The organism is Polaribacter sp. 2305UL8-11 (genome assembly GCF_058147165.1).
On record NZ_JBYVJW010000008.1, the window covers coordinates 115,343 to 173,013 of the forward strand.

Below are 57,671 nucleotides of genomic sequence, written 5' to 3' on the forward strand. Positions count from 1 at the left end.
GCCAGTTTCCAGAAGGTCTATATACATACCCTAAAGTTGCTGTAATTGCAGAATTGTCTGTTTCAATTTCGGTTTGTGGCAGTTGTATAAAAGTTTGATCTATCCATTTTGCTTCTAAATGGGTATTGGTAAAACGAATTCCAGAATTTAAAGTAGATTTCTTATTTAAATCTTGCCTATAACCTACATAAGCTGCAGCACTAAAATAACTACTACCACCATCTGGATATCTAGATTGTACTTTAAAATTATTAGAAAAACCGTTAATTGCTCCGTTTACAATATTTAATTCTCTACCATAAGAATTTGAGTTTACATTATTATAAGCCAACTCAAACCCATAAGAAAGATTTCTACTTTTGTCTTGAGTTAATGGTACAGAAAAATCTCCATTTACACTAAACACATCAACAGATTCTTCTCTGTAAGAACGGTTTAAATCTGGAGAACCATCACTTTTATAAAATTTTCTTTGAATTCTGCTCTCTTTAAGATTTTGATATGCAGCAGTTATCGTTCCGCTTTCTAACCAGTTTTTATTTGGGTTGATAAAAAGCTGTGTAGAAGCCAAAAACCTGTTTTGTGGACCATAATACCATTCTGCAAATTTTAATTTGCCTTTACTTAACTCTGTTAATCTATCAAACCTTGGAATATTTGATGATGTAGAATATTGTAAATTAACTTTTAAGTCTGTAGTATTAGATAATGGAATAAAGAATTTTTGCAACACATCTGTTTGTGAATACCCTGTATTTCTTTGTAGATTAGGATTGCTATTTTCTGTAGGATTTTCTTTGTAATTTCCATTCATATTTTCTGAATAAAAAAACACTTTACCCCAATCATTAAAACCATGATTTCTATTAGTACCCGCTTTTAAATCATCAAAATTAGAATAAGAAACACTTGTAAAGGATGCCCAATTGCTAAAACTTACTTCTGCAGAAACATTGGTGGTTATTTCATTATTTATTGAAGAAAATCTAGAAAAAAGTTGACTTTTAACTTCATGTTTTTCTGATAATTTAGGCGTTTTTGTGTAGTAATGAATAACACCACCCAAAGCATCTGAACCGTAAATTACAGAAGATGGACCAAAAACAACTTCAGTTTTATCTAACATATTAGGAGCTACTGTAATTGCATTTTGCAAATGTCCTTTTCTGTAAATGGCATTATTCATTCTAACTCCATCTACAACTAATAACACACGATTGGATTCCATACCACGAATTACAGGACTACCTCCACCAAATTGAGATTTTTGTACTTTAATTCCAGGGATTGTTGCCAATAAATCTGCAGATGTTTGTGGAGATACTTTTTGAATATCTTTTGCATTTAAAACAGCTATTTGTTCTGCAATTCTGTTGGTTTTGGCTTCTTTTTTAAATACAGATAAAACAATCTCATCTAATTGTTCTGATTGTTTGGTTAGGTAAACTATAAACTTATTCTTTTTTAAAGTGGTCTTTCTAATTTTTAATAATGCATAAGAAATATGAGAAAACATGATAACCTCATTTTCTTTAAAGGAAGAAACATCTACAAAACCATCTTTATCTGAAGACAGATTAATTGTTAATGCATCATTAAAAACGGTTACATTTTTAACTATTTTACCAGTTTGCTTATCTAAAACTTTAACTTTTTGAGAAAAAGTAGCAAGATTTATTAAAAAAAAGAGTGCAAAGAATATATACTTCATCAACTAAAAACGGCTTCTAAAATTTGTAACGATTTTGGGTTTCTAAAACCGTCCAAATGTAGTTCAAAATATCTAATAATTATTTTTAAAATGGTTTGTCTTTCTTGCTTACTAAAAGACACTTTTTCTATACCATCAAAATTTATGCCTAATAGTTTTTTAAATTGATAAAAATGATTTCCTGAAATCACATTTTTATCACTAGTAAAATTACTAAAGCTACCTTCTAACAAATTGAACCCTATACATTCTTTTTCAGACAAATCTGGATAAAAACCTAAAAAACGAGTTAAATTTAATAAAAAAAGCAAATGAAAATTTGCTATTTTATCATGTACATCTAACCATATTAGACTTGTCTCTAAATATTCGAACAAAGATTTATTTTTTTCTTCTTCTTTAATTGCATAGGTTAAAATTTCCGATAAAAATAAAACGACAGATTGTTTGACAATATCTTTATAAATTGTTTTAAAAGGATAAGAAACTTGAACGTCTTTTACAGTATTTAAGTTTCTCTTATTATTATGAGTTGCATTTAAAGTAAGTAAAGTTAAGGGTTGGAAGTAAGCTACTTTAATTTTCCCTTTTTTAGCTTTTAAAATACCTCTAATCATGTAAGATTTTAGCCCTTCTTCTTCTGTGTAACATTTTACAATTAAGCTAGAATCACTGTATTTAATAGTACTTAAAACAATGGCTTTTGTGGTTACAATTGCCATAATTAATTTACAATTGCGATTTTTGTAACCGCATTTTCTGAAGCATCATCATTAGACAATAAAACAATGTAAACACCAGAAGCTACTTTATTACCTGCTAAGTTTTTTTTGTTCCAAACCACTTTACCTCCTTGTAACTCTTGGCCTTCTACTACGTTGGTTTCAAAAACTAAATTTCCTGCAATATCTATTATTTTTACATTGGTTCCTTTAGGTAAATGAGTACCATTTCTACCATCTATTGTTACAGTTTCATGATTTTTTAATGCAGGATTTGGATATGCATAAACGTCTGCTAAAACATCACCAAAAGGTGCTACATTACTGTTGTAAGCAACAATTCCTTTGTCTGTTGCAAAATATACTTTACCAGAACTTTTATCAACCGCAATTTTTATAATCCTATTTGATGGTAATGGAGAGTTGTTTTTACTAAAATTAGCTATCGTTTTTTGTCCATTAGGGTTTGTATAAATAACCCCTCCATTATCTGTGCCAAACCATTTATTATCTGCACCATCTACTACAACAGAGTTTACTGTTTGATCTCCTAAAAGTCTTTCTCCAAAACCATCTTCGTTACCATTAATTACAACTGGTCGTGCATTAGGAGTAGTATCATCAAAAACACCAGCTGCATTATTATAAACTACCAACCCAGATTTTGTACCCAACCATATTTTGTTACTAGCATCTACTGCTAATGTTCTTACATTTAAATCAGGTAAATTACCTGTGTTTGGAGCAGTTAATAATGCTTTTTTTCTATTTCCATTCTCGTTAAAAGCATAGACACCATTTCTTCTAGTACCAATCCATTTTGTATTACTTCTATCTATAATTATTTCTGTTAGACCATCTGTAGAGTTTGTTTTTATAGAAGATAAATCATAACTTGTCCATTGATTGGAATCCGATAATTTTTTTAATTCTTCTGGAACACCAACGTTGGTTACCCATAAGTTTCCTTGACTGTCAAAAACGGAACTTGCTACTCTTATAGAAACAAAATTTGGTCTTACATCTATATCATCTAAAGGGCTGTTGTTCTGATTATAAAAATTAGTAATCATATTGTTTTCTACAACTGCTAAACCTCCAGTAGAAAAACTATTAAATTGATCTGTTGTACCAAAAGAACCAAGAAAAACCTTATTCTCATTATTTGGATCTATAGAAATGTTACTTAAATCTGTTACAGGAATGTTGGGGTCGTATTTTGTGTTAATCCAATTTGTACCATTAAATTGGCTAAAGCCTTCTCTATTAAAATTAGGAGCAATAGTAGTACTATAACCACCATAAACAACCCATAAACTATTATTTTGAGCAGCAATAGAAAAAGCATCATTAGATAATGGACCTTCTGGATGAATTTCTGTATAATTATTTGGCAAGCTTTGTAAACTTGTTAAAAGTCCAAATTCTTTTGTTGCTAAATAACTTACATTATTTTCAAAAAAAGCTGCATTTAAAGAAAAATTAAAATTTGTATTGGTGGTAAATTGTGCAATTTCATTAAATACTGTATCTAAAAGTATTGCAGAATTTGGTAAAGCTACAGAAAGGTTTGTATTGCTAGACTTAATGGTGTTTATATTTTGAAAAAAATCTCTAATTTGTAATAAATTAGTACCATCAAAACTAAATAATCTAGAATTTTCTGTAGTTATAATTTGATTGTTAAAAGAAGTAATTTCTGTAAAATTTCTACCAGAAAAACGTTGTGTCCAATTATTAAAATCTATTAGAGCATTGTTATTTATATCTGCCGTAAAAATACCATCTTTGGTAGCTGCTATAATTTCTCCATTAAAAATAGTGGTTGCATTTATGTCTAAAGAACTAGAGTTTGCACCAATAAAATAAGTATCGCCAAACTCTAACTTATCAATATCATAAACAACAATTGCAAAAGGGGTAGAAAGATATAACTTGTTGTCAAATTCTGATATATGATTAATGCTTTTCTCTCCAGATTGACTGAAATTTACAATATCTGATGAAATTGTAATACTACCATCTTTATCTACAACTTCTACCAAACCATTTTCATAACCAATTATTAGCCTTTTAAAAGTGTCATTAAAATAAATAGATGTTGTTGTTTCTCCAGACAAACCTTGCACAGAAGAAAGTTTACTAAGCGCTTTAGTAGTTACATCGTAGGTAAAAACTGCATTATCTACCAACGCATAAATAACGTCGTTCACCTTTATAAAATCTTTTACATTGTTGTAAGAGTAAAAATCTTCCCAAGAGTCGCTATAATCTGTTTGCGCAAAAAAATTGAATGTAAAAAATAATATATATATTGAAATGAGTTTTTTCATTTTAAAATTTTGATGCTCAAAGATATTTATTTATTGTTATAATAACGACAAAACACCTTACATTAGTACAAATTACAATAGGATTTTATGGGTATTGAAATAGAGCGCAAGTTTTTAGTAAAAAATGATTCTTTTAAGAAAGAAAGTTATCAAAAAAAACATATCAAACAAGGGTATTTAAATTCTAATAAAAATAGAACTGTAAGAATTAGAATTGCAGATAATACTGCTTTTATTACTATTAAAGGAACTTCTAATACAACTGGAACTACTAGATTTGAATGGGAGAAAAAAATTGATATTAAAGAAGCTAATGAACTATTAGTTTTATGTGAACCTACAATTATAGAAAAAACAAGATTTTTAGTAAAAAAAGGAACACACGTTTTTGAAGTAGATGAATTTTATGGAGATAATACTGGGCTTATCATTGCAGAAATTGAGTTACAAAACGAAAATGAGCAGTTTATAAAACCTGATTGGCTTGGTAAAGAAGTTACTGGAGATTTAAATTATTATAATTCTAAAATAAGTAAAAATCCTTTTAAAGATTGGGCATAAAAAAACCTCGAACAATAAAGTTCGAGGAATTTTAATAAATCTACCCCCTAAATAAGATTTATAATATCTAATAAATTAACATAAGTTAACAAATCAGATTCTGCAAATATATTGTTTTTTTTTTAATAGACAAAAAAGAAACCTAATTTTAATTGTTTGTTTTTAAATTAGATATATAGAAAGAAAGTGAGAAAAACTGCCAAAAAGTACAAATAAATGAAAAATAGCATGATTATATGGCAACTTTTTTATTGAGTACAAGATGGCTCCAATTGTGTAAAAAATACCTCCTGCAATTAATAAATTTAATTCGGTTTTGCTTAACGCATTCATTAATGGCTTAATAAAAAACATTACTTGCCAACCCATTAATAAATACATTGCTGTAGATATCTTATCATATTTACCAGTAAAAAACAGTTTTAAAATTATGCCAATAGATGCAAAAATCCAAACAAAAATAAACATATACCAGCCCAATTTAGAATTTAAAGCCACTAAACAATAAGGCGTATAACTACCTGCAATAAGCACATATATAGCAGCATGATCAAAAATATTTAACTTTCTTCTTTTTATAGGATTTTTAGCAGCATGATAAAAAGTAGAAGCTGCATAAAGAATAATTAAACTTAAACCATACATAATAAAACTTGTTGGTTTCCAGAAACCTGTATAGGAAATTGCTTTATAAATTAAAAAAGGAAAAGCAATAATACTTAGTACCAAACCCAAACCATGAGACCAAATATTTAAACGCTCTTCAGATGCTGAATATTTATAATTTAGCCCTTGTTTCATTTTTTTCGATTGGTATCCTCCATATATTTCGTATCACCTGCTAAATCTTGGTACAAAATACTGTATGTTTTTTTCTTTAAATCTTTCATATCTTTTTTTAAGTTTAGCCCTTCAGTTTGTATAAATTTATGCTGATGCACCCTTAAAACCCCTGGACCACCTTTAAAAAAATCCCAAGAAAACAACCGTTTACAATCGTAATAAACCTGTGGTACAATTGGTATTTCATATTCAATAGCCAAACTAAAAGCTCCTTTTTTAAAAGGTGCCAAGATTACATCTTCTTTTGGTACTAATCCTTCAGGAAAAATAGCCATACTAACCCCATTTTGTAATCTTTTTTTTGCCATTTCAAAAACCCTTTTCCTACTTTCTAAGCTGCTCCTATCTACCATTATTACAACTCTTTTATAAAAAAAACCAAAAACAGGAATTTTAACAAGCTCTTTTTTGCCAACAAAAACAATAGGATTCTTACTTATAGCAATCAACACAAATGGGTCTATTAAAGAAGCATGATTAGGACAAAACATATAGCTTTTATCTGGCTTAATACTTTCATCTTCTTTAAGATCTAATCTAAATCCCATCCCATAAATTAATATTTTAGATAGAAGTCTTGCTAGTTTCCAAAAAATAGGATAATGTTTTTCTTTAAATGTAAAAAATAGTAAAATTGGAGATAGTACCAGAATTGTTACAAACATTAAAATGTAGAACCACAGTCGCCAAATTAAAAGAAAAGGAATTTTTATATACTTCACAGAATTTATAAACGTTTTGCAAATCTTTTTAATATAATAAATAATTAAAAAGTTATGCTTTAACAAAAATACTAATATTCTTTTGTTTAATTGATTTTCTCTATCAAAACCTTACTTTTGTCTTCTAAGAGCGTTTAAGTATCTCTCTTATAAAAAACACAAAAAATAAAAATTAATGTCAAGAATTTTAACTGGCGTTCAAAGTACAGGAACTCCGCATTTAGGAAACTTATTAGGTGCTATTTTACCTGCTATAGAAATGGCAAACAATCCAGAAAATGAAGCGTTTTTGTTTATTGCAGATATGCATTCTTTAACACAAATTAAAGATGGTAAACAATTAAGAGAAAACACCTATAGTACTGCTGCTACTTGGCTGGCATGTGGTTTAGATATCAATAAAACTATTTTTTACAGACAAAGTGATGTGCCTCAGGTAACTGAGCTAACTTGGTATTTAAGCTGTTTTTTCCCATATCAACGTTTAACTTTAGCACATAGTTTTAAAGACAAAGCAGATAGGTTAGAAGATGTAAACTCTGGTTTATTTACTTATCCAATGTTAATGGCTGCAGATATTTTATTGTATGATGCAGAAATTGTACCAGTTGGTAAAGATCAATTACAACATTTAGAAATGGCACGTGATGTAGCCAATAGATTAAACCATATTGTTGGTGATACCTTAATTGCTCCAGAAGCCAAAATCCAAGAACACACAAAGTTGGTTCCTGGAACAGATGGAGAAAAAATGAGTAAATCTAGAAATAACATTATTAATATTTTCTTAGCTGATAAAAAATTAAGAAAACAAATAATGAGTATAAAAACTGATAGCACTCCTTTAGAAGAGTCTAAAAACCCTGATACTGATAATGTATTTGCGCTATATAAATTATTGGCTTCTGATACTCAAATAGTAGAAATGAGAGCGAATTACGAAGGTGGAAATTATGGTTATGGCCATGCAAAACAAGCTTTATATGAATTGATTATTGACAAGTTTGCAGATGTTAGAGAGCGTTACAACCATTTTATGGAAAATAAGCATGAAATTGACGCTGCCTTAAAAATTGGTGCAACAAAAGCAAGTATAGTAGCCAACGATGTTTTAAAAAGAGTAAGAGCAAAAGTAGGTTACTAATGTTATTTTACAATCATAAAAAAACCACGCAAATTGCGTGGTTTTTTTATGATTGTAAATTTAAAACTATAACCATTGACAGATTATACCTCCCATAATTGCTAAAGTAACAATCCAGTATCCAGCATTAATTGCAACATATTTAACAGATTTTTTTTCAAACATTGCTATAATAGATAAAACTGGTAATACAAAAAATAAACCAGACATTACACCATGAATAGCACCATGTTGAAAGGTTCTAAAACGATCTCCGTAATTTGCTACAAAGTCTTTAAAATAAGAAAAAGCATCTCCAGTACCTTCATTAAAACCTGGTTCATTTATTAAAGTTTGATACATACCCATTTGATGAATCACAATAAATTGTAAAAAGAAAGCTACTAAAAGACTAAAAATATAACAAAGCACCAATATCTTAATCATATTCTGACCTTCTAGAGATTCTTTAGTAAAGTTCATTTCTTTCATCCAAGCATTACCAAATATAGGTCCATACCAGACAAAACCAATAAACATAGGCACAATTGCTGCAATAAATAAAATGTAAAAATTCATTTCCATGATAAAAAAGTTTTTAGTTGAGTACCAAATATAAGAAATAAGTTTTTGATTTTTAACCAAATAAAAAAACTGAAAGCAAGTACTTTCAGTTTTTATTTATGTTTTAAATAAAATATTTATTTAATCTTCATAGATTTTGCAATAGCTTCTAACTCGAACAAAAATGCTCTTTTGTTTACAGAAGGTGCATAGGTAAATCCTTCAAAAACAATTAATCTGTTGTTCTTTTTATCAACTATGGTGTAATTTAAAAATGGTCCAGCCATAAAATCGTTTTTAACCTCCCATTTACCACGAGTTTCATAAGCTTTTCTTCCATCTATAGTTGTATCAAATGTAAATGGGGTGTATGCTTTTTCTGTAATCATGTACATTTTCTCTGGGTCTGAACCTGGAATGTATTTTTTACCAATTCTGTTTCTTACAGCTACAATGCTATCTGCAACAGTTTCTTCATTTTCTAAAGGAACTGAATATACCAAAATGTTATTACTACCAGTTTTTGCAATTCCGCTTGTTAAATGATGACGTAACCATAAAAAATCTCCTGTATCCTCTACTTTATTAAATTTGTCATGAATGGTTAAAGAAATTCCCAATTTTTGAAGTGTTTTAAATTGAGAATCATCTAACTTATTTTTTTCGAAAACACCTTGCGTCATCTTAATATCTGACTCTAAAAAGGTTTTGATAATTTCTTTTTTGTGTTTGTTAAACAGTCTAATTACGCCCTCATCATCTTTTGCATACAAATACACAATAGTTTGTGGTTGTGCGTAAACATTTTTTTTCAAATAATATTCTTCTTTATCTGTAACTCCAATAATTAGAATATTTCTACCTACTTTCATCATATTTCCAAATCCATTTGGCGCTACTTGAGATACAGATAATAGAGATTCTGGTTGTGGTAAACCCACCATTAATTCTCCAAAAGAATTACGTATTTCTTTACCAATATCTCCATTCCAATCACTAGCTTTGGTAACAACCATTACTTTATTTACCTTACCAATAGAAGATCTTAAAACAAATTTATCGGTTCCTGTACAAGAGGTTAAGAAAATTACAACTGCTAAAAGTGTATATATTTTTTTCATAAGTTAACTTTTATAAATTTTGAGTTTAGTTCCAGGTTTTAAACCTTTAGCACTCCAAATATTGTTCCATTTTTTAATTTTATCAATAGAAACATTCTTAAATTTTTGAGCAATGCTCCAAAGTGAGTCTCCTTTTTTTACTACGTAGATTTTGTATTTGCCTTTTAAACTGACTTTATCTGCTAAATTTTTATTTTCTTTTTTACTTGATTTTCTTATAGAAACTGGCACTTTCTTTGGGTAAATATACAATCTTTGCCCTATTTTTAAACGACTACTTTTTAAACGATTCCAGCGTTTTAAATCGCTAACTCTTACCCCATATTTATTGGCAATTTTTCCTAAAAAATCTCCACTTCTTACTCTGTATCGGATTCGTTTATCCATTTCAAAGTATTTAGGAAGCGGTTTTTCTCTTTTAGCATCATCTTGGTCTGCCAAAGCATACAATTCTTTTTCTTTATCTAAAAATGCTACAACTTGATTTGATGGCAACCTTAATGCATAATTTTTTCCTTTGATAAAAGGAATGATATCTAATTTGTATGAAGGGTTTAAAAAGGTTAACACCTCTTCATCTACACTTATAATTTCTGATATTTGATCAAAACTTACGGTTCTTTTTAAACGGATGGTATCTGTCTGAAAATTGAAAAACTTAGGTGCTTCTGAATAAATATGGTGTTCGTTTGCAAATTCGAAAATATACATAGTTGCATAAAAAGCAGGTACGTAACCAGCTGTTTCTCTTGGCAAATAAGGTCTAATATTCCAATAATTTTTATATCCTCCAGAACGTTTTATAGCTTTTCTAACATTTCCTGGTCCTGAATTATACGCAGCTAATGCCAAATCCCAATCTCCAAAAATTTTATATAATTGACTCAAATACTTACAAGCTGCGATTGTAGATTTTACTGGATTGTACCTCTCATCTACATAAGAACTCACTTTTAAATTAAACTGAATTCCTGTACCATACATAAATTGCCACAAGCCAGATGCACCTACTCTAGATTTTGCTCTCGGTTTTAAAGCAGATTCTACAATGGCTAAGTATTTCATTTCTAGAGGAATATCATATTGATCTAAATATTGCTCAAACATGGGGAAATAATACTTTGCTTTGGCCATTAAAGCTGGGTAATATTTTTTTCGGTATAATAAATAACTATTAATTACCTTTTCTAAAGAAGGATTGTAGGCTAAATTAAATGGTGTGTTTTCATTTAAAATAGACAATCTTTGTTTTAATAAGTCTGTAGTTACAGCAGTTTTTACGTTTCCTATAATATCTTTATCGTTAATTACATATTCTAAAGTATCTATTAATGGCGAGTTGAATTTCTCTTCAACCAATAAACTATCTATAGTTTTTAAATCATCATCAGAAAATAAATCGGGTTTTATGGGTTCTTTTATAGAATCTTTAGCTATAAAAATAGTATCCTTTTCTTGATTAGAAATACTGTCTTTTTCTGTTTGAGAAAATACAGAAATGCTAAAAAATAATAGAAGAATTAATTTTTTCATAAATTTAAATATCTAACTCTAAGGCAATTGGACAATGGTCTGAGTGTTTGGCTTCTGGTAAAATATAAGCTCTTTTAATTTTATCTTTTAAAGGTGCTGCAACCATAGCATAATCTAAACGCCATCCTTTATTATTTGCTCTTGCATTGGCTCTATAACTCCACCAAGAAAATTGCTGAATTCCTTGATTTAAATACCTGAAACTATCTATAAATCCATTATTGATAAATTCGCCAATCCAAGTTCTTTCTTCTGGTAAGAAACCAGAAACTCCCTTCATTTTTGGGTTATGAATGTCTATTTCTTCATGACAAATATTATAATCTCCACAAATAACTAAGTTCGGAATTTCTTGTTTTAAATTATTGATGTAATCTTGAAACTCATCCATATAATTCAGCTTAAAATTAAGTCTTGCTAAATTTGTACCTGAAGGTAAGTAGAGGCTCATAATAGAAACATTGTCAAAATCTACACGCAGGTTTCTACCTTCAAAATCCATAGTTTCTATACCTGTTCCATACTCGATATGATTTGGTTTTTCTTTACAGAAAATAGCTACAGAAGAATATCCTTTCTTTTGTGCAGAAAACCAATAATGATAAGGATAGCCAGCAGCTTTAAAAGCATCTAAATCTAATTGATCTTTATGTGCTTTGGTTTCTTGTATGCAAATTACATCTGGATTTGCAGCTTGCAACCAATCTAAAAAACCCTTTTTTAAAGCGGCTCTAATTCCGTTTACGTTGTATGATATTATTTTCATTTAAGCCTCTTTTAACTTTCCAAAAAGGGAAAAAATTAGTTCTCTAAATTAATTGATTATTATTTTTTCTAAATTATCTAATTCCATATTAATACTAGACATATTTAAAAAATTTGAAGATTCTATATTATAAATTGCAAACTTTTGTTTTTTATGTTCTTTTTTAATATCAATTCTTTCTGTATATTTTATGAAAATTTGAGAATTAGAATTTATAAATTCAAAGTTATCAATATTTATATTACTTGTAATTTTCACTAGATTTTTACCATTTAAATCAGAAAGGTATAAATCATGATAATCAGCAGAATTTATTTTATCATCTTTGTTACTGTCTTCAAAAGCAATTAAGTAAGCAATATACTTTACAGTTTTATCTATTTCATCTTTTTTTAGATTATAATCTTTTCTTTGAGGTTCAATTTCTAGAATAGATGCTTTCTTTTTTAATAATGATGTAATAACTTGATAGTTTTCATCTAAAAAAATAACATTTACATATTTTAAAAGAGCATCACCAATATCGTTAGCTACAGAAACAGCCTCATATATTTGTTTTTCCTCTTCATAAGTCATTAAAGAAATTGGTAAATATTTATTTTTAGAATTATATAATTCATTAGGTTGATAAAATTTTAAACCTTGTAAAGCTAAACTATCTTTTTTTGCTTTTTTAAATTCATCACCAATAATAATTCCATCTGGAAAGCTTCTCTCTTTTGGAAAAAAATCTTTAGCTATTTGGTAAATGCCGAAACCTAAAAGAATAGGTAATAGTAATCCATTTAAAATGATGAGAAATTTTATAAATTTATTCGTGATTTTCATTTAATCTATAATAATGGGTTCTTTTAAAAAAATCCAAGTAATCTGTTTTACTTTTCCTGTTTGTGTTTGTATTATTTTTCTTCTTGGTGATAATACAAAGGCTAATGTTGTAGAAAATGTAGCTCTTAAAAATGGACTTTCTACTTTAAATAAAACATCTATTAAGAAATAAAATATAACAAAAAAGAAGCATAGAATAAGTGCTGGATATTTTGCAATTTTTTTCATATTACAATTGCATCTCAGGGATCTCTCCATTTACAACCAAAGTACCTTCTGTAGCATTTTTAATTTCTTCTACAGAAACTCCTGGAGCTCTTTCTAATAAATGAAAAGCATTATCTTTTACTTCTAAAACTGCTAAATTAGTAACTACTTTTGTAACACATCCCACACCTGTTAATGGTAAGGAACATTGCTTTAAAATCTTAGATTCTCCTCTTTTATTTGTGTGCATCATAGCCACAATAATATTGTCTGCAGAGGCTACTAAATCCATAGCACCACCCATACCTTTTACCATTTTTCCTGGAATTTTCCAGTTGGCAATATCTCCATTTTCTGCAACTTCCATGGCTCCTAAAATAGTTAAGTGAACGTGTTTACCACGAATCATGGAAAAACTTGTAGCAGAATCAAAAAAACTAGCTCCTGGCATTGTGGTTATAGTTTGTTTCCCTGCATTAATAATGTCTGCATCTTCTTCTCCTTCAAAAGGAAAAGGTCCCATTCCTAAAACACCATTTTCAGATTGAAATTCAACTTCTATATCATCTCTTACATAGTTTGCAACCAATGTTGGAATTCCGATTCCTAAATTTACATAGAAACCATCTTGAACTTCTTGAGCAATTCTTTTCGCTATTCCGTTTTTGTCTAACATATTATTAATTTGAAAATTCGTTGATTTGAAAATTTATTAATTCCAATATTGTGAAAATAATTAGCTTTTAGATGATGAAATAATTTTACTTATTATTTTAATAATTATAGTTAACTCTTCAAACATTTTTTCATCTGGGTTTTGATAAAATTCTGACGCTTTACATAGTTTTAACCAATATTCTACTTCATCTGCTTCTTTTGCTGCAATTTTAAATTTATGGATAAAATCTCTTTTACTTTCTGCGTTTTGAGCTTCCCTTGTATTTGCCCCAATTGATGTTCCACTTCTAAAAATTTGAGAAGCCATCTCAAACCTATTTGTACTTCTTACTAATTCTGAATAGGCAATGATTTTTAGAGCAAATTCGAATGTTAAATCTACAATTACATTCTTTTTATCATTTCTCATAATTTTCAAATCATCAAATTAAAGCATTTTAAAATTATTTTCTTACTGTTCTCTGCTCAATTCTTTTCTCATAATTTGTTCCTTGAAAAATTCTTTGTACAAATATTCCAGGAATATGAATATTGTTTGGATCTAACTCTCCAACTGGCACTAACTCTTCTACTTCTGCAACAGTAATGGTTGCAGCACCACACATATTTGGGTTAAAATTTCTTGATGTTCCTTTAAAAACTAAATTACCAGCAGCATCTCCTTTCCAAGCTTTTACAAAAGCAAAATCTGCTTTAAATGCAGGTTCTAAAACATACATTTTCCCATCAAACTCTCTGGTTTCTTTGCCTTCTGCAACTTCAGTCCCATAACCTGCAGGCGTGTAAAATGCTGGAAAACCTGCTTGAGCTGCTCTACATTTTTCTGCTAAAGTTCCTTGTGGTGTTAGCTCTACCTCTAATTCTCCTGACAACATTTGGCGTTCAAATTCGTCATTTTCGCCTACATAAGAAGAAATCATTTTTTTAATTTGTTTATTTTGAAGCAATAAACCCAATCCAAAATCATCTACACCTGCATTGTTAGAAATACAGGTAACATCTCTTACATTTAATTTAACCAATTCTGCAATGGCATTTTCTGGAATACCACACAAACCAAAACCACCCAGCATTAATGTCATTCCACTTTTTACTCCAGAAAGCGCTTCTTTGACGTTTTTTACTTTTTTGTTTATCATATAAATTATTTTATAATGATTAATAATATCATAACTTAAAAACAACCTTTTCTCAAATTTTAAACAACGTTTTAAAAATGGTTATTTTTACAAAAACCTTAAAAATCTGTATCTTCTTTAGGAGTGATATCTTTTTTATCCTCTCCTTTTTTATCAGATTTATCTTCACAATTTATGTTGATTGACAAATTTTCTGGTTTTTCAAAATCTTCTTTACTAATATTTAGTGTTTTGTCTGCATAACATTTTTGCATAAATAATGCCCAAGAAGGTAAAGACATTGTTGCTCCTTGCCCTTTTTCTATACCTGCAAAGTGTGTTGATCTATCTTCTCCTCCAGTCCAAACTCCTGTTACTAAATTGGGTACAATTCCCATAAACCAACCATCTGATTGGTTTTGAGTTGTACCAGTTTTACCAGCAATAGGGTTTGTAAATTTATACGGATGTCCTGTAACATAACCTGGTTTTTTCCAAGGTAAACGCAAACGAACTCCAGAACCAGATTCTGTTACCCCTTTTAATAAATCTAAAACTACATAGGCAGATTCTTCGCTTAAAACCTCTTTAGTTTCTGGCGTAAATTCTTGTAAAACTGTTCCGTTTTTGTCTTCTATTCTTGTTAAAATCATTGGTGCTACTCGTAAACCTTTGTTGGCAAACGTAGAGTATGCACTTACCATTTCTAAGAGAGATAAATCTACAGCACCCAAAGCAATAGATGGGTTTGCTTGAATATCGCTTTCTATTCCTGCAGATGTTGCCAAACGTACAACGTTTTGAGGAGAAACCATGTCTATTAATCTTGCAGACATTGTATTTACAGAACCTGCTAAACCATCTTTTAGTGTTAACATTCCTCCATATTTATCATTAGAATTATCTGGTTTCCATTCTTCTGGAATACCATATTTACCTTTTGGAATGGTATAAGGTGTGTTTGGATATTCATCACAAGGAGATAATTTTAATTGATTAATAGCAGTTGCATATACAAATGGTTTAAAGGTAGAACCTACTTGTCTTTTTTGTTGGGCAACTGCATCATATTTAAAATGTTTGTTATTAATACCTCCAACCCATGCTTTTATATGGCCAGATTGTGGCTCTATTGATAATAATCCAGAACGTAAAAAGTATTTGTAATATCTTATAGAATCGTTTGGAGACATGATTGTATCTATATCACCTTTCCAAGAAAAAACTTTCATTTTGGTTTTTTTATTAAAAACTTTAGTGATGTATTTTTCTGATTTACCATGATTTTTTAAACGTTTATATCTATCAGAATTTTTCTTTCCTCTTTCTATAATCATTTTTATTTGATCTTTATCTATATCATAAAAAGGGGCTGTTTTATTTCTTTTTTGCTCTTTAAAAAAGTAAGTCTGTAAATTTGACATGTGCTCTTTTATAGCTTCTTCTGCATATTGCTGCATTTTAGAGTCTATTGTTACGTAAATTTTTAAACCATCTGTAAAAATATTGTATTCTTCTCCATTTGGTTTTGGATTATTCTGCACCCATTTTCTTAAAACTTTTTGCAAGTGAGCTCTAAAATATGTTGCATAGCCCTCATCATGACTTTCTGGAGTATAATTTATTTTTAAAGGTAATTTTTGTAATGAATCTTTCTGCTGTTTTGTAATAAAACCATTTTTTAACATTTGTGCAAAAACAACATTTCTTCTTTTTAACGATTTATCTTTAGAGATTTCTCTATGAGGATTGAATTGTCTTGGGTTTTTTAACATGGCAACAAGTATTGCAGATTCTTGAAGATCTAAATCTTTAGCTTCTTTACCAAAATAAATTCTTGCTGCAGAACGAATACCAGATGCATTAAATAAAAAACCTTGTGTATTTAAATACATTGCAATTATTTCTTGTTTTGTGTATTGACGTTCTAATTTTGTTGCAACAATCCATTCTTTCATTTTTTGAAGAATTCTTTTAAAAATGTTTCTTGAAGCTTTTTTTGTAAATAAATTTTTAGCTAATTGTTGCGTAATTGTACTTGCTCCACCACCAGCACCAAATTTAGAAATAGCTCTTGCAAGGCCTCTAAAATCAATTCCAGAATGTTCATAAAAGCGTTCATCTTCTGTTGCTATTAAGGCTTTTACTAAATTATCTGGTAAATCTTTAAACTTAATTGGAGTTCTATTTTCTGTAGCATATTTACCAATTGTTTTTCCATCAGAAGAAATTACTTCTGTAGCCAAATTGGTTTGTGGGTTTTCTAACTCTTCAAAGGTTGGTAAAGAACCAAAAACACCTAATGAAGCAAGTATAAACAGTAAAATAATTACTGAAAACCCTCCAAAAACAATACCCCAAAACCATTTGATGTATTTCTTAAAATTTGTTGTTTTCTTTTTTTTCATTTTAATTTGGATTTTTCGACAAAGTCGAAATTTCATATTTTTCTAATTTCCCTAAAATTTAGAAGCTAATCTAATTTTTCTATACTAAAACCAACATCTTGAATTCCTTTTAAATATTCAATTGGATTCACTTCTCCATTTTTTCGCATTGCATGACGCACACTAAACAGAAATTTACCTTTTGATGGAAATGCTTTCTTTTCTTTGTAAAATAATTTATTCTCTTTAATTTCTGTAAGTCCTGTTCCTAAAAATCTGCCTGTTTCATCTGCCATTAGATATTGCAAAGTATCTACAACTTTTGTTCCATTAGGAAAACTTAACTCTGTTATTAAATACAAATTACTAAACTCATAATCATGATTACTTCTAATATTGATAAACAAATTTTTTGGAGAAATTGAGTCTTTTATATCAAATTGAAACAACACTCTTTCGTTTGCTTTCCAACCTTTACTATCTATAGATTTATATTGATTAAAATCAGTTTTATTATCGCAAGAAAATATCAAAAAAACAGTTAATAAAACAATTGAAAAGTTATTTTTTCTCAGTATTGTTATCATTTTTAGGGTTATTGTTTTTACGATTTCTATTATTATTTCTCCTTGGTTTGTTCTTCTTTTTTACCTCTGCCTGTGGTGAATTTTGGTTTCCATTTGGCTTGGTTTTTTGTTGCTGATTTGGTTGCTTTTTAGCCTGAAGTTTTCTCTTTTGATTTGGTTTTTGCTGTGTGTTATTGGCAGCAACTCCAACAGGTTTTTTCTTGTTTCTATTTCTGTTATTCCTTCTTTTTTTATGGCTTTTAGGAGCATCGAAACGTGTTAAACTATCTTGTCCAACTGCATCTTCGAAATCTACTTTTTCTGGAATTACAACATCAGATTCATATTCTTCTAACGTTGCAGATTTCTCATTATTTTTATTGAGTTCTATTATTTCTAACACTTGTTCTAAAGTAAGTCGAAACCATTTAAAACGTTCTTCTTTGTAAGTATACCAAAGATGATTTTTAAAAATATCCATCTTAACAAAAACTGCCTCTCCTTTCTCTGTTTTTAAAACCAAATCTTGCTTTGGAAAAGGTTTTAAAGCATCTAAATAAGTATCTAACTCAAAGTTTAAACAACATTTTAATTTACCACATTGTCCTGCCAACTTTAACGGATTTAAGGACAATTGTTGGTAACGTGCTGCAGAAGTAGTTACTTTTCTAAAATCTGTTAACCATGTAGAACAACATAATTCTCTACCACAAGAACCTACACCTCCTAATCTGGCTGCTTCTTGTCTTGCGCCTACTTGTTTCATTTCTACACGAATTGAAAACGCGCTTGCCAAATCTCTAATTAACTGTCTAAAATCTACTCTTGCATCTGCAGTATAATAAAATGTAGCTTTGTTTCCATCTCCTTGATATTCTACATCAGACAATTTCATTTGTAAACCCAAACGTCCTAAAATTTCTCTTCCTTTACGCTGTGTTTCTTCTTCTTTTGCTCTTGCTTGTTGCCAAATATCTATATCTCTTTGGCTAGCTTTTCTGTAGATTTTCTTTACATCTTCATGGTCTTCAGTAATTTTGCGCTTTTTCATTTGCACTTTTACCAATTCTCCTGCCAAAGAAACAGTGCCAATATCGTGTCCTGGAGAACCTTCTACAGCAACAATATCTCCCATAGTTATGGGTAAATTATCTGGGTTTTTATAAAAATGTTTTCTTCCGTTTTTAAAACGGACTTCAAAAATATTAAAACGTTCTTGTCCTGAAGGCAATGTCATGTTAGACAACCAATCGAAAACGGCTAGTTTATTACTACCACTTCCACAAGTTCCTGTTCCACAATTTCCATTACTTTTGCAACCTTTTGGTACTCCATTTTCTGTTGTACCACAACTTCCACATGCCATTTAAGTAAATATATTTTAGTTGGTTACTGGTTATTTGTTTTTGGTTGATGGCCTAAAACCAAAAACCTGCAACAAAAAACTACAAACCAATAAAGTTCATAATTTGATTATCAGATTGATATAAACACACAATCTTATCTTCACTAATCTGTAAATATACGCATTCTAAAAGAATGATAAAATAGCTAAATAACAGTTATCTAAATTATTTTGCGTTGTAAGATTATGTAACTAATATACGTTGCAAGTATTATTAATTATTGTGCTTTTTAGAATTTGTAGGTTTTAAATTAGAATTGGTTTTTAATCAAAATTGTTTAAAATACTTTTTTTTGTTAATTTTTAAACTATATGTTATAAAAAAACTCACCGAAAATGGTGAAATTTAATGAGAATTCGAAAAAAGTTTGTGTTTAACTGGCTCTTTCATTTTTTTTTTTATATGTTTAAATGTTTTTAAGTGAAAAACTGATCATTTTTTAGTTAAAAACTTGCTAGCAAAAAGAAGAATGTTTTAAAAATTGCGCACATTCTTTTTTAAAATTTTATTAAGAACTTTAACAAGAAGATATTCTTGTATGACTTTTTGAATGCTACAAATGCGTTCTAACAATTAATTTAATAATTTTTAAAATATTTATAATGAAAAAAATAATATTAATTTTTGCTCTATTTTTTGCAGTTTCAGGAACATTTGCAAATGAAGAAAATAAATCTAATCCTGAAAAAGTAACTACGAAACAATTAAGTAATAAAACTTTAAAGATTACTAATATTTTAGAAGATTGCGTTATAACTACGGAAACAAAAATAGAAATGAATGGCGAACTTGTTGTTGCTTCTGGAACAATCTTAAGGATAGAAGGCATGTCTTGTGATTCGTTTTTCCAAATGATAATGGATGCTTTTTAAAATCAAGCCCGATTTAAAAATCGGGCTAAAATAAATTAGAATGATAATTAAAATAACTAAAGTATTTTTATGCCTGTTTTTAACAAATAACTTTTACAGCCAGATTGGTAAAATAGAATATTACACATTTACAAAAAATACTGTTGATACCACAGCAATAAGAAGCTATCTATTATTTAATCAAAAAGAATCTCTTTTTGTATGGAAATCTTTAAAACAAAATATCGAAAAATCTAAAGAAGCTTCATCAAATGAAAAAAAGAAAGTCAACGTTAAAATAGTTTATAAAGATACTATTGGAACAAGGGTATATAATAATTATAATGATAAAATATTAATTTTAAGAGAACCTATTTTAGATAAAAATTATAAAGTCATTGACAATAAATTTAAATTAAAATGGAAATTAATAGATGAATATAAAAAAATTGGTAGTTTTAATTGTCAAAAAGCAGAAACATTTTTTAGAGGCAGAACTTATCACGCTTGGTTTACTACAAAAATACCTATACCATCAGGACCATGGAAACTTAATGGACTCCCTGGGTTAATTATTGAAGCATACGATAAAAACAGAGAGGTTAATTTTCTTTTTAAAAAATATACTAGTAATAAAAATAATAAAGAATTACTTAGAATCAAAATTGATGAATTTACTATTTCTATGCAAGATTTTGTAGAAAAAAAAGACAAAGAATATCGTAATATAATATCTCAAGCATTACTAAAATTACCAAGAGGGGTTAAAATTATAGAATCAAAATCATTAAAGAGGTCAGGTATTGAACTAAAATATGAATGGGAAGAGGAATTAAAAGAAAACTAAAACTTCTTTACTTATTACTTACTTTAATGCTTTTCCAAAATTTTTGTTTCTCACAAACCCAAATTTATGGTATCATTAAAGACACTAAAAGCAACTTGTTTTCTGTAAGTGTTGTTTTAAAAGACAGCACAAACAACAACATTGTAGATTACACTTATACCTCAAAAAATGGAATTTACCAAATTAGCACTTCAATAAAAGGTAAAATAAACATTACTTTTTCTTCTTTAGGCTACAAAACAAAATCGATTGGTTTTGAAATTACTAATCAAAAAAACATAAAAATAGATGCTATTTTAGAAGAAAAACCTTTTGAACTAAATGAAATTATTATTGAAGCCGAAAAAGACATCAAAATAAAAAAGGACACTATTACTTTTAAAACCAAGTTTTTTGTAAATGGCACAGAACAAACTGTAGAAGACTTGCTTAAAAAAATACCTGGTTTAAATATTGATAGCCAAGGCACTATAAAAGTGGGCAACCAAGAAATAGAAAAATTAATGATTGATGGTGATGATTTGTTTGAAAAAGGGTATAAAATACTTTCTAAAAATATGCCTGCTTACCCAATTGATGAAGTAGAGGTTTTAAAAAGATATTCTAACAATCGTTTATTAAAAGGTGTAGAAGAAAGTAATAAAGTGGCTTTAAATTTAAAATTAGACGAGAAGTCTAAACGTATTTGGTTTGGGAATATAGAAACAAGTATTGGAAACCATAATTGTTATGAGTTAAAAGGAAACTTAATGAATTTTGGCAAGAAAAATAAGTTTTACTTTTTTACAAATCTAAACACAACTGGGTATGATGCTACAGGTGATATTGAAAACTTAATTCGCCCTTATCGTGTAAACCAAACTGCTAGTATAGGAGACAATCAAAGTGTAAATTCACTATTAAATTTATCACCAAATACAAATAATCTTAATTTTAAAGAAAGCAGAACCAACTTTAATAATGCAGAGTTATTGTCTTTAAACGCAATTTTTAACCCAACCAAAAAACTAAAAATTAAAACCTTAGGCTTTTTTAATTGGGATGAAAATGATTTTTCTAAAAATACTATAAATATTGTAAATGCGAATGGCACAAACTTTACAAACTCAGAAAATCATCTACTACAAAACAATAAACGTATCGCTTTTGGTAAATTAGATGTTACTTATAACATTTCTAAAACGAAAATGCTAGAAACTACAACCAAGTATAACAATGGTAATTTTAACGACAATTCCAGCTTATTATTTAATGGTAATTCTACTATAGAAAGTTTACAACATCAAAACACTCTATGGGATCAAAAAATAAGTTACAGCAATAAGTTTAAAGAAAAAAAAGTGTTTTTATTAACAGGGCGTTTTATCAATGAAAAAACACCTCAAAACTACAGTATAAATCAATTCTTTTATCAAGAGTTATTTCCTTCAAATAAAAATGCCAATAATGTAAATCAGCAAAGTACCAACCAAATGCAATTTATTGGTATAAATACACATTTATTAGACCGAAAAGAAAATGGAAACCTATTAGAATTACAAATAGGAAATGAATTTAGAAAAGACAAATTACAGAGCACATTTTCTCTCCTAGAAAATAATACCATTATAAATCAACCAAATGGTTATCAAAACCTAACCAATTATCAAGTAAACGATTTGTACCTTAAAAGTAAGTACCGATTAAAAATTAAAGATTTTGGAATTGTGGGTAAATTAGATCTGCATCAGCTTTTTAATCGTTTAAATAACAACAATACAATGAGTACTCAAAATATAGTATTCATCAACCCAACTATAGGTTTTGATTGGAAAATAAATCATAAAAATAAAATTACTTCTTCTTATGCTTACAATACTACAAATGCAAAAATTATAGATGTGTTTAGTAATTTTGTTTTAACGGGTTTTCGTTCTTTTACTAAAGGAAATGGTAATTTTAACCAGTTAGATGCTTCGAGTGTCTTTGTTAATTATCAACTAGGTAATTGGAGTGATAGGTTTTTTGCCAATACGTTTATTTTGTATAGTAAAAATCACGACTTTTTTTCTACAAATACAATTCTACAACAAAACTTTACACAAACAGAGAAAATACTTATTAAAGACCGAGAATTTATAAGTGTAAATTCTAAATTAGATTATTATTTAAAGTTTATCTCGTCCAACTTGAAAGTAGATTTAGGCTATACAAAAAGTGAATTTAAGAATATTGTAAACAACTCTAATTTAAGGCTTGTAAGGTCTTATAACTATAACTATGGTTTAGAACTTCGTTCTGGTTTTAAAGGAATTTTTAATTACCATATTGGCACAAAATGGACAACAACAGAAATAGAAACTACCATAAACAATTCGTTTACAGATAATGTGAGTTTTTTAGATTTGTCGTTTATTTTTAATGACAAATTAGATGTTCAAATACAATCTGAACGTTACTTTTTTGGAAACCTACAAACCGATAACACCTATTATTTTTTAGATTTTGATGCAAGATATAAAATCTTAGAAAATAAACTGACTTTAGGGATTACTGGTAGAAATCTATTTAATACAGAAAAGTTTAGAAATTTTTCTGTCAGCGATATTGGAAATTCTACCACCGAATATAGACTACTACCAAGATTTGTACTCTTAAAAATGGAATATCGTTTTTAAAAATTACCTCTTAAACTTCAACACTTCACTTCTCCCTTTTTTAAAGATTTTGTTGCTATTGCCTTTGCCTTTTCTCAATTCTTTTTGGGCTTCGTAAGGAAGATGAATAATTTCTTGACAATCTGTAGAGCAGGTATTTTCCATTTTTTCTGAACACTCATCACATTGAATAAACAATAAATGACAAGCTTCATTTGCACAATTGGTATGTGTATCGCAAGCTTTTCCACATTGATGGCAATTAGAAATTACATCGTCTGTAATTTTTTCTGCTCTTCTATGATCAAAAACAAAATTCTTACCAATAAATTTATTTTCAATCCCTTCTGCTTTTACTTGACGAGTGTATTCTATAATTCCGCCTTCTAATTGAAAAACGTTTTTAAAACCCTTGTGCTTGTAATAAGCTGATGCTTTTTCGCAACGAATACCTCCTGTACAATACATTAATAAATTCTTGTCTTCTTTGTTGTCTTTTAAATTTTCTTCAATAATATCTAAAGAATCTCTAAAGGTATCTACATCTGGAGTTACAGCTCCATCAAAATGCCCAATTTCACTCTCATAATGGTTGCGCATATCCACACAAATTGTATCAGGGTTTGCCAACATTTCATTAAATTCTTTCGCATTTAAATGTACACCTTTGTTAGTAACATCAAAAGTATCATCATTTAAACCATCTGCTACAATTTTATTTCTAACTTTAACTTTTAATTTTAAAAAAGATTTATTGTCTTGCTCTATGGCAATATTTAAACGAATATCTTTTAAAAAAGAAATACTGTCTAATTGATCTTTTAAAGCATATAAATTTTCTGATGGTACTGAGAGTTGAGCGTTAATCCCTTCATAAGAAACATAAATTCTACCTAAAACATCTAAAGCATCCCATTCTAAGAATAACTTGTCTCTAAGTAATTGTGGGTTTTCTATCCTGTGGTATTGATAGAATGAAATTGTAAGACGGTCTTTACCAGCCTCATCTATTAATGCAGCGCGTTCTTTTGCGCTTAACTTATTGTACAGTTGCATGCTATACCAATTAAATTAAACTTAAAACTTTTTGCAAATGTAGTTAAATATTTTATAACTAAAACCTACAAGTAAAAAAATATAAGGTATTGATTTTCAATAAAAAACAACTACATCGTTTTCTTAAATATTTTATAAAACCTAACTTTTATCATGTTTTAAAAATTGCTTCAAAAGTAAATTTGTTGTCAAGTAAAAGGATACATAAAAACTTAAAATATAAAGTAATGGAATTAGAGGAAATTACCTTAGAAAAACCACAAGAAAACAACTTTAAAGAAGGGGTTTGGAATACATCTATTAATGTTAGAGATTTCGTTTTCAAAAACATTACTCCTTATTATGGAGATGATACTTTTTTAGTAGGATCTACTCAAAAAACACAAAAACTTTGGGAAGTTTGTAAAGAAGGTATGCAACAAGAAAGACAAAACAATGGTGTACACTCTGTAGATACAGAAACCATTTCTGGTGTTGCAAACTTTGGTGCAGGTTATATAGATAAAGAAAATGAAGTAATTGTTGGTTTACAAACAGATGGTTTGCTAAAAAGAGCGATGAAACCTTTTGGAGGTTACAAAGTAGTTCAAAAAGCGTTAGAAGAGCATGGTTTAAAACCAAGTGAAGATATTAATGAGCTATTTACAAAATATGTAAAAACACATAATGATGGTGTTTTTGATGCCTACAATGCAGAAATAAGAAAATTCCGTTCTTTAGGATTTTTAACTGGTTTACCAGACAATTATGCTCGTGGAAGAATTATTGGAGATTACAGACGTGTGGCTTTATATGGAATTGATAAATTAATCGAAACTAAAAAAGAAGACCTTAACAATATAGAAGGCCCAATGACAGATGCTGTTATTCGTTTAAGAGAAGAAGTTTCTGAGCAAATTAGAGCCTTAAAAGATATGATTACAATGGGTAATCATTATGGGTTAGAATTAAATCGTCCTGCAGAAAATGCACAAGAAGCTGTACAATGGACATATATGGCATATTTAGCTGCTGTAAAAGAGCAAGATGGAGCTGCAATGTCTTTAGGAAATGTGTCTACATTCTTAGATATTTTTATAGAAAAAGACCTTGAAGCTGGTTTAATTACAGAAGATGAAGCTCAAGAATATATTGATCAGTTTGTGATGAAATTAAGAATGGTTCGTCACTTAAGAATGGCTGCTTATGATGAAATTTTTGCTGGAGACCCAACTTGGGTAACAGAAGCAATTGGTGGAATGTTAAATGATGGTAGAACAAAAGTTACCAAAACTGCGTATCGTTTTTTAAATACTTTATACAACTTAGGACCATCACCAGAACCAAATATTACTGTGCTTTGGTCTCCAACTTTACCGCAAAATTTTAAAAATTTCTGTGCAAAAGTTTCTATTGATACGTCTTCAATTCAGTTTGAAAATGATGATTTGATGCGAGAGTTAAGAGGTTCTGATGATTATGGAATTGCTTGTTGTGTTTCTTACCAAGAAATAGGGAAACAAATTCAGTTTTTCGGAGCAAGAACCAACTTAGCCAAAACATTATTATTAGCTATTAATGGTGGTAAATGTGAAATTACAGGAACGCAAATGGTAGATGGTATAGAACCTTGTAATTGTGAAGTTTTAGACTTTGACAAAGTGATGAAAAACTTTAAAATAGCAATGACCAAAGTAGCAAAAGTGTACAATGATGCTATGAACATCATCCATTATATGCACGATAAATATTACTACGAAAAAGCACAAATGGCATTAATTGATACCAATCCTCAAGTAAATATTGCTTATGGTATTGCAGGTTTATCTATTGTTGCAGACTCTTTATCAGCTATAAAATACGCAAAAGTAAAACCAATTAGAAACGAACAAGGTTTAACTGTAGATTTTAAAATTGAAGGTGAATTCCCTAAATATGGAAATGATGATGATAGCGTAGATATTTTCGCTCATAATGCTGTAGAAGACTTTAATAACGAGTTAAAAAAGTTAAAAGTATACAAAGATGCAGAACCAACCATGTCTGTATTAACCATTACTTCTAATGTAGTGTATGGTAAGAAAACAGGAGCTACTCCAGATGGAAGAGCTTTAGGTGTTCCTTTTGCTCCAGGTGCAAACCCAATGCATGGGCGAGATACTAATGGTGCAATTGCTTCTCTAAACTCAGTTGCCAAGATAGATTATAAAGATTCTCAAGACGGAATCTCTAATACATTTTCAATTGTCCCAAAATCTTTAGGTTCAAATCAAGAAGACAGAATAGACAATTTAGTTGCTGCTTTAAATGGTTATTTTGAGCATGGAGCACAACACTTAAATGTAAATGTATTAGACAAAGAAACTTTATTAGATGCCATGGATCATCCAGAAAATCATCCTCAATTAACGATTAGAGTTTCTGGATATGCAGTTAATTTTATCCGATTAACAAAAGAACAACAAATGGAAGTTATTTCGCGTTCGTTCCACGAATCTATGTAGTCTTTTTATGTATTTCTCAAGGGATTCAAAAATTAGAATTAACTCTTTATAGAGTTTGCTTTTCAAAAGAAGAAGCTCAATAAATATTTTTTGAATCCCTTTCTTTTCAATTTAAATTTTACATTATCAAAATAAAAGAGAACATATTAAATGTGCATTCTATCGAGTCTTTTGGCACACATGATGGTCCAGGAATTCGATTAGTCATTTTTTTGCAAGGTTGTAAATTAAAGTGCCAATATTGCCACAATCCAGATACTATAGATACTCATGGAGGAGAGGAATATCATATTGAAGATTTGGTAAAAAAAGCAGTAAATATGAAATCTTACTTTGGCAATAAAGGCGGAGTTACAGTTTCTGGTGGAGAGCCAGTTTTACAAGCTCACAATCTTATCCCCTTTTTTAAAAGGCTAAAAGAAGAAGGTATTCATACCAATTTAGATACCAATGGTAGAATTTTAAACCATCCTGTTAAAGAGTTGTTAGATGAATATACAGATTTGGTGATGTTAGATATTAAACACATGACAGAAGAAGGTTTTCAGAAAATTACGGGAGTACAAAACAAAGAAACCACATTCAACTTTGCAAAATATAGAGAAGCATCAGGTAAAAAAATGTGGTTGCGTTATGTGTTAATTCCTGGAATTACAAACACTCCTGAATTACTACATCAATTAGGAGATTATTTTAAAGATTACAAAACTATAGAACAAATAGAGCTGCAACCTTACCATAAATTAGGTATCCATAAATGGGATGCTTTGGGTTGGGAATATGAGTTAAAAGATGTTAGAGAAAACACCCAAAAGGAATTAGATGAAGCAGCTAATATATTGAGTAACTATTTTCAGAAAGTAAAAATTAACTAAAGAATTTTATTATGAATTCAAAAAAAATAAAAAACAGATGGCTTATTGCAGCATCAGCAGTAGGAATCCATATTTCTATTGGCTCTGTATATGCTTATTCTGTAATGACAAACCCTGTAAAAGATGTTTTTGAAGTAGAAGGAAGTGTTATTAAATGGGCATTTAAAATCGCTATTTTATTATTAGGTTTATCTGCAGCATTTTTAGGAAGATGGGTAGAAAAAGTAGGTCCAAAAATTAGTGGAACTACAGCAGGAATTTTTTACGGAGTAGGAATTTTAGGCTCTGGATTAGCAGTCCAAATCGAATCTTTATGGCTATTCTACTTATGTTATGGTGTTATTGGCGGAATTGGTTTAGGTTTAGGATATATTACACCTGTAAGTACTTTAGTAAAATGGTTTCCAGACAGACGTGGTTTGGCAACAGGAATGGCAATTATGGGTTTTGGTTTTGCTGCTTTAATTTTTGGGCCAGTAATGGCAAAATTATTTGAAACAGTTGGTGTTTCTAATGCGTTTTATGTATTAGGAGTTATTTATATGGTATTGATTTTATCATCTGCAAGATATATAGAAAGACCTCCTGCAGATTATGTTCCTGAAGGATTTAGTACAGAAGAAGGAAAAACTATCAAAGAAGATATTTCTAATGTTACTGCAAATGAATCTTTAAAATCACCTCGCTTTTATTACATCTGGATTATGATGTTTATAAACATTGCTTGTGGAATTGCAATTATATCTGCAGCAAGTCCAATGATGCAAGAAAAGTTAGACTATACCCCTATGCAAGCAGCAGCCATTGTTGGTTTTATTGGAGTTTTTAATGGTTTAGGTAGAATAACTTGGTCTACATTGTCTGATTATTTAGGACGTGCAAATACCTTTATCATCTTTTTTGCTTTTCAAATTTTAGCCTTTTATTTCTTGCCAAAAATTGGAATAGAAAGTGTTTTCTTAATTATACTTTTTACTGTAATTACAATGTATGGAGGTGGTTTTGCAATGCTACCTGCCTTTTTAGGCGATTTATTTGGTACCAAACAATTAGGCGCAATCCATGGAATGGTTTTAGCTGCTTGGGGATTAGCAGGAGTTATTGGCCCAACTATTTACGATATGGTTAAAGAACAAACAGGTTCTTTAGATACAACTCTTATGATTTTCGCTGGATTATTTATAGTCGCTTTAATTGTATCTATTTTGATGAAAGTATCCATCACAAAATCAGAAAAGTTGAAAAAACTGAAATTAAGCATGGCTGCTTAGTCTATAATTCTAATATAATTAAAAAAGCCACCAAGAATTTATAGGATCTTGGTGGCTTTTATTAGCTTTTTAAATAAAATATTAAAGTTATTTAGCCAATACTTTAAAGTCGTCAACCATATAAGCGCCATCTAAAGTTGTATCTGTTCCAGAACCAGTATATTTAAATGCTACATATAAATTTCCTGAAAAAGAAGAAACATCTACTAAGCCAGCGTCTTTAAATTGATACCAAGAATCTGCTTGTGTAGGTAAATTTACACTAACAGTTTGCCAAGTTGCAGCAGTTACGTTTGTACCATCAAAATCTGTAGAAACTAAAACTTCTAATGTATTTTGATCTGATTCTAAATGGTGTTGTGCCAACTGGAAATTAACAAAAACGCTAGTTCCTGCACTTAAATCTATTTTAGGAGAAATTAACCAACCTACATTTACTGCATCATTTGTTTTAAATCCACTAAATTCTGCATATCCATTTCCTCTAAAAATTTGCTCTGTCCATAATTCTTTTCCTGTTTCTGCAAAGTTGGTCCAATTTGGAAAATTAAAATTAGAATTGTCTGTACCAGAATCAAAATTTTCTTCATAAACAACTGAGAAATCTTTAATATCTAAAGGAGTACATCTACCTCCATCCATTTTAACATCTTTTACATCATTTAAAGCCAAAACAATATCACTACCATTAAATGTTTTTGCAACAACACCTGCAATAGAACCTCCTCCTGAAGGAATTCCATTACTTTTAAAACTGGCAAATGCACTAGTTTCTAAAATAAAGTTTGTATAACCAAAACCTTCGCAAGACTCTAAAGTTCTTTTTGTATCAAACCTATCATTAGGATCTACAAAAGGCTTACCAGCTAAAGCTGTAGGAAATTGAGCATCGTTTACTTGAACAAATAAACCAACATGACTATTGTTTATTGCTGAAAATTTAACCACTAAAGGAACAATTGTTTCTGTATTTTTTGCTCTTAAAATTTGTTTTTCAACTTGATTTAAAGACAAATTTTCTACTTCATTATCTACATTTCCACTACCACCAATTGTTACAATACCATCTCCAGAACGAACTTCTCCAATATACAATCCTTTTAAGTTGATGTAAATTTCTCTACCAAAATTAAATTTATTGTAAGAGTCTGTAAGCTCTAAAGCTACTCTTATTGCAGTTGTAGGATTTTCTGCTTTATCTTGAATAAAAAATTCTTTGTAAAAGTTACCTGTTTCATCTGATGATGATACATATCCTTTTACAACAAAATCTGCTGTAATTTCTGTTGCTACATTAGAAACAAAAAGGTCTTTTACTTGTTGTACTGTTTTTAACTCTATTGTATTTGCAGATACACCTTCTAATAATTTATTTAAAGCTGCGTTTTCTTCAGCTCCTAAACTTTCTGGAACTGTAAAATCTCCATCTTCTACACAAGAGGTAAAAGATATGCTAGCTACTAAAGCTAGTAAAATAATGATGAATTTATTTGTTTTCATATTCGTTTAATTTATATTTTAAAATCTTAAATTTATGTTTAAAAAGTAAGTAGCTCCTCTACCATACCAATATCTATTTCCAAAAACAGGAGTGTCTAATGCTTTATCGTCTCTTAATTGTCTGAAATTTGCATTTCTACCTTGTTCAAATCCTCCAGATTTGTATTCTTCTCCAAACAAATTGTTTACAGTTGCAAATACGCTGATAAATTTATCATCAATCTTCCAAGATTTACCTCCAATTAAGTTTACAACCATGTAATCATCAAACTTTTCTTGTTGTAATAATTCTTTTGCCAAAACTGGGTCGTAATCATTAAAAGGTAAGCCATCTGCATCTTCAAAAAAGTTAGATGATCTATTTAAAGGTGCAACATCTACATAAATGTTAGAAAAGAAATTTGTAGTTGCTCCTACCCACCAATAATCTGGGTCTCTATATTCAAAACCTACAGAATAAGCGTTCTGTGGACCAGATGCTAATTTGTAATTCTTTAAGTTAGATACGTAATCTTTAGATCTAAAATCGGCATCAAAACCTCCAACATCTGCAACATCAGATGTTAAATATAAATTAGGATTGTTACCATACGTAAACTGACCTATAGATGCAGCTCCTTTTAACTTTATTGTTGGTGTTACTTGCGCTTCTAAACCTAATTCTAATCCTATATGTTTTCTTTCAATTCCTGATAAGACCTCTTGTACAAAAGCAGTATTATCACCACCAACACCATCAGCAAAATAAAATGATATTTCTGTTGCGTCTGATACATTTGTGTAATAAGCTGTTAATCTTGATGTAATAATTGGGCTTCTAACAATATAACTTAAATCTGTAGTTAGTATTTTTTCGCTTTGTAAATTATCTACAATCGCATTGTTTTCTCTAGAATTGGAAAAAGAGTTTCTAATGGTAGGAGCTTGTGTTAAATATCCTGCATTAAAATCTACTAAATGACGACCTGTTATTTTGTAAGTTAAACCTGCTTTTACACCATAATTTGTAAAATCTATTTTATCTGATTTACCTAAAGATCTATTTTCAAATCTTCCATTTTTATACAATCCTTCTCTTTGGTGTGTGGTTCTTGATACATTTACTGCACCATAAAAATCTACTTTATTGTATTTAAATTGTGCTTGTGTAAATGCACCAATTACATCAGAATTTAATTTAAAATTATATCTAAAAGTATCTCCTTCTCCAACAACTCTATTTGAGTTTAGTAGGTTATTTTGCATTTTATTTTCTGTTTCTGCAAAAGGATTAATATCTAAATAACCTGTACCTCCTAATAAATCTATTACTTCTGCAAAATTATGAGATCGTAATCTTCTGTATTCTAATTTTGCATTTAAAGTAATATTGTCATTAATTTCAGAATTTAAAATGGTATTTATTGATAATTGTTTGTCATCATTTCTGTCTTCATATAAAACATAAGCGTTGTTAGATCCTGCTGCTTTATTTGTAAGGTTTGCATCAATAATTCTTTCCCAATCTAACTGACCATCGTTTATAAAATTCTGTTGTGCTTCATAAGCTCTTGCTAAATCGTTATTTCTTAGCTGAAAACTTGGTAAGTATTGGTAATAAGTTGGACTTGGGTTTGCTCCTCCATTAAAATCTAAACGACTATTTCCTATTTTACCAAATTGATAAGCTACATTGGTTTGTAACGAAGTATTGTCTGACATATCCCAATAATGATTTAACATTAAAATTGGCTCTTCTACTTCTTTTATTCTAGAGTTTGTTTTACGTCCGTTTAAATAACCCCAATAATCATTGTAAGCAATTCCTTTTAAATCGTATACTTCTTGTGTGTTTGGAGATGATTTACCTCTTCTATTTGGTGTAAAAATAGAGGTAAAGTTTATGCTATGATTATCACTAATTTTTTTATCAACAGAGGCAAATAAAGAATATGCATTGTAAGTTGTACCTTCATTAAAACCCTCTAAACCAGCTCTTCTACTTCCAGAAAAAGTAAATGCCCAACCACCTTCTAAAATTCCAGTAGAATGCGTAACCATTAATCTATGTACATAACTTCTGTTAGATGATGAGTACGAAATTCTTGTACCAGCTCTTTGTTCTGATGCTCTTGTATTAATGTTTGTAGAACCTAAAACGCCTCCAAAAGTGTAATTAGATGGTGCTAAACCATTACTAAACTCCTGGTTTCTAAGCACATCATTTAATCCTCCCCAATTGCTCCACTGTGCTCTACCATCAAAAAGTTTGTTCATTTCTATACCATTAATTAGTACTTTACCATTTCCAGAATCTAAACCTTTAATTCTAAAAAACGAAGAACTAAACTCAAAAGCGGCTGTTCTTAAATAAATGTCTCTAGTTGCTTGTAGTAAACCAGATATATTATCTGCTGCACTTGCATCGTCATTTAATTCATCATCTGTAATGGTAATTAAACTTAAATCTTGATCTACAGAAATATCTCGATACAATAGGATAGTTCCTAAATCTACAGTATCTCCAGAAAGTTCTACAGGAAAATTTTGTGTTTCATAACCTTTTAATTTAATTTCTACAATGTAAGATCCGTTTGATAAGTTTTTGAGTACAAAAGCTCCATCAAACCCAGTAGTTTGACTTATTGATGTACTTTTTACACTTACCAAAACATTTTGTAGTGTTTCATCGGAATCAGCATCTGATACAATTCCTTTTACAATATTCTGAGCATTTATTCCTATTGCTAGAAAAAACAACATAAATATTGATAAAACAATTTTTCTCATAAATGTTTGTTTGTGTTTTTAAAAAAAAATTTCTTGCTAAATTGCGAGCAAAATTAAACATTTTTAGCAAATTATAGTGTTAATATAACATTATAAAATTTTTGGCTTAACTTTTGTTTTATATGTTTGCAAAATAAATTATATAAATATGAAGAAATACATACTTTTAGTATTCACTTTTTTATTAACAACAACATTAACCTTTTCACAAAAAAAAGGGAAAAAGTACAATATTAGAACCATTGCTTTTTACAACTTAGAAAACTTATTTGACACCATTAATGATGTGAATAAAGAGGATGAAAAAAGCCCTATGATGGAGTTGAAATCAAATCGATCTAATGTTTATTGGGATAAAATTGATAAACTTGGGAGTACTATTGCACAAATAGGTTTAGAAAAAGCTAATACAAGCCCTGCTATTATTGGAGTTGCTGAAGTTGAAAATTTAAGTGTTTTAGAAGATTTGGTAAAATCTAAACATCTTATAAAAAAAAGATATGGTATAATACATTATGATTCTCCAGACAAAAGAGGGATTGATGTAGCTTTATTATATCAAAAAAGATACTTCAAACCTATCCATCATGAAGCCTTTAATCCTAATATTTACAAAAATAACAGAAAAGTTTATACAAGAGATCAACTGTTAGTTTCTGGATATTTAGATGATGAGTTAATTCATGTTATTGTAAACCACTGGCCATCTAGAAGTGGTGGAGAAGCAAAAAGCAGACCTCTTAGAGAAAAAGCAGCTTATCAGAACACAAAAATTATTGCTCAAATAAGAGAAAAAGACCCAAATGCTAAAATAATTACTATGGGAGATTTTAATGATGATCCTATAAACTCTAGTTTTAAAAAGGTTTTAAAAACAAAAAGCAGAAAGAAAGATGTTGGTAAAAATGATATTTACAACCCTTATGAAGATATGCATAGAAGAGGTTTTAACACCTTAGGTTATAGAGATAATATTAATTTATTTGACATGATTTTAATCTCATCACCTCTTTTAGATAAGGGCGAAAAAGATTTTTCTGATTACAAAATGTTTAAAGCAATGATTTTTAATAAACGTTTTTTAACCAACAAAAGAGGACAGTTTAAAGGGTATCCTTTTAGAAGTTTTTCTTATGGTGGTTATACAGGTGGTTACTCAGATCATTATCCTGTTTATATGTATTTAATTAAGGAAAAAAAATAGAAAAAAGCCATAAATATAAAACCCCATAACTTTTAAGTTACGGGGTTTTTTTTGATAATAAATTATTGCCTTATTATATTAAAATTTTACTCTTTTAAAGTTTTAAATTTATAATATAAGTATGTGTAAGCGTCACGAGGTATAATTGTAATCCACTTTTTGTGTTTTAAATACCATTTAAAACGAATAGAATTTACTCCTTTTGTTAAATAAGCTGCAATAAAAGGATGTACATGTAATTGTATCTTTTTATTGTCTTTAGAACTTGACATAAATTTTTCTAAATCTGCTTCAATTTTATCTAACAAAACTATAGGAGCTTCTACTTCTCCATTTTTATTTGGGTTGGTTTCGGTAGTTTTTATACTTAACTCAGGTCTTACTCTTTGTCTTGTAATTTGTACCAATCCAAATTTACTTGGAGGTAATATTTTGTGTTTTGTTCTATCTAAAGCCATTTGCTCTTTTAAATGCTGATACAGTTTATTTCTGTTTTCAGCTTTATGCATATCAATAAAATCAACTACTATAATACCACCCATGTCACGCAATTGTAATTGACGTGCTATTTCTGTGGCAGAAATTAAATTTACTTCTAATGCTGTATCTTCTTGAGAGCCTGCTTTGTTAGAACGATTTCCACTATTTACATCTATAACATGTAAAGCTTCTGTGTGCTCTATAACTAAATAAGCACCTTTACTCATAGAAACTGTTTTACCAAAAGATGTTTTTATTTGACGTTCTATTCCATATTTTTCAAAAATTGGAATTGTAGATCTGTGTAGTTTTACAATCTTTTCTTTTTCAGGATAAATTTCTTGTAAATACTCTTTAATCTCAACTTTTAAAGTTTCATCATTGGTAACAATGCTTGTAAAAGTTTCATTCATAACATCTCTTAAAATAGAAGATGCTCTGTTTAACTCACTTAAAATTTTAGTTGGTGTGTTTGTATTGGGTATTCTTTTACACATTGTTTTCCAACGATCTAGTGAGTTTTGCAAATCTCTGTCTAGTTCTGCTACTTTTTTACCCTCTGCAACAGTTCTTAAAATAACACCAAACCCTTTGGGTTTAATGCTTTTTGCTAATCTTTTTAAACGTTCTTTTTCTTTTGGATCTTCAATTTTCTGAGAAACCGAAACTCGGTTAGAAAAAGGAACTAAAACCAAAAATCTACCAGCTATAGATAACTCAGAACTTAATCTGGGTCCTTTTGTAGATATTGGTTCTTTTACAATTTGTACTAATAGGTTTTGGCCTGTTTTTAATACTTTGTTAATACTACCGTCTTTGTGAATGTCTTCTTCCTTTCGGAAATTTTTTAAAGTGAATTCTTTATACTTACCTGTGCTTACTTTCTTAATGAACGAATTTAATGAGTTTACTTGCGCACCTAAATCATGATAATGTAAAAACCCGTCTTTTGGGTATCCTACATTTACAAAGGCTGCATTTAAACCTGTTAACACTTTTCCTATTTTGGCTAAAAAAATATCGCCTACAGAAAACTTGTTTCCAGTTGTTTCATTATTTAATTCAATAAGTTTTCCATCTCTTAATAAGGCAAAATCAATATCAGATGAATTACTACGAATTATTAATTCTGTTTTCATACTGAATTTGGTTTTAACACTGCACATTATTGTGCAGATGGATTAATATTGTCAGGTATTTTGTAATACCGTTCGAAAGTTTTCTGCGCTAACAGTTTTTAAACTTTCTAATGTCAATGAACTTTTAAACTTTTCGCTAAACTATAAACGAAAAAGTAAGCGAATGCTTACTTTTTCTTCTTGTGTCTATTTGCTCTAGCTCTTTTCTTTCTTTTGTGTGTAGAGATTTTTGCTCTCTTTCTTTTTTTACCACTTGGCATAATGCTTGTTGTTTTTTTAAATCTTTTTAAAAAGATTTAGATTAATGTTTTATTACTTAACTGCTACTTTACTTTTTACTCCTTCTGTAAAAGTTTTAGCTGGTTTAAAAGCTGGAATGTTGTGTGCAGGAATTTTGATAGTTGTATTCTTAGAAATATTTCTACCAGTTTTTTCTGCTCTTGTTTTGATAATAAAACTACCAAAACCTCTTAAATAAACGTTGTCTCCATTTTCTAATGCATCTTTAACTTCAGTCATAAATGCTTCAACTGTAGCTAAAACATCTGTTTTTTCGATTCCTGATTTATCTGAAATTCTTGATACGATATCTGCTTTCGTCATGTCTCTATTTTTACTATATTTTTATTAATTTAATTTCAAAAATGCGGATGCAAATATATGATAATTAATCAATAGCAAAAAAATAAAGACCTAAATTTATGTGAATTTTAAAATGTAATATTGCAAATCTATTTTTTGATGATGAAATTTTCTAACACATTAATTTACTGGTATTTACAAAACAACAGAAATTTGCCTTGGCGCAAAACTAAGAATCCATATTTTATTTGGTTGAGCGAAATTATGTTACAACAAACAAGAGTTGCTCAAGGTTTGTCTTATTATTTAAAATTTACAACCGCTTTTCCTACAGTTTTCGAGCTTGCAAAAGCAGATGAAAGTACCGTTTTAAAAATGTGGCAAGGTCTAGGTTATTACTCAAGAGCCAGAAACTTGCATTTTTCTGCAAAACAGATTGCAAATGAATTCAATGGCGAATTTCCATCAACCTACAAAGAAATTATTAAATTAAAAGGAATTGGAGATTACACAGCATCTGCAATTGCTTCTATTTGTTTTGATGAACCCACTGCAGTTGTAGATGGAAACGTTTACAGGGTACTTTCTCGCTATTTTGGCATTGCTACACCAATTAACTCATCAGCAGGAATTAAAGAATTTAAAACGCTTACCCAGAGTTTAATTGACAAAACACAGCCAGGAACTTTTAACCAAGCCATTATGGATTTTGGTGCATTACATTGCAAACCCCAAAACCCACTTTGCGAAACTTGTCCTTTTGCTGATAGCTGTGTGGCTTTAGAAAAAAAATTAACCAAAGAACTACCTGTAAAAGAGAAAAAAATTAAGGTTAGAAAACGATATTTTAACTATTTAGTTGTAAAAACTGATAATGACAAAACTATTTTATCAGAGAGAAAAGGAAAAGGGATTTGGCAAGGTTTGTATCAATTTCCATTAATAGAAAGTGATAAAAACATCAATAAAAACCAACTAATTGCATCAGAAGAATTCAACAATCTTTTTCCTAATAACACTACTATTTCACTCTTTAATAAAAAAGAAATTGTACACAAATTATCTCATCAACATTTGTATACACAATTTTGGATTGTAGAAACTGTAACGTCTGAAAAAGCAACCATAAAATGGAGTGAAATTGAAAAATTTCCTGTTCCTATTTTAATTGCAAATTTTTTAGACGCTTTTCAAGTTAAAAAGTAATTGATATTTTTAGTACTTTTGATATTGTTATATAAAGACAATAAGTTTGTCTCCTCGAGTGCAGTCGAGAGGTTATTATTTAGGTCTCGACTGCGCTCGACCTTACAAAACACAAGCTATGGCAGGAACAATAAACAAAGTAATTTTAATTGGTAATTTAGGTGATGATGTAAAAATGCATTATTTTGATGATCAAAATTGCGTGGGTCGTTTTCCTATTGCTACATCAGAAAGTTATACAAACAAACAAACTGGAGAAAAAATAACCAATACAGATTGGCATAACATTGTAGTTAGAAATGGATTGGCTAAAGTTTGCGAAAAATATTTAACTAAAGGTGATAAGATTTATGTTGAGGGAAAACTAAAAAACCGTCAATGGGAACAAGATGGTGTTAAACGTTATTCTACTGAAGTTCAGGTAAATGAAATGACCATGTTATCAACAAAAAAGAATGCTGATAATAGTAACAATCCGCAACAAAATCAACCTACAACTACATCAAACCCTACATCTATTGCACCAGAAGAAAATGATGATTTGCCTTTTTAAGAAATTTTATCAATAAAAACCATAAAACTTGGACCCAGATCCCGAATTTTTATTTTTTGCTGCTATTGATGTTTTTACAAGCATCAACATTATCATTTTAATTGGTTTACTAATTAGTTCTGCCTTAATTTCGGGCACAGAAGTTGCTTTTTTTTCGCTTTCTCAAACCGACTTAAACGAGCTTTCTAACAATGGGAAAGAAGAAAATATTGTTGTAAATTTATTAGAAAGACCTAGAAAGTTATTGGCAACCATTTTAATTACCAACAACTTTATAAATATTTTAATTGTCTTACTTTTTGCTTCTTTGGCAGAAACTTTATTTGGTGATTTTGATTACGAATTAAACCTCTATTTCTTTACAGCACCAATTCGTTTTTTAATAGAAATTGTACTAGTTACATTTTTAATTTTACTTTTTGGCGAAGTTTTACCAAAGGTTTACGCTTCTAGAAATGCGCTTCGATTTTCTAAAGCAATGTCTAAATTTATTCATACCATAAACATTGTACTAACACCATTTAGTTTGCCATTAATTACACTTACAAAATGGATTGAAAAAAAGTTAGGAAATAAAGGACGTAGTTTTTCTGTAGAAACATTGTCTCAAGCATTAGAACTAACATCAGAAGGAGCAACTACAAAAGATGAGCAGAAAATTTTAGAAGGAATTGTAAATTTCGGGAACACAGAAACCGTGCAAATTATGAAACCAAGAATTGATATTTTTGCGCTTTCTGATGACGAATCTTATGAGGTTGTTTTAGATAAAATTTTAAAAAACGGATACTCTAGAAATCCAGTTTACAAAGAAAATATAGATACTATTATTGGGGTTTTGTATGCTAAAGATTTGTTATCACATTTAAACAAAAAAGCTTTTAAATGGCAAAATTTACTTCGCGAACCTTTTTTTGTGCCTGAAAACAAAAAATTAGACGATTTATTAGGCGATTTTAGAGCAAAGAAAAATCATTTGGCAATTGTGGTAGACGAATATGGAGGAACCAGTGGTTTGGTTACTTTAGAAGATGTTATCGAAGAAATTGTGGGCGATATAAATGATGAGTTTGATGATGAAGATTTATCATACTCTAAAATAGATGCCAACAATTATATTTTTGAAGGAAAAACCACCATTAAAGATTTTTGTAGGGTTTTGGATGATGAAGACGAAGCCATTTTTGAAGAAGAAAAAGGCGAAAGCGAAACTTTAGCTGGTTTTATTTTAGAAATTTCTGGAAAATTTCCTAGAAAAGGTGAGAGAATAAATTTTAAGAACTATACGTTTACAATAGAAGCGTTAGATAAAAAACGCATAAAACAAATAAAAGCCACTAGAAATGCGTAATTTTTTTATTCTTTTTTTTGTGTTCATTTTTTGGGGTTGCAAAGAAGATATATTGCCAAAACCAAAAGCATATCTAAGCTTGGTTTATCCGAAAAAATCTTATCAAAAATTAAATTTACAAAGACCTTACACGTTTGATGTTTTAAAAAACACAACAATTGTAGATGAAGCTAATAATTGGTTAAAAATTAAATATCCTAATTTAAAAGCATCTATAGATATTACTTACAGACCCGTAAAAAACAATCTTAAAGAATTGTTGACAGAAGCAGAAAAACTAGTCTTTAAACATACTGTAAAAGCAGAACAAATTATACCTAAAGATTTTGTAAACCCAAAAAAAAGAGTCTTTGGTAGTTTATATGAAATAACAGGAAATGCAGCTTCTCACGTACAGTTTCATGTTACAGATAGTACAAAAAACTTTATAAAGGGGAGCTTATACTTTTATGCAAAACCCAACTATGATTCTATTTTACCTGCTGTAGCTTTTGTTAAAGAAGATATTTTACATTTAGTAGAGACTTTGGAGTGGAAAAATTAATTAAACTCATTCCAAACTGGGAAATAAATAAAAGATATCTTTTTAAGATTAATAAAAGTGATACTTTTAATTACAAAAACAGAAGTAGTAAAGAATACAAAAGAAGTTTTGAGATAGAACTTACTAGAAATAACGAAACAGTTTTTGAAGCTTACTTCCCAAAATCTATACTATATCCTGTTAAATTAGTAAATATTTTTGATGAAAAAATTTATGACTGAAGATTTTAATATCTTTAGTTATAAGAACATTACTCTAAATCATGAAAAATTTTATTATTCGCGACAAGATAAAATTCTAAGCAGTTATTTTAAGAAACATATTATTGATACTCCAAATATGAGAAAAGAAATAAGTAATTCTATTTCTAGAAACTAAGTAAATCTACCTATATTCTAAAACAGTAATTCTAACTCTTATTTTTATATTTCTTTTTTAGTTACTTGCTTATTATATTCAATAACCAAACTTAACTAAATTATGAAATCATTAATCTTTAAATTTTCATCTGTTTTATTGATGTTATTATTAATGCAATCTTGTACAAAAACAGTAAAAGAAGATGTAGCTATAGCTCCAAAATATGCATTATCTATATCAGAAGTCACAAATTCTAAAGCACCTGCTTTACAGTCTTTTACACAAGGAGTATCTGGAAACGAATGGCTTTTATTTGCAGGAAGAACCAACAATAAAAACGATTCTATTGGTGGTTTACACAGCATTTTTAAAGGAAATTATGCAAACACCTCCTTTTTACCACCCTCTTTTAACGATAGCCTTTTTGTATATAATCCCACCAAAAATACAAAACCTATTAGCATGCATTTTAAAACAGTTGTAGAAACCATAAACAAACAATGTTTTGAACAAATTGGAGAAATGACAATTCCCTGTATAGAATTAAACAACTTTTTAAATCAAAATTTATCAATTTTTAGAAATACAAATGCACTTGTAAAACAAGATGGAAACTTTTTATATACAGTTGGTGGTTATGGTGCTCCAGTTAATGATGTAACTACAAAAAACTATTTAACCTTTAACCAAATTGCTAGAATTCATGTACCCAATTTGATTAAATTGATAAAAGGAGAAAAATTATCTCTACAAAGCCTAAAAAGTTTAATTAGTATTGGGAAAAATAAACATCTAGTTAGTACTGGTGGAGAAATGTACAAATTTGATGATCTCTTTTATTTAGCTGGTGGTCATAACTTTACGTTTACTTCTCAAAAATATGTAGATGCTGTTTATCCTTTTAAAATTTCTACAGCAGACAAACCTTATAAACTAACAATTACCATACAAGATACCATTTCTGATGTTACATCACCATCAATAAAAGGAGCAGATGCAATTTCTATTTTTAGAAGAAGAGATGGTCCAATAACACCAAATTTTTATAAAGTAAATAACGAAATAAAAAGAGGTTTAACTTTCTATACAGGTGTTTTTAGACCAGATAGTTTAGTTGTAAAAAATAATGATAGCACTTACTATCATTTAGCTTGGAATAACGCCATTTATGTGCATCCAGAAAAAACTGTAGGCTCTAAAAAATATACTTACGACACTAGTTACAATCAGAAAAACTTTAATGTGTATTCTTGTCCAAATATAGTTTTATTTGATTCTGATTCAGAAATTTTACATACTTATTTATTAGGCGGAATTGGAGATGGTAAAAGAGCTGCTGTTGGTCATTTATCTGGTTTTACAAATACAGGAGTTCATATAAAAATGAATATTGGTAGCCCTACTTTAAAAAGTACGCACACAGTTTTAGATTATAATATATTTAAAAATGGTAGTAATAAACCTCCTTTTTATGGAGCTGAATCTATTTTATTTCAAAATAAAAATTTACCTTTTTCTAACAACTCTAATGAAATTATAGATATCAAAAAAGCTTTTAAAAATACAGATAGTAATTCTATAGAAATTGGATATATTTTTGGTGGTATTGAAGCTTTCCAGTCCAATCCTGGAACTTATGGAAAAAGAAACTCAAGAGCTTCTAATAAAATTTGGAAAGTAACTTTAACAAAACAATTTTAATTGATAAAATACTTGTAAAAGAAACTGTTTGAAAAGCATTAAAATTTATCATTTAAACTGTAATGGAGAAATCTTTTTTAATTCAAATGATAACTAAATTAACTTTTAAGGCAGTTTCTTTTATATGATTTCCATTTTTTTCAACAAGAAAGAAGCATTCATATTTTTACAAATTCCTCTTTTTAAAGTGTAATCAAAATGCAGTTCATTATTAGTGATTTCTGCATCGAAATAATAATTTTTAATTCCAGAAAATTCATCTTCTAAAGCACACAAACTAACATCATGTGTTGCTATAATTCCTGTAGATTTAGATTTTGAGAGTTTCTCTACAAATTTTTTAGAGCCAATTGCTTTGTCTTTACTGTTGGTTCCTTTTAAAATTTCATCTAAAATGATAAAATAATCTTCGTTTTCAATTTCATCAACAATAAATTTTAAACGTTTTAATTCTGAATAAAAATACGATTCGTCTTCTGTTAAAGAATCTGTAGTTCGCATACTTGTAATCAATTTTATAGGATGATATTTAAAACTTTCTGCACAAACAGGCAAACCACAATTTGCCATTACAATAGACAAAGAAACTGTTCTTAAAAACGTACTTTTTCCAGCCATATTTGCACCAGTAACAATAAAAAATTCTTCTTTATTTATGTTAAAGTCATTATCAACTCTTTTATCAACTTTTAATAAAGGATGCCCTAAATTGGTAGATTTAATCACATTTTTTTCTGAAGTTATTTCTGGAAATATAAATTTTGGATGATTAAATTTAAAATTTGCCAAAGAATTTTGAGCATCAAAATAAGCAACAACTTCAAACCAATTTTCTACAGTGTGTTTGTAGGTAGAAATCCAGTTTTCTACTTTACAAGCATTATAAATTTCTGTTAGAAATAATCCATTTCCAAAAACTGCGATAATAATATTATTTCTCTGATCGAAAGTATCTAAAATTCGAGAAAAATCTTTAAAAATAGCAGATGCTTTTTTGTTTTCTGAATTGATAATTTTTTGTTTCTCTTTTAATATTTTTGAAGTAAATTTTTCCTTCTCAATTTCATTTAATAAATAATGATATTGCTTAAATGTATCTCTTGCTTTGCTTGCATCTGTATATAAATGGTTTATTTTTATTACAAATCTGCCTGTAATAAAAAGTCCTATAAAAAACCAAATAACAATATATGTAAAAGGAATTTGTCCGAAAGAAATTAAACCAATTAAGGTCAAAGAAACGATTGTAAAAACAATTTGAAGCGTTTTTAAAAATTTCGGAAAGACAGAATTGTAACCAGAAATCCACCTAATAATAGCTTTTGTAGTACTATTTACAGTAACCAAACTTGCCAAAGCAGAAAAATGCTGACGCCATTTTACTTTACCAGAAAGCTCTTTTAAAGTTTCTTGTTTTTCTAAAATAGTAGCTGTTTTATTTTCTGTTAAGCAGTTTGCTAAAACTACTTTTCCGTCTTTTGTTTTGGTTCTATTTGTATATTGAAAGAAAGATCCTGTACCAAACAAATCGATATCATTACTATAAAAGTGAGCAGGATTTATAAATACTGAACCTGTTTCTAAATGATGAAAATTACCTTGTAAAACTTCAATTTCAACAGTATTTATTTTAATTTTTTCAGCAAGAATATTTCTTTTTCTTTTAAGGTTTACATGTTTTACTACTAAGAAACCAAACAGTAAAAGCCCTAAAAAAGCAATGATAAAAACATCTGGATATTTACCAAAAGTGAGATACACCAAAAAACAAGTCACTAAAAAAATGGCGAATCTAAAAATACTTAAATTGGCAGATTTCTTTTTTAATTCTTTGGCTTTTTTTTCTAATTCAGCTTTATGATTTGTATAAAATTCTAAAGGGTTTTTCATGTAATTTATTTGTAACTCGAAATTCCGCCAGTTAAATTCAACACTTCTAAATCTGGATATTTATTTTTCAACTTTACAGTAGCTCTATAACTGTTAAAACCACGCTGACAAACCATTACATAGGTTTTATTTTTATCAACTTTAATTTTATCTGCATCAAAACTATTGATGTGAATGGTTTGTTGCACATCAAAAGGTAGTTTTAAATTATTTAAAACAGCTATAATTTCCAGATTTTTAGACTCCGCTTGTAAAGACAAACGTTTTTTTAACTCTTCTGGAGATATTTGCCAATCAGGATTCTGACTAGCACAAGCTGCATCTATGTATGTTTGCACTTTAAAAAGTTTCGCAATTTTATCTTTTAAAAAAGTAGGTTTTAACTTCATTTTTAACTCGGTGTTTTGCAGGGTATTATATATACGAAGTTGATTTGTTAACGGTTTTCCAATACCTGTAACTAACTTTAAAACTTCATTTACCTGTTGCATGGCAATCATGCCAACAATTGCATTTAAAGTTCCTGCTTCTTCGCAATTTGGAATATCTGTTGCCATTTCTGGAAAAGCGTCTCTTAAATTTGTAGAATAACTTCCGTCTTTTTGCAAGACATTAAAAGTAGCCACATAACCATCAAATTTATACAAAGATCCATAAACCAAAGGCTTATTTTTAATAACACAGGCGTCGTTTAACAAATATTTTGTGGGGAGAGAATCTGTTCCATCTACAACAATATCTACGTTTTCTATCAACTCAAAAATAGTTGACTTTGTAATTGGTTTGTTGGTAAAATTGACGTCTGTAAAAGGCGCTCTTTTTTTAATAAATGCTGATAAAATTGCTGCTTTTGGTTTGCCAACATCTTCTAAACTATAAAAAACTTGTCTGTGCAAATTGGTAATATCAACCGTATCAAAATCTACTAAATGTATTTTTCCAATACCACTTGAAGCTAAATACACTGCAATCGGACTTCCCAAACCTCCACAACCAACTACCAAAACAGATGCGTTTTGCAGTTTTTCTTGTCCAACTTCACCTATTTCTTGAAGTGTTATTTGACGTTTGAAAAGTTGGTTTTTTGTTGGTTTCATTTTTGTAGTTAACTTGTTTAAATGCTTCTCATCATTCCTGCGTAGGCAGGAATGACAGACGATTAATTATTTAGCTATTTTTTTAGTATTTACAAAGTGTTCCTTTTTGCGTAATAACTTCTCCTATTTCTGATTTTAAAGTTGCTTCATATTTAACACAATTACCAAAAAAGTCTATCATTTTCACAAGAATACCATTATTTTTATTAAAGTTAATATGATAATCCTCCATTTTCATTTTACTTTCATCATAAGTTAACCTATAACTACAGTCACTTACCCATTCAATCTTTTCATAAACTGCAGTTCCATTATCTTCACCATTAATCCACTCAGTTTGCGAAGATTCTGTCCTAACAACTAAATATTTCTGAATGTTTTTATCTCTATTGATACGAAACTCACCAATACTATCTTGATATTCTCTTGTATATTTGAGTAATTCTTTAGTTTCAGGAATAAAAAATTTACCAGTTTTAAAATCAGAACAATTTAATTTGTTATTACTACAACCTTGAATTAACAAGGAAACAAAAATTATAATTAATAAGTATTTATAATTCACTAGTTATTTTTATTTATTGAATTCTTTATCTCCTTTTTAGCATTCTCAAACTCTTCTGGAGTATTTACATTTCTAATCAAATTATCATCAACCTCTACAATTTCTACATCAGAATTAATTAACATTTTACGTGGACAAGAATAGCCTTGTGCTAAATATTGCAGTAAAATTGGGTATGCTTTGGGCTCGTAAATGGCAATTAAAGGCTCTACAAACTCCTTGTTTTTTCCTTTAATTGCAGTTGCAACTTTACTCGGATTTCTATGTTTTAATAATTGCTGAATTACTTCATTATTTACAAATGGCACATCTGTTGCCAATACCAACCAAGCTGAATTTGGGTCTTTTTGAAAGGCAGAACAAATTCCGCCAAAAGGACCTAAATTTAGAAAAAAATCTGGAATTTCGTTAGTAAATTGAGACTTCTCGACTGCGCTCGAAGAGACAGAAGATTCGTTTTGAACAGAATAATACGTTTCAAAATTATTTTTTTCTAACAATTCTTTTGCAACTTCTTTTTGTGATTTTCCAAAATAATCCAATTCAGACTTATCAGTTCCCATTCTTGTGCTTTTTCCACCCACTAAAACGAGTCCTTTTATAGGTGCAATTTTTTCTTGAACTAAATTATTGACATGATTTGAAATCTTATCAATTTCATCAATTGTATAGCAAATCTTATTTTTTATGTTTGGATATTTTTCTACTAAAAAATCAAAAAATTCCGTTTCTTTTTTCAATTTAATAATAAACTGAATGCTATCTAATTGCTCCAATCTTTTGAATACGGAAGCTTCTTTTGCTTCGTCTAAAACAAGAATTTGTTTTGCTCCTTGATAATGGTTTCCATTGATAAAAACATAATCATACTGTGCAAATTGTAAGCGTTGTGCAAACTTATTTACGCTACCAGAAGTGGTAATTTGTAAATTTCCTGCATGATGAAAAGTGTATTCTGATAACCTATAATTGTCATCTCGAGCGCAGTCAAGAGATTTTGCATGAGAAGCATCAAAATAAGCCAATTTATAGTTTGATAATTTTTTAGAAACCTTGAAAACCAAATCTGAAATCACTCCACAATTGGTTCCTAAAATAGTGATTTCATTTGGCGCAAAATTATCATTATTTCGTTTTTCTAAATTTGTATGTTTTTTGTGTTTTTTCAAAATTTTATTCGTTTTCACAATGTCTGTTCGAGCGCAGTCGAGAACTAACTATTACCTCTCGACTGCGCTCGAGGTCACATTCTAATTTTTAATATCCGATTTCCCACCCGTTTTTTCTACCAACTTTATCTCTTTAATTACCATTTTTTGACTGATGCTTTTACACATATCATAAATTGTTAAACAAGCAATATTTGCACCTGTTAAAGCTTCCATTTCTACTCCTGTTTTCCCTTCGATAGTTACTTTACAAAGTACTTCTATATGTTCAATATCTACAATATCAATATCAATATCTACTCCATTAATTAATAAAGGATGACACATGGGTATTAATTCTGATGTCTTTTTAACACCTTGAATCCCTGCAATAATTGCTGTTTGAAAAACGGGTCCTTTTTTGGTTGTTAACTCCTTATCAGAAAAATTAGAAATCACTTGTTTTCCTAAAAACATGGTTGCTTTTGCAACTGCTGTTCTTTTGGTAATTTTCTTATCAAAAACATTTACCATTTTAGGGTTATTTTTTTGATTTATGTGTGTAAAATTGCTCATATTTTTAAAACATCAGTTTGTACAACCATTTTACAGTTAAAATAAAACCTACAAAAGCAAAAACTCTTATACTATAAAAAATAAAATAGATTTTTAAAACATAAAATTTCTCTTTGAATTTATTGCGTTTTTTTAATCTCTGGCTATTTTCAAAATATATATCCTCTTTTTTTTCTTTAATTGGTTGTATCCAATCAAATTTAAAATGCGAATCTTTATCAAACCAATCTTCTTTTTTTAATTTTATTGTAGAATAATGATTTTCTTTTGATAGGTGAAAATCAAAATCATTGAGAGCTTTGAGAAGATGTAAAATGAAGTTTAGAACTCCTTTTTTGTTAGCTACAATAAATGATTCTAAACTATCATTAATATAGTGTGTTGCTATATATCCTTCCTTATTTAAGTCTGGCTCACTTTCAATTTCTCTTATTAATTTAATTATTTTATCTCTTTTCATCTATATCTTATAATTGGAAAATTATCTCCCTGTTTAAAAACAGTTTCTGATGTTTTTGGCAATTGAATAAATGCATCTGCATTTACCAAACTTGCTAAATCTCCAGAACCATTTCCTTTGATTGGTGTTGCCACTAAATGTCCGAATTTGTAACTTAATTTTACTTGTAAAAAATACGTTAAGTTTGGATTAAAGCTAACATCTTCTGCTAAAATAGCAGTTTCTTCTTCTAATTCTACTCCAACAGATTTATAATACCAAGGGTAAAAATACGCTAAACAATTTACAAATGTTGAAATTGGGTTTCCTGGAAATCCAAACACATTACATGTATCTGTTTTTCCGTAAAAAAATGGTTTCCCAGGTCTTTGAGCAATTTTATGAAATAGTTTTTTGACTCCTAATTCATCAAAAACTTGGGGTAAAAAATCGAATTTCCCTTTGCTGACTGCTCCACTAAAAAGCAAAACGTCATATTCTTGTAAATAGGTTGCTATTTTTTGTTTTAAAATTGATTTATCATCTGTAATATGAGCAGTTTCAGAAGGAATATGTAATCTTTCTAATAATGAAACCAGTGTAAATACATTACTTCTTCTTATTTGATGCTCCAAAGGGATTTCATCAACTCCAACCAATTCATCACCAGTAGAAATAATTAGTATTTTTGGTTGTTTGGCTACTTTTACAAACGATTTTCCAACAGTTGCTAAAACACCAATTTCTGCAGCAGATATTTTTGTGTTTTGTTTAATTAATAAATCGCCAATTTTCCCATCTTTTCCTTTTGGGTGAACATTTTGACGGTCTTTAATTTCATCAATATTAATTGTTGTGATTCCGTTTTCGATAGTTACATCTTCGTATCTAATAACTGTATTTGCATTATTTGGTAAGATTGCACCTGTCATAACTTCAATACAGTTTTCTAAATTTTTTAAAGTTATTTGCTCACTTCCTGCACCTTGAATTCCTTCAATTTTAAAACTTCTTTGTCCGTTTTGAAATGTTTTAAAATCAATTGCAATTCCATCCATAGAAACTCGGTTAAATGGAGGAAAATCTCTATCTGCAACAATATCTTCTTTTAAAATTCTACCCACAGATTTTAGAAACGGAATTTCTTCAACTCCAAAGTTTTGAGTTGAGTTAAGTATTATTCTTTTTGCTTCTTTTACTGAAATCATTACGAATGTGTAATTGTTTATTTGTTGAATCGTGTAATTGTTTTGTCTTTTCATCAATTAAACAGTTACACAATTACACCTTTTTTATCCTCCAATTGTACTCATACTTTCTGAAGCACTTCCATTTTTTCTATTTGCTTCTGCTATAAAACCGTTTTCTGGCTTCTCTTTTACTAAAGATAAAAAAAGTTCTTTTAAATCGTTATTTGAAGCTCCTTTTCTAATAAAATCTCTTAAATTAAAAACACCATCATCAAACAAACAATTTTTAAACGTTCCTGTACTTGTAATTCTTATTCTGTTACAATCATTGCAAATAGTTCTTGTAAACGCTGGAATAATTCCCACAGAACCTACATGATTTTCAACTTTATAATTTCTTGAAGTAGAAGATTTTTCTGACTTGATTTCCTGAACATTAAATTCAGTTTTGATTTCATTTAAAATCTTCTTAAACGTCCAATTTTCCTTAATTTCTCTTTGTCCTTTTCCATTAAAAGGCATTTCTTCAATAAAACGTACTGCAACATTTTTATCTTTTGTTAACCTTACAAAATCAACAATTTCATCTGTATTAAAACCAGATTGTACAACTACATTTAGTTTTAAATCTAAACTGCTATTCTCTAAAATTTCAAAAGTTTTATAAACTTCTGGAAAAACGTCTCTACGTGTAATTTTTGCAAATTTTTCTCGTTGTAAACTATCAATACTTAAATTAATCTTTTTTACTTTTTCTAAGTTTTCAATTTTAGAAATATGATTAGAAATTAGAGCGCCATTTGTAGTGATATTGATTTCATCTAATAAATCATTAAAAGACAACATTTCTAAAAACCCCACAAAATCTTTTCTTACAAAAGGTTCTCCTCCAGTTAAACGCACTTTTTTAACGCCTAATTCTGTTAACACACGAATTAAACGATACATTTCTTTGTAAGAAAGCAACTCTTGTCTTGGAACAATATCTATTCCGTGAGCAGGCATACAGTATTGACAACGCAAATTACAACGATCTGTAACTGCCAATCTTACGTATTGCATTTGTCTTCCAAAATTGTCTATTAACTTGCTCATTTGGTTTGCTAAATTAGCTTCTTTTAAATAATTAAGATATGATAATAATCACTTTAATTTGGAAGTTTCTTACTAACTAATCCATATAAAAATGCTCCTAAAAGTGCACCAACTAACAAAATTAAAGCTGGTAAAAATTTAAAACCAAGAATTACAAAAATGGGTGCTGCACAGGCTCCAGAAATTCCCCAACCTAAACCAAATAATGTTCCTCCTAAAATGGTTCTTATAAAACCTTTTTTCTTTGGTTTTGGGATGATTTTATTTCCTTTGATATCTTTTATTTTTCCACTTTTAAACAGTTGCATAAAAACCGCAGAAATTACAACTGCTCCTCCAATAATTCCAAACATGTGAAAAGATTGAAACTTGAACATTTCATAAAAACGATACCAAGAAATGGCTTGTGTTTTACTTAGTATAATTGCGAAAAAGATTCCGAGGATTAAAAATTTTATGTTTTTCATTTGAATATATTTTTGAACTTTATATTAACTTCTCGACTGCGCTCAAAGAGACATAATAAGTTTTTTTTAAGCTATTTATTGACTAAAATAATATTGGAATTATAACCCAAACTGCTATAATACCTCCAATAAAAAAACCAATTACAGCCAATAAAGATGGCAATTGCAAACTACTTAACCCAGTAATTGCATGACCAGATGTACAGCCTCCTGCATAACGCGTTCCAAAGCCAATTAAAAGTCCTGACACTAAAAGAATTAAAAATCCTTTTAATGAAAACACAACTTCTTCACTAAAAATTTCATCAGGAAAATATTGATTTCCGACATTAGAAAAACCTAAATCTGTTAATTCATTAACCGTAGTTGGATTTAAATCTATGGTTTGATTTGGTATTAAATATGTTGCAGAAATAAACCCTCCAATAATTAGCCCAACTACAAATATTAACGCAAAATCGCGTTCTTTCCAATCTTTTTTAAAATAATCAGACACTTTCCCTGCTCCAGCCATTGTACACAAAGTTTCGAAGTTTGTAGATGCTCCAAAATTCTTTCCGAAGTAAAAATATAATAATAGCGAAATTGCTATTAATGGCCCTCCAACATACCAAGCCCAAGGTTGTAAAATAGTTTCCATAATTTGTTTAATTACACTTTGACAAGCTTAGTGTGACATTTTAAGTTTTTATATTTTGATATTAAAAATTTTCTTGTATTTATCAAAATCAATTAACTTTATCTATGTCTGTCTTAGTCTGTCGAAGATTTATTTTGTTATTCTAATTTATCATTTAAATAATTCATAATTAAATTTGTTGCTCCTAAATTATCTTGAATGTATTTTTTATTGATGATTCCTGTTAAATTCCGAAAACTTTCATCTTTTTTTAGTTGATTAAAAGTCTTTGTAAATTGATTTTGATTTTTAATTGAAAGACAACCTCCAATTTTTACTAAATCTACAGCTTCTTTAAATTTATCGTATTTATTTCCAATTACTACAGGAATTCCAAAAGTTGCAGGTTCTAAAATATTATGTAAACCTGTTTTTAAACCTCCTCCAACATAAGCAACGTTTGCTGCTGCGTAAATTTTAGTTAAAATACCTATGGTATCTATAATAAAAACTTGGTATTCTTTTAGATTTCTCGACTGCGCTCGAAATGACAAATCATTTAAATTTTCAGGTTTCTCTACGGAGCTTATCTTGAGAGTAGACGAAAGGTTCGAAATAAAATGAGAGTATAATACTGTTTTCTTTTTGATTGATTTCTGTAACTCTAAAATTGCTTCTTGTTTAATATTATGAGGTGCAATGATAAATTTTTCGTTTTCTGATGTTTGGTTGTTTATGTAATCAACCAATAATTTTTCGTCTTCTTGCCAAGTACTTCCTGCAACAATGGTATATTGATTGTTTTTAAATTCATCAATAAAAGTCAAAGAATTGTCTTGTTCTAAAATCTTTGAAACTCTATCAAAACGAGTGTCACCTGCAACAGTTGCGTTTTTAAAATTGATTGAATTTAATAACTTTTTAGATTTTTCGTCTTGCACAAAAAAGTGATGAAAAGCTTCTAAAGATTTTCTCATAAATCCGCCATAACTCTTAAAAAACAGCTGTTTTTCTCTTAAAATTCCCGAAACTAAAATAGTCGGAACTTTCTTATTTTTTAATTCATTTAACAAATTTGGCCAAAACTCATATTTTATAAAAATGGCAAAAGTTGGATTGACATCTTTTACAAATTTTCTTGCATTGAATTTAGAATCTAAAGGCAAATAACAAACTACGTCTGCCAAATTATAATCCTTTCTAATTTCATAGCCTGAAGGTGAAAAAAAAGTAACTAAAATTTTATAGTTTTTATACTTCTTTTTAATTTCTTCTATAATAGGTCTTGCTTGCTCGAATTCTCCTAATGAAGCTGCGTGAAACCAAATCGTGTTTTTGTTTTTTAAATCAGAAATTTTAGAAAATGTTTCTTTTCTTCCATCAACAAAAAGTTTTATTTTTTTATTGAAGATTGCCACAATTGGAAGAATAATTGAGGTTAAAAAAATTAAAAAATCATATAGAAATTTCATCTTTGTAAAAGTACAAAACAGATTGTTTAAAAAGACAAAAAAGCTCAAACAGTAAATGTTTGAGCTTTTTTAAATTTTGTAAACTTAAATACTAAGCTTCAAATGGAGTTACAGATACATAAGATCTGTTATCTCTTTTCTTTTGAAATTCTACAATTCCATCAACTTTTGCATGTAAAGTATGATCTTTACCCATGTAAACGTTTTCTCCTGGATTGTGAGTTGTACCTCTTTGACGAACGATAATGTTACCAGCAATAGCAGCTTGACCACCAAAAATCTTAACACCTAAACGTTTCGATTCTGATTCTCTACCATTCTTTGAACTACCTACACCTTTTTTATGTGCCATTTTATTGAGTTTTTATAGGTTAAAGTTAAATTTTATAGTGGTTATTTTTCAATACCACCATCTAATCTATCTTGTAATTCTTTTAATTCATCCCATTTACCTTCTGCAGCTAATCTAGCTTGCTTTGGCCAAGTATCTGTAACGATATGAGATAATCTTGAGCTTGCTTCTGTTAAGATTTCGCTTAATTTAGCAGCATCTGTTTTAGCTACTTTTGCAAAAGTATCTAAACCTGCATTTACTAAAGCTTCTGCAGCTTTAGGTCCTGCACCTTCAATTTTCTTTAAATCATCTGCTTTAGGAGCTTTTTTAGAAGCGGCTTTCTTTGGAGCAGTTTTTTTAGCTTCTGCTTTAGGAGCTTCAACTTTAGCTTCTTCCTTTTTTGGAGCAGCTTTTTTAGTTGCTTTTTTAGCACCAGTTGCAGCAATAGATTCAATTTGAATCTCACTTAGAGCTTGTCTGTGTCCGTTTTTCTTTCTGTAACCTTTTCTTCTTTTCTTTTTGAAAACAATTACTTTATCACCTTTTAAGTGACTTAAAATTTTGGCAGTTACTGCTGCTCCTTCTATAGCTGGGGCGCCAATTGTAACGCTACCTTTATCATCAGTTAAAAGAACGTTATCAAAAGTTACTTTTGATCCTTCTTCTCCCTGTAAACGATGAACGTATACTTTTTGGTCTTTTGCTACTTTAAACTGCTGCCCTGCTATCTCTACGATTGCGTACATACTATTTGTTTTGCGTATTTATACTAATTATTAGCATTTTATTCTTTAAAATGCGGATGCAAATATACATCTTTTTTAGAATCTAACCATATTGTTTTTTAAAATAATTAACACCTTTATATATTCTCATTTCTAACGAGTTTCTTATTTTTGAAAAAAGTAAAAATTGCTTGTCTTTTTATTGTAACATCTATAATAAACAAGCGTCAAACAAATCGTCTATTAATAATTAAACAATTTTTAAATGAAGAAAAGTATTTTATCTCTAGCTACTGCTTTTTTAGTTGTGTTTTGTTCAAATGCACAAAAAGTAGAGTTTGAAGAGTATGATTTAAGTAATGGAATGCATGTAATATTGCATCAAGATAATTCTGCCCCACTTGTAACTGTGGGTGTAATGTACCATGTAGGTTCTAAAGATGAAGAAGATGGTAAAACAGGAATGGCTCATTTTTATGAACATTTATTATTTACTGGTACAGAAAATATAGAAAGAGGAAAATGGAGCGAAATTACCTCTGCTAGAGGTGGAGCTGGAAATGCAAATACGAATTGGGATAGAACGTACTACTACCAAACATTTCCTTCTAACGAATTAAAGTTAGGTTTATGGATGGAATCTGAAAGATTGTTGCATCCTATTATAGATCAAAAAGCAGTAGACACTCAAAATGAGGTTGTGAAAGAAGAAAAGCGTCAACGTATGGATAATGCTCCTTATGGAAAAGTTATTTATGGTGATGTTTACAACCATATTTTTGATAAACATAATTATGGTAGACCTATGATTGGTTATATTAAAGATTTAGATGCAGCTACCTTAAAAGAGTTTCAAGCTTTTTATAACAAATGGTACATGCCCAACAATGCTGTTTTAGTTGTTGCTGGAGACTTTAAAAAAAGTGAAGCAAAATCTTGGATAAAAAGCTACTTTGAGCCAATTCCTGCAAGAACAAAACCAAAAAGAGTAAAAATTATTGAACCTGAAAGAACAAAAGAAAAAAGAGTAAAAGAATATGATGCTAATATTCAATTACCTTTAGTTGGCATGGCTTACAAAACACCTTCTATGAAAGAGCGTGATGCAAAAGTTTTAGACGTAATTTCTACTATTTTAAGCAATGGTAAAAGCTCTAGATTATACAAAAAATTAGTTGATGATAAGAAAATGGCATTGCAAGCATTTTCTTTTTCTAGACAATTAGAAGACTATAGTGTATACATTATAGGTTCTATCATGGCAAGAGGTGTTTCTAATGATGCTCTAATTAAAGAGGTTGATGAAGAAATAACAAAACTACAAACTGAGTTAATTTCTGATGAAGATTTACAGAAGGTTCGTAATAAATTCGAAAATCAATTTGTTGCTTCTAACTCAAATGTAACTGGTATTGCAAACTCTTTGGCAAGAAATTACATGTTAGTAGGAGATACCAACAGAATTAATAAAGAATTAGACATCATTAACTCTATTACTAAAGAAGAAATTAGAGCTGTTGCTAAAAAATATTTAAGCAAAGATAGACGTGTAATTATGGATTACTTACCAGCGTCACAAAAGAAATAATCATATTAAAAAAAGAATAATGAAAACAAAGATATATTCAATCATTACATTATTATTTCTATCATTAAGTGTTTCTGCCCAAATAGATAGATCTAAAATGCCTGCATCTGGACCCGCTCCAAAAATTAATATTGGAACTCCAGAAAAATTTACACTTCCAAATGGTTTGCAAGTTTTAGTTGTAGAAAATCATAAATTACCTAGAGTATCTGTAACTCTTGATATTGATAACCCACCAATAGCAAAAGGTGATAAAAAAGGGGTTGAGCAATTTGTTGGTGGTATGTTAGGAACAGGAACTACAACAATGTCTAAAGAAGCCTTTGATAAAGAAGTAGATTATTTAGGTGCAAATATTAATTTTGGCTCAGAAAGTGCTTTTGCAAGCTCTTTATCTAAGTATTTTCCTAGAGTTTTAGAATTAATGGCAGATGCTGCTTTTAATCCAGTTTTTAATCAAGCAGAATTTGACAAACAAAAGAAACAAGCTTTAGATGCAATTAAAAATTCTGAAAATAGTGTTACTGCTATTGCAAGAAGAGTAGACCGTTTATTAACCTATGGGAAAAATCATCCTTTTGGAGAATTTACATCGGAAAAAACATTAAACAACATTACTTTAGAAGATGTAAAAGCTTATTACAACAAAGTCTTTAAACCTAATAATGCTTATTTAGTAGTTTTAGGTGATGTAGATTTTAAAACCGTTAAAAAACAAATAACTTCTTTGTTTAGCAAATGGCAAAAAGGAGAAATGATGGCTTCTAATTTACCAGAAGTTAAAAACCCTTCTACCACAGAAATTAATTTTATTAATATGCCAAATGCTGTACAATCTGAAGTTGCCATTATTAATGCTGTAAATTTAAAAATGAATGATCCAGATTATTATGCTGCATTACTAGCAAACCAAATTCTTGGTGGAGGTGGAACTGGAAGGTTATACAAAAATTTACGTGAAGACAAAGGATACACTTATGGTGCTTATTCTGGCATTAATGCTAGTAGATATGCTTCTCGTTTTAAAGCATCTGCGTCTGTTAGAAACATGGTTACAGACAGTTCTGTGGTAGAAGCAATGAAAGAGATTACTAAAATTCGTTACAAAAAAGCAGATGCGAAAGAACTAGAAATTGCAAAAGCTAAATATGTAGGTAATTTTGTAAGAAATGTAGAAAGTCCTGCTACTATAGCAAATTATGCTTTAGATATTTTACAGAATAATTTACCAAAAGATTATTATGAAAATTACTTAAAAAACATCAATGCAGTTACTTTAGAAGACGTTCAAAATGCTGCTATTAAATATTTTAAAGGAAATAAAGCTAGAATTGTAATTACAGGTAAAGGAATAGATGTGTTAAAAAACCTTGAAAAAACAGATTATGTTATCAAGTATTTTGACAAAGAAGGAAATCCAACTGTAAAACCACCAATGACATTACCAGTTCCTAAAGGAATGACCGCAGAAAAAGTAGTGAATAAATATTTTGATGCTATTGGCGGAAGTGATAAAGTAAAAGAGGTAAAAACAGTAATGATAGTTTCTAAAGCAACCATACAAGGCACTCCTTTAGTAATGACAACAAAAGCAGCTGCACCAAACAAAAATTTAATGACAATTGCTGTAATGGGTAATGTAATGCAAAAGAGCGTTTTTGATGGAGCCAAAGGTTACGAAGAAAGTAGAGGCCAAAGAAAAGATGTAACCCCAGAAAAAATAGCAAAAGCAAAAAAAGAGAATTCTGTTTTTAGTGATTTGGCTTACACCAATGCAGAAGTTGTAAGAATTGAACCTTTAGAAGGCAAAAATGCCATTGTTTTAAAGCATGGAGATAAAGAAATATTTTACGACATGGCATCTGGCTT

52 protein-coding genes (2 of these 52 running past the window's edge) are annotated in these 57,671 nt (G+C 29.2%); 17 read left to right on the forward strand and 35 right to left on the reverse strand.

Features of this window, described 5'->3' with window-relative positions; all coding sequences use genetic code 11:
- The 3 genes in view from ACY2RW_RS09200 to porZ are tightly spaced (at most 2 nt apart) and all read right to left on the reverse strand, a layout consistent with a single transcriptional unit that may run on beyond the window.
- A protein-coding gene (locus ACY2RW_RS09200; RefSeq protein ID WP_490122428.1) for a TonB-dependent receptor plug domain-containing protein crosses the window boundary here: on the reverse strand, positions 1–1,711 show its 5' portion. 782 nt of this gene lie to the left of the window's left edge; 1,711 of the gene's 2,493 nt are visible here — the first part of the coding sequence; its start codon is at positions 1,709–1,711; its stop codon lies beyond the left edge, outside the window.
- On the reverse strand, positions 1,711–2,433 hold the full coding sequence (gene recO, locus ACY2RW_RS09205; RefSeq protein WP_490122429.1) for a DNA repair protein RecO: 723 nt from the start codon (positions 2,431–2,433) through the stop codon (positions 1,711–1,713). Before recO ends, ACY2RW_RS09200 begins: the two co-directional genes overlap by 1 nt.
- A gap of 2 nt (positions 2,434–2,435) precedes the next feature.
- On the reverse strand, positions 2,436–4,766 hold the full coding sequence (porZ, locus tag ACY2RW_RS09210; RefSeq protein WP_490122430.1) for a type IX secretion system anionic LPS delivery protein PorZ: 2,331 nt from the start codon (positions 4,764–4,766) through the stop codon (positions 2,436–2,438).
- An 87-nt stretch (positions 4,767–4,853) separates the two neighbouring features.
- Between porZ and ACY2RW_RS09215 the strand changes: the two genes are divergently transcribed.
- Positions 4,854–5,327, forward strand: a complete 474-nt coding sequence (locus tag ACY2RW_RS09215) for a CYTH domain-containing protein (RefSeq protein ID WP_490122431.1) — start codon at positions 4,854–4,856, stop codon at positions 5,325–5,327.
- 162 nt (positions 5,328–5,489) lie between these two features.
- Here ACY2RW_RS09215 and trhA read toward each other — a convergent pair whose 3' ends face one another.
- Both trhA and ACY2RW_RS09225 read right to left on the reverse strand, forming a co-directional pair.
- Entirely contained in the window at positions 5,490–6,128 is a 639-nt protein-coding gene (gene trhA, locus ACY2RW_RS09220) for a PAQR family membrane homeostasis protein TrhA (RefSeq protein WP_490122432.1), read from the reverse strand.
- On the reverse strand, positions 6,125–6,835 hold the full coding sequence (locus ACY2RW_RS09225; RefSeq protein WP_490122433.1) for a lysophospholipid acyltransferase family protein: 711 nt from the start codon (positions 6,833–6,835) through the stop codon (positions 6,125–6,127). Before ACY2RW_RS09225 ends, trhA begins: the two co-directional genes overlap by 4 nt.
- 232 nt (positions 6,836–7,067) lie before the next feature.
- Between ACY2RW_RS09225 and trpS the strand changes: the two genes are divergently transcribed.
- On the forward strand, positions 7,068–8,036 hold the full coding sequence (gene trpS / locus ACY2RW_RS09230; RefSeq protein ID WP_490122434.1) for a tryptophan--tRNA ligase: 969 nt from the start codon (positions 7,068–7,070) through the stop codon (positions 8,034–8,036).
- A 66-nt stretch (positions 8,037–8,102) separates the two neighbouring features.
- On the opposite strand, the gene ACY2RW_RS09235 is transcribed toward trpS, so the two are convergent.
- From ACY2RW_RS09235 to ACY2RW_RS09290, 12 genes are all read right to left on the reverse strand, one after another.
- Positions 8,103–8,600, reverse strand: coding sequence for a DUF1761 domain-containing protein (locus tag ACY2RW_RS09235; protein ID WP_490122435.1), 498 nt, complete (start codon positions 8,598–8,600; stop codon positions 8,103–8,105).
- A gap of 116 nt (positions 8,601–8,716) precedes the next feature.
- Positions 8,717–9,700, reverse strand: a complete 984-nt coding sequence (locus ACY2RW_RS09240) for a DUF4837 family protein (RefSeq protein WP_490122436.1) — start codon at positions 9,698–9,700, stop codon at positions 8,717–8,719.
- A 3-nt stretch (positions 9,701–9,703) separates the two neighbouring features.
- A complete protein-coding gene (locus ACY2RW_RS09245; RefSeq protein WP_490122437.1) occupies positions 9,704–11,233 on the reverse strand; it encodes a lytic transglycosylase domain-containing protein in 1,530 nt (509 codons plus the stop codon).
- Positions 11,234–11,237: 4 nt separating this feature from the next.
- Positions 11,238–11,999, reverse strand: a complete 762-nt coding sequence (locus ACY2RW_RS09250; RefSeq protein ID WP_490122438.1) for an exodeoxyribonuclease III — start codon at positions 11,997–11,999, stop codon at positions 11,238–11,240.
- 48 nt (positions 12,000–12,047) lie between these two features.
- Positions 12,048–12,827: a hypothetical protein gene (locus ACY2RW_RS09255; protein WP_490122439.1), complete on the reverse strand. Its 780-nt coding sequence runs from the start codon at positions 12,825–12,827 to the stop codon at positions 12,048–12,050.
- Positions 12,828–13,055 (reverse strand): hypothetical protein, encoded by a 228-nt coding sequence (locus ACY2RW_RS09260; RefSeq protein ID WP_490122440.1) that lies wholly within the window; start codon positions 13,053–13,055, stop codon positions 12,828–12,830.
- Position 13,056: 1 nt separating this feature from the next.
- The gene (locus ACY2RW_RS09265; RefSeq protein WP_490122441.1) at positions 13,057–13,710 is read right to left on the reverse strand and encodes a 3-oxoacid CoA-transferase subunit B; all 654 of its coding nucleotides are present in this window, start codon (positions 13,708–13,710) and stop codon (positions 13,057–13,059) included.
- A gap of 60 nt (positions 13,711–13,770) precedes the next feature.
- On the reverse strand, positions 13,771–14,121 hold the full coding sequence (locus ACY2RW_RS09270) for a four helix bundle protein (RefSeq protein WP_490122442.1): 351 nt from the start codon (positions 14,119–14,121) through the stop codon (positions 13,771–13,773).
- Between the two features lie 34 nt (positions 14,122–14,155).
- Positions 14,156–14,851, reverse strand: a complete 696-nt coding sequence (locus ACY2RW_RS09275) for a CoA transferase subunit A (RefSeq protein WP_490122443.1) — start codon at positions 14,849–14,851, stop codon at positions 14,156–14,158.
- A 98-nt stretch (positions 14,852–14,949) separates the two neighbouring features.
- The gene (locus tag ACY2RW_RS09280) at positions 14,950–17,238 is read right to left on the reverse strand and encodes a penicillin-binding protein 1A (RefSeq protein WP_490122444.1); all 2,289 of its coding nucleotides are present in this window, start codon (positions 17,236–17,238) and stop codon (positions 14,950–14,952) included.
- A 65-nt stretch (positions 17,239–17,303) separates the two neighbouring features.
- Complete coding sequence (locus ACY2RW_RS09285; RefSeq protein ID WP_490122445.1) at positions 17,304–17,804, reverse strand: gliding motility lipoprotein GldH; 501 nt, start codon at positions 17,802–17,804, stop codon at positions 17,304–17,306.
- On the reverse strand, positions 17,779–19,149 hold the full coding sequence (locus ACY2RW_RS09290; RefSeq protein WP_490122446.1) for a PSP1 domain-containing protein: 1,371 nt from the start codon (positions 19,147–19,149) through the stop codon (positions 17,779–17,781). The genes ACY2RW_RS09285 and ACY2RW_RS09290 overlap by 26 nt, the downstream gene beginning before the upstream one ends.
- Positions 19,150–19,791: 642 nt before the next feature.
- Here ACY2RW_RS09290 and ACY2RW_RS09295 point away from each other — a divergent pair.
- Genes ACY2RW_RS09295 through ACY2RW_RS09305 form a run of 3 tightly spaced genes read left to right on the forward strand, consistent with a single transcriptional unit; the run spans position 19,792 to position 23,544 of the window.
- On the forward strand, positions 19,792–20,061 hold the full coding sequence (locus tag ACY2RW_RS09295; protein WP_490122447.1) for a hypothetical protein: 270 nt from the start codon (positions 19,792–19,794) through the stop codon (positions 20,059–20,061).
- A 40-nt stretch (positions 20,062–20,101) separates the two neighbouring features.
- Complete coding sequence (locus ACY2RW_RS09300; protein WP_490122448.1) at positions 20,102–20,887, forward strand: GLPGLI family protein; 786 nt, start codon at positions 20,102–20,104, stop codon at positions 20,885–20,887.
- Positions 20,860–23,544, forward strand: coding sequence for a carboxypeptidase-like regulatory domain-containing protein (locus ACY2RW_RS09305; protein WP_490122449.1), 2,685 nt, complete (start codon positions 20,860–20,862; stop codon positions 23,542–23,544). The genes ACY2RW_RS09300 and ACY2RW_RS09305 overlap by 28 nt, the downstream gene beginning before the upstream one ends.
- A 3-nt stretch (positions 23,545–23,547) precedes the next feature.
- Here the strand turns inward: ACY2RW_RS09305 and trhO are convergent, their stop codons facing one another.
- Positions 23,548–24,579 (reverse strand): oxygen-dependent tRNA uridine(34) hydroxylase TrhO, encoded by a 1,032-nt coding sequence (gene trhO, locus ACY2RW_RS09310; protein ID WP_490122450.1) that lies wholly within the window; start codon positions 24,577–24,579, stop codon positions 23,548–23,550.
- A gap of 227 nt (positions 24,580–24,806) precedes the next feature.
- Here trhO and pflB point away from each other — a divergent pair, with 227 nt between their 5' ends.
- The 3 genes from pflB (at position 24,807) to ACY2RW_RS09325 (ending at position 29,208) form a co-directional block, all read left to right on the forward strand.
- Complete coding sequence (gene pflB / locus ACY2RW_RS09315) at positions 24,807–27,062, forward strand: formate C-acetyltransferase (protein WP_490122451.1); 2,256 nt, start codon at positions 24,807–24,809, stop codon at positions 27,060–27,062.
- Positions 27,063–27,214: 152 nt separating this feature from the next.
- The gene (gene pflA, locus ACY2RW_RS09320; RefSeq protein WP_490122452.1) at positions 27,215–27,937 is read left to right on the forward strand and encodes a pyruvate formate-lyase-activating protein; all 723 of its coding nucleotides are present in this window, start codon (positions 27,215–27,217) and stop codon (positions 27,935–27,937) included.
- Positions 27,938–27,948: 11 nt separating this feature from the next.
- Positions 27,949–29,208 (forward strand): L-lactate MFS transporter, encoded by a 1,260-nt coding sequence (locus ACY2RW_RS09325; protein WP_490122453.1) that lies wholly within the window; start codon positions 27,949–27,951, stop codon positions 29,206–29,208.
- A gap of 87 nt (positions 29,209–29,295) precedes the next feature.
- Here the strand turns inward: ACY2RW_RS09325 and ACY2RW_RS09330 are convergent, their stop codons facing one another.
- Both ACY2RW_RS09330 and ACY2RW_RS09335 read right to left on the reverse strand, forming a co-directional pair.
- Positions 29,296–30,708 (reverse strand): DUF5689 domain-containing protein, encoded by a 1,413-nt coding sequence (locus ACY2RW_RS09330; protein ID WP_490122454.1) that lies wholly within the window; start codon positions 30,706–30,708, stop codon positions 29,296–29,298.
- An 18-nt stretch (positions 30,709–30,726) separates the two neighbouring features.
- Positions 30,727–33,477, reverse strand: coding sequence for a carboxypeptidase-like regulatory domain-containing protein (locus ACY2RW_RS09335; protein ID WP_490122455.1), 2,751 nt, complete (start codon positions 33,475–33,477; stop codon positions 30,727–30,729).
- Positions 33,478–33,625: 148 nt separating this feature from the next.
- Here ACY2RW_RS09335 and ACY2RW_RS09340 point away from each other — a divergent pair, with 148 nt between their 5' ends.
- Positions 33,626–34,681, forward strand: a complete 1,056-nt coding sequence (locus ACY2RW_RS09340; protein ID WP_490122456.1) for an endonuclease/exonuclease/phosphatase family protein — start codon at positions 33,626–33,628, stop codon at positions 34,679–34,681.
- 86 nt (positions 34,682–34,767) lie between these two features.
- Here the strand turns inward: ACY2RW_RS09340 and ACY2RW_RS09345 are convergent, their stop codons facing one another.
- A complete protein-coding gene (locus tag ACY2RW_RS09345) occupies positions 34,768–36,300 on the reverse strand; it encodes an Rne/Rng family ribonuclease (RefSeq protein ID WP_490122457.1) in 1,533 nt (510 codons plus the stop codon).
- 312 nt (positions 36,301–36,612) lie between these two features.
- On the reverse strand, positions 36,613–36,903 hold the full coding sequence (locus tag ACY2RW_RS09350; protein ID WP_490122458.1) for an HU family DNA-binding protein: 291 nt from the start codon (positions 36,901–36,903) through the stop codon (positions 36,613–36,615).
- A 141-nt stretch (positions 36,904–37,044) separates the two neighbouring features.
- Between ACY2RW_RS09350 and mutY the strand changes: the two genes are divergently transcribed.
- From mutY to ACY2RW_RS09380, 6 genes are all read left to right on the forward strand, one after another.
- Positions 37,045–38,088: an A/G-specific adenine glycosylase gene (gene mutY, locus ACY2RW_RS09355; protein WP_490122492.1), complete on the forward strand. Its 1,044-nt coding sequence runs from the start codon at positions 37,045–37,047 to the stop codon at positions 38,086–38,088.
- Between the two features lie 118 nt (positions 38,089–38,206).
- Positions 38,207–38,641, forward strand: a complete 435-nt coding sequence (locus tag ACY2RW_RS09360) for a single-stranded DNA-binding protein (RefSeq protein ID WP_490122459.1) — start codon at positions 38,207–38,209, stop codon at positions 38,639–38,641.
- Between the two features lie 28 nt (positions 38,642–38,669).
- A complete protein-coding gene (locus tag ACY2RW_RS09365; protein ID WP_490122460.1) occupies positions 38,670–39,992 on the forward strand; it encodes a gliding motility-associated protein GldE in 1,323 nt (440 codons plus the stop codon).
- Complete coding sequence (gene gldD, locus ACY2RW_RS09370) at positions 39,985–40,536, forward strand: gliding motility lipoprotein GldD (RefSeq protein WP_490122461.1); 552 nt, start codon at positions 39,985–39,987, stop codon at positions 40,534–40,536. The genes ACY2RW_RS09365 and gldD overlap by 8 nt, the downstream gene beginning before the upstream one ends.
- A complete protein-coding gene (locus ACY2RW_RS09375; protein WP_490122462.1) occupies positions 40,524–40,757 on the forward strand; it encodes a hypothetical protein in 234 nt (77 codons plus the stop codon). The genes gldD and ACY2RW_RS09375 overlap by 13 nt, the downstream gene beginning before the upstream one ends.
- 259 nt (positions 40,758–41,016) lie before the next feature.
- Positions 41,017–42,597 (forward strand): hypothetical protein, encoded by a 1,581-nt coding sequence (locus ACY2RW_RS09380; protein ID WP_490122463.1) that lies wholly within the window; start codon positions 41,017–41,019, stop codon positions 42,595–42,597.
- A gap of 120 nt (positions 42,598–42,717) precedes the next feature.
- On the opposite strand, the gene ACY2RW_RS09385 is transcribed toward ACY2RW_RS09380, so the two are convergent.
- The 13 genes from ACY2RW_RS09385 to rplU all read right to left on the reverse strand — a co-directional run bounded on the left by ACY2RW_RS09385 (position 42,718) and on the right by rplU (position 54,235).
- Positions 42,718–44,487, reverse strand: coding sequence for a MutS-related protein (locus ACY2RW_RS09385; protein WP_490122464.1), 1,770 nt, complete (start codon positions 44,485–44,487; stop codon positions 42,718–42,720).
- A gap of 5 nt (positions 44,488–44,492) precedes the next feature.
- Positions 44,493–45,584, reverse strand: coding sequence for a ThiF family adenylyltransferase (locus ACY2RW_RS09390; protein WP_490122465.1), 1,092 nt, complete (start codon positions 45,582–45,584; stop codon positions 44,493–44,495).
- An 82-nt stretch (positions 45,585–45,666) separates the two neighbouring features.
- A complete protein-coding gene (locus ACY2RW_RS09395) occupies positions 45,667–46,149 on the reverse strand; it encodes a hypothetical protein (RefSeq protein ID WP_490122466.1) in 483 nt (160 codons plus the stop codon).
- The gene (locus ACY2RW_RS09400; RefSeq protein WP_490122467.1) at positions 46,149–47,318 is read right to left on the reverse strand and encodes an NTP transferase domain-containing protein; all 1,170 of its coding nucleotides are present in this window, start codon (positions 47,316–47,318) and stop codon (positions 46,149–46,151) included. Before ACY2RW_RS09400 ends, ACY2RW_RS09395 begins: the two co-directional genes overlap by 1 nt.
- Positions 47,319–47,399: 81 nt before the next feature.
- Positions 47,400–47,873: a cyclic pyranopterin monophosphate synthase MoaC gene (moaC, locus tag ACY2RW_RS09405; protein ID WP_490122468.1), complete on the reverse strand. Its 474-nt coding sequence runs from the start codon at positions 47,871–47,873 to the stop codon at positions 47,400–47,402.
- A 4-nt stretch (positions 47,874–47,877) separates the two neighbouring features.
- Positions 47,878–48,333, reverse strand: a complete 456-nt coding sequence (locus tag ACY2RW_RS09410) for a hypothetical protein (RefSeq protein WP_490122469.1) — start codon at positions 48,331–48,333, stop codon at positions 47,878–47,880.
- Positions 48,330–49,574, reverse strand: coding sequence for a molybdopterin molybdotransferase MoeA (locus tag ACY2RW_RS09415; RefSeq protein ID WP_490122470.1), 1,245 nt, complete (start codon positions 49,572–49,574; stop codon positions 48,330–48,332). Before ACY2RW_RS09415 ends, ACY2RW_RS09410 begins: the two co-directional genes overlap by 4 nt.
- Positions 49,575–49,604: 30 nt before the next feature.
- On the reverse strand, positions 49,605–50,597 hold the full coding sequence (moaA, locus tag ACY2RW_RS09420; RefSeq protein ID WP_490122471.1) for a GTP 3',8-cyclase MoaA: 993 nt from the start codon (positions 50,595–50,597) through the stop codon (positions 49,605–49,607).
- A gap of 53 nt (positions 50,598–50,650) precedes the next feature.
- The gene (locus ACY2RW_RS09425) at positions 50,651–51,064 is read right to left on the reverse strand and encodes a YeeE/YedE thiosulfate transporter family protein (RefSeq protein ID WP_490122472.1); all 414 of its coding nucleotides are present in this window, start codon (positions 51,062–51,064) and stop codon (positions 50,651–50,653) included.
- Positions 51,065–51,146: 82 nt separating this feature from the next.
- Positions 51,147–51,704, reverse strand: a complete 558-nt coding sequence (locus ACY2RW_RS09430) for a YeeE/YedE family protein (RefSeq protein ID WP_490122473.1) — start codon at positions 51,702–51,704, stop codon at positions 51,147–51,149.
- A 137-nt stretch (positions 51,705–51,841) separates the two neighbouring features.
- Complete coding sequence (locus tag ACY2RW_RS09435) at positions 51,842–53,155, reverse strand: 3-deoxy-D-manno-octulosonic acid transferase (RefSeq protein ID WP_490122474.1); 1,314 nt, start codon at positions 53,153–53,155, stop codon at positions 51,842–51,844.
- Between the two features lie 91 nt (positions 53,156–53,246).
- Positions 53,247–53,507 carry a 50S ribosomal protein L27 gene (gene rpmA / locus ACY2RW_RS09440; protein WP_015481656.1) on the reverse strand — a complete coding sequence of 87 codons (261 nt, stop codon included), beginning with the start codon at positions 53,505–53,507 and terminating at the stop codon, positions 53,247–53,249.
- 41 nt (positions 53,508–53,548) lie between these two features.
- Positions 53,549–54,235: a 50S ribosomal protein L21 gene (rplU, locus tag ACY2RW_RS09445; protein WP_490122475.1), complete on the reverse strand. Its 687-nt coding sequence runs from the start codon at positions 54,233–54,235 to the stop codon at positions 53,549–53,551.
- A 244-nt stretch (positions 54,236–54,479) separates the two neighbouring features.
- On the opposite strand from rplU, the gene ACY2RW_RS09450 reads away from it, so the two are divergent.
- Positions 54,480–55,802 carry a M16 family metallopeptidase gene (locus ACY2RW_RS09450; protein ID WP_490122476.1) on the forward strand — a complete coding sequence of 441 codons (1,323 nt, stop codon included), beginning with the start codon at positions 54,480–54,482 and terminating at the stop codon, positions 55,800–55,802.
- 19 nt (positions 55,803–55,821) lie between these two features.
- Positions 55,822–57,671, forward strand: the 5' portion of a protein-coding gene (locus tag ACY2RW_RS09455; RefSeq protein ID WP_490122477.1) for a M16 family metallopeptidase. 199 nt of this gene lie beyond the right edge of the window; only the first 1,850 of its 2,049 coding nucleotides appear in the window; its start codon is at positions 55,822–55,824; its stop codon lies beyond the right edge, outside the window.

Excerpts from the sequence above, each read along its gene's own strand:
- ACY2RW_RS09255 (WP_490122439.1), bottom strand. The coding sequence starts at position 12,827 with ATGAAAATCACGAATAAATTTATAAAATTTCTCATCATTTTAAATGGA.
- trpS (WP_490122434.1), top strand. The coding sequence starts at position 7,068 with ATGTCAAGAATTTTAACTGGCGTTCAAAGTACAGGAACTCCGCATTTA.
- ACY2RW_RS09300 (WP_490122448.1), top strand. The coding sequence starts at position 20,102 with ATGATAATTAAAATAACTAAAGTATTTTTATGCCTGTTTTTAACAAAT.
- rpmA (WP_015481656.1), bottom strand. The coding sequence starts at position 53,507 with ATGGCACATAAAAAAGGTGTAGGTAGTTCAAAGAATGGTAGAGAATCA.
- ACY2RW_RS09275 (WP_490122443.1), bottom strand. The coding sequence starts at position 14,851 with ATGATAAACAAAAAAGTAAAAAACGTCAAAGAAGCGCTTTCTGGAGTA.
- ACY2RW_RS09330 (WP_490122454.1), bottom strand. The coding sequence starts at position 30,708 with ATGAAAACAAATAAATTCATCATTATTTTACTAGCTTTAGTAGCTAGC.
- rplU (WP_490122475.1), bottom strand. The coding sequence starts at position 54,235 with ATGTACGCAATCGTAGAGATAGCAGGGCAGCAGTTTAAAGTAGCAAAA.
- moaC (WP_490122468.1), bottom strand. The coding sequence starts at position 47,873 with ATGAGCAATTTTACACACATAAATCAAAAAAATAACCCTAAAATGGTA.
- ACY2RW_RS09240 (WP_490122436.1), bottom strand. The coding sequence starts at position 9,700 with ATGAAAAAAATATATACACTTTTAGCAGTTGTAATTTTCTTAACCTCT.
- ACY2RW_RS09215 (WP_490122431.1), top strand. The coding sequence starts at position 4,854 with ATGGGTATTGAAATAGAGCGCAAGTTTTTAGTAAAAAATGATTCTTTT.
- trhO (WP_490122450.1), bottom strand. The coding sequence starts at position 24,579 with ATGCAACTGTACAATAAGTTAAGCGCAAAAGAACGCGCTGCATTAATA.
- ACY2RW_RS09410 (WP_490122469.1), bottom strand. The coding sequence starts at position 48,333 with ATGAAAAGAGATAAAATAATTAAATTAATAAGAGAAATTGAAAGTGAG.
- ACY2RW_RS09235 (WP_490122435.1), bottom strand. The coding sequence starts at position 8,600 with ATGGAAATGAATTTTTACATTTTATTTATTGCAGCAATTGTGCCTATG.
- ACY2RW_RS09390 (WP_490122465.1), bottom strand. The coding sequence starts at position 45,584 with ATGAAACCAACAAAAAACCAACTTTTCAAACGTCAAATAACACTTCAA.
- ACY2RW_RS09430 (WP_490122473.1), bottom strand. The coding sequence starts at position 51,704 with ATGGAAACTATTTTACAACCTTGGGCTTGGTATGTTGGAGGGCCATTA.
- ACY2RW_RS09340 (WP_490122456.1), top strand. The coding sequence starts at position 33,626 with ATGAAGAAATACATACTTTTAGTATTCACTTTTTTATTAACAACAACA.
- ACY2RW_RS09260 (WP_490122440.1), bottom strand. The coding sequence starts at position 13,055 with ATGAAAAAAATTGCAAAATATCCAGCACTTATTCTATGCTTCTTTTTT.
- ACY2RW_RS09265 (WP_490122441.1), bottom strand. The coding sequence starts at position 13,710 with ATGTTAGACAAAAACGGAATAGCGAAAAGAATTGCTCAAGAAGTTCAA.
- ACY2RW_RS09450 (WP_490122476.1), top strand. The coding sequence starts at position 54,480 with ATGAAGAAAAGTATTTTATCTCTAGCTACTGCTTTTTTAGTTGTGTTT.
- ACY2RW_RS09345 (WP_490122457.1), bottom strand. The coding sequence starts at position 36,300 with ATGAAAACAGAATTAATAATTCGTAGTAATTCATCTGATATTGATTTT.
- ACY2RW_RS09360 (WP_490122459.1), top strand. The coding sequence starts at position 38,207 with ATGGCAGGAACAATAAACAAAGTAATTTTAATTGGTAATTTAGGTGAT.
- ACY2RW_RS09305 (WP_490122449.1), top strand. The coding sequence starts at position 20,860 with ATGGGAAGAGGAATTAAAAGAAAACTAAAACTTCTTTACTTATTACTT.
- ACY2RW_RS09380 (WP_490122463.1), top strand. The coding sequence starts at position 41,017 with ATGAAATCATTAATCTTTAAATTTTCATCTGTTTTATTGATGTTATTA.
- ACY2RW_RS09350 (WP_490122458.1), bottom strand. The coding sequence starts at position 36,903 with ATGACGAAAGCAGATATCGTATCAAGAATTTCAGATAAATCAGGAATC.
- ACY2RW_RS09245 (WP_490122437.1), bottom strand. The coding sequence starts at position 11,233 with ATGAAAAAATTAATTCTTCTATTATTTTTTAGCATTTCTGTATTTTCT.
- ACY2RW_RS09425 (WP_490122472.1), bottom strand. The coding sequence starts at position 51,064 with ATGAAAAACATAAAATTTTTAATCCTCGGAATCTTTTTCGCAATTATA.
- ACY2RW_RS09335 (WP_490122455.1), bottom strand. The coding sequence starts at position 33,477 with ATGAGAAAAATTGTTTTATCAATATTTATGTTGTTTTTTCTAGCAATA.
- pflB (WP_490122451.1), top strand. The coding sequence starts at position 24,807 with ATGGAATTAGAGGAAATTACCTTAGAAAAACCACAAGAAAACAACTTT.
- ACY2RW_RS09415 (WP_490122470.1), bottom strand. The coding sequence starts at position 49,574 with ATGAAAAGACAAAACAATTACACGATTCAACAAATAAACAATTACACA.
- ACY2RW_RS09270 (WP_490122442.1), bottom strand. The coding sequence starts at position 14,121 with ATGAGAAATGATAAAAAGAATGTAATTGTAGATTTAACATTCGAATTT.
- ACY2RW_RS09225 (WP_490122433.1), bottom strand. The coding sequence starts at position 6,835 with ATGTTTGTAACAATTCTGGTACTATCTCCAATTTTACTATTTTTTACA.
- ACY2RW_RS09325 (WP_490122453.1), top strand. The coding sequence starts at position 27,949 with ATGAATTCAAAAAAAATAAAAAACAGATGGCTTATTGCAGCATCAGCA.
- trhA (WP_490122432.1), bottom strand. The coding sequence starts at position 6,128 with ATGAAACAAGGGCTAAATTATAAATATTCAGCATCTGAAGAGCGTTTA.
- mutY (WP_490122492.1), top strand. The coding sequence starts at position 37,045 with ATGAAATTTTCTAACACATTAATTTACTGGTATTTACAAAACAACAGA.
- ACY2RW_RS09280 (WP_490122444.1), bottom strand. The coding sequence starts at position 17,238 with ATGAAAAAAAAGAAAACAACAAATTTTAAGAAATACATCAAATGGTTT.
- ACY2RW_RS09250 (WP_490122438.1), bottom strand. The coding sequence starts at position 11,999 with ATGAAAATAATATCATACAACGTAAACGGAATTAGAGCCGCTTTAAAA.
- gldD (WP_490122461.1), top strand. The coding sequence starts at position 39,985 with ATGCGTAATTTTTTTATTCTTTTTTTTGTGTTCATTTTTTGGGGTTGC.
- moaA (WP_490122471.1), bottom strand. The coding sequence starts at position 50,597 with ATGAGCAAGTTAATAGACAATTTTGGAAGACAAATGCAATACGTAAGA.
- ACY2RW_RS09385 (WP_490122464.1), bottom strand. The coding sequence starts at position 44,487 with ATGAAAAACCCTTTAGAATTTTATACAAATCATAAAGCTGAATTAGAA.
- recO (WP_490122429.1), bottom strand. The coding sequence starts at position 2,433 with ATGGCAATTGTAACCACAAAAGCCATTGTTTTAAGTACTATTAAATAC.
- ACY2RW_RS09290 (WP_490122446.1), bottom strand. The coding sequence starts at position 19,149 with ATGGCATGTGGAAGTTGTGGTACAACAGAAAATGGAGTACCAAAAGGT.
- ACY2RW_RS09285 (WP_490122445.1), bottom strand. The coding sequence starts at position 17,804 with ATGATAACAATACTGAGAAAAAATAACTTTTCAATTGTTTTATTAACT.
- porZ (WP_490122430.1), bottom strand. The coding sequence starts at position 4,766 with ATGAAAAAACTCATTTCAATATATATATTATTTTTTACATTCAATTTT.
- ACY2RW_RS09435 (WP_490122474.1), bottom strand. The coding sequence starts at position 53,155 with ATGAAATTTCTATATGATTTTTTAATTTTTTTAACCTCAATTATTCTT.
- ACY2RW_RS09295 (WP_490122447.1), top strand. The coding sequence starts at position 19,792 with ATGAAAAAAATAATATTAATTTTTGCTCTATTTTTTGCAGTTTCAGGA.